Origin of the sequence: Muriicola jejuensis, from assembly GCF_010671595.1 — a bacterium.
Taxonomy (GTDB): Bacteria; Bacteroidota; Bacteroidia; order Flavobacteriales; family Flavobacteriaceae; genus Muriicola; species Muriicola jejuensis.
The window spans coordinates 690397-748067 of the sequence record NZ_JAABOP010000001.1 but is presented as its reverse complement, the minus strand read 5'-3'; the positions used below and the strand labels follow the sequence as shown (position 1 = coordinate 748067).

42 protein-coding genes and 1 tRNA gene are annotated in these 57671 nt (G+C 50.0%); 31 read left to right on the top strand and 12 right to left on the bottom strand.

The genetic code is table 11. The features are described from left to right. The first annotated feature begins 26 nt into the window (after positions 1-26). The gene (locus tag GWK09_RS15070; RefSeq protein WP_262886017.1) at positions 27-155 is read left to right on the top strand and encodes a hypothetical protein; all 129 of its coding nucleotides are present in this window, start codon (positions 27-29) and stop codon (positions 153-155) included. Between the two features lie 16 nt (positions 156-171). On the opposite strand, the gene frr is transcribed toward GWK09_RS15070, so the two are convergent. Next, a complete protein-coding gene (gene frr, locus GWK09_RS03350; RefSeq protein ID WP_163691591.1) occupies positions 172-726 on the bottom strand; it encodes a ribosome recycling factor in 555 nt (184 codons plus the stop codon). A gap of 41 nt (positions 727-767) precedes the next feature. Beyond that, the gene (gene pyrH / locus GWK09_RS03345; RefSeq protein ID WP_163691590.1) at positions 768-1475 is read right to left on the bottom strand and encodes a UMP kinase; all 708 of its coding nucleotides are present in this window, start codon (positions 1473-1475) and stop codon (positions 768-770) included. A gap of 143 nt (positions 1476-1618) precedes the next feature. Between pyrH and GWK09_RS03340 the strand changes: the two genes are divergently transcribed. Further along, complete coding sequence (locus GWK09_RS03340) at positions 1619-3490, top strand: M61 family metallopeptidase (protein ID WP_163691589.1); 1872 nt, start codon at positions 1619-1621, stop codon at positions 3488-3490. Positions 3491-3538: 48 nt separating this feature from the next. Here GWK09_RS03340 and tsf read toward each other — a convergent pair whose 3' ends face one another. The 4 genes from tsf to rplM form a co-directional block, all read right to left on the bottom strand. Next, on the bottom strand, positions 3539-4363 hold the full coding sequence (gene tsf / locus GWK09_RS03335) for a translation elongation factor Ts (RefSeq protein ID WP_163691588.1): 825 nt from the start codon (positions 4361-4363) through the stop codon (positions 3539-3541). Positions 4364-4421: 58 nt separating this feature from the next. Beyond that, positions 4422-5555, bottom strand: coding sequence for a 30S ribosomal protein S2 (gene rpsB, locus GWK09_RS03330; RefSeq protein WP_163691587.1), 1134 nt, complete (start codon positions 5553-5555; stop codon positions 4422-4424). A 216-nt stretch (positions 5556-5771) separates the two neighbouring features. Then, positions 5772-6158, bottom strand: coding sequence for a 30S ribosomal protein S9 (gene rpsI, locus GWK09_RS03325; RefSeq protein ID WP_163691586.1), 387 nt, complete (start codon positions 6156-6158; stop codon positions 5772-5774). Next, the gene (rplM, locus tag GWK09_RS03320) at positions 6158-6613 is read right to left on the bottom strand and encodes a 50S ribosomal protein L13 (protein ID WP_163691585.1); all 456 of its coding nucleotides are present in this window, start codon (positions 6611-6613) and stop codon (positions 6158-6160) included. The genes rpsI and rplM overlap by 1 nt, the downstream gene beginning before the upstream one ends. Positions 6614-6848: 235 nt before the next feature. Here rplM and GWK09_RS03315 point away from each other — a divergent pair, with 235 nt between their 5' ends. After that, entirely contained in the window at positions 6849-7346 is a 498-nt protein-coding gene (locus GWK09_RS03315; RefSeq protein WP_163691584.1) for a lipocalin family protein, read from the top strand. Positions 7347-7402: 56 nt separating this feature from the next. On the opposite strand, the gene polA is transcribed toward GWK09_RS03315, so the two are convergent. Together polA and GWK09_RS03305 are read right to left on the bottom strand one after the other, a co-directional pair. After that, positions 7403-10237, bottom strand: coding sequence for a DNA polymerase I (polA, locus tag GWK09_RS03310; RefSeq protein ID WP_163691583.1), 2835 nt, complete (start codon positions 10235-10237; stop codon positions 7403-7405). A 73-nt stretch (positions 10238-10310) separates the two neighbouring features. Beyond that, the gene (locus tag GWK09_RS03305) at positions 10311-11300 is read right to left on the bottom strand and encodes a N(4)-(beta-N-acetylglucosaminyl)-L-asparaginase (RefSeq protein ID WP_163691582.1); all 990 of its coding nucleotides are present in this window, start codon (positions 11298-11300) and stop codon (positions 10311-10313) included. A gap of 42 nt (positions 11301-11342) precedes the next feature. Here GWK09_RS03305 and GWK09_RS03300 point away from each other — a divergent pair, with 42 nt between their 5' ends. The 3 genes from GWK09_RS03300 (at position 11343) to GWK09_RS03290 (ending at position 13735) form a co-directional block, all read left to right on the top strand. After that, on the top strand, positions 11343-12065 hold the full coding sequence (locus tag GWK09_RS03300) for a copper homeostasis protein CutC (protein ID WP_163691581.1): 723 nt from the start codon (positions 11343-11345) through the stop codon (positions 12063-12065). Between the two features lie 53 nt (positions 12066-12118). Then, positions 12119-13348 carry a metallophosphoesterase gene (locus tag GWK09_RS03295; protein WP_163691580.1) on the top strand — a complete coding sequence of 410 codons (1230 nt, stop codon included), beginning with the start codon at positions 12119-12121 and terminating at the stop codon, positions 13346-13348. A 90-nt stretch (positions 13349-13438) separates the two neighbouring features. Then, on the top strand, positions 13439-13735 hold the full coding sequence (locus GWK09_RS03290) for a thioredoxin family protein (protein ID WP_163691579.1): 297 nt from the start codon (positions 13439-13441) through the stop codon (positions 13733-13735). 49 nt (positions 13736-13784) lie between these two features. Here the strand turns inward: GWK09_RS03290 and GWK09_RS03285 are convergent, their stop codons facing one another. Then, positions 13785-17120 (bottom strand): glycosyltransferase family 117 protein, encoded by a 3336-nt coding sequence (locus GWK09_RS03285; protein ID WP_163691578.1) that lies wholly within the window; start codon positions 17118-17120, stop codon positions 13785-13787. Between the two features lie 172 nt (positions 17121-17292). Here GWK09_RS03285 and GWK09_RS03280 point away from each other — a divergent pair. Both GWK09_RS03280 and GWK09_RS03275 read left to right on the top strand, forming a co-directional pair. Next, a tRNA-Gln gene (locus tag GWK09_RS03280) sits at positions 17293-17364 on the top strand. A 48-nt stretch (positions 17365-17412) separates the two neighbouring features. Further along, complete coding sequence (locus GWK09_RS03275; protein WP_163692491.1) at positions 17413-17769, top strand: S8 family serine peptidase; 357 nt, start codon at positions 17413-17415, stop codon at positions 17767-17769. 59 nt (positions 17770-17828) lie between these two features. Here GWK09_RS03275 and GWK09_RS03270 read toward each other — a convergent pair whose 3' ends face one another. Further along, on the bottom strand, positions 17829-19139 hold the full coding sequence (locus GWK09_RS03270) for a cation:proton antiporter domain-containing protein (protein WP_163691577.1): 1311 nt from the start codon (positions 19137-19139) through the stop codon (positions 17829-17831). A gap of 192 nt (positions 19140-19331) precedes the next feature. Between GWK09_RS03270 and rimP the strand changes: the two genes are divergently transcribed. From rimP to infB, 3 genes are read left to right on the top strand one after another with little or no spacing between them, the layout of a single operon-like run. After that, positions 19332-19808, top strand: a complete 477-nt coding sequence (gene rimP, locus GWK09_RS03265) for a ribosome assembly cofactor RimP (RefSeq protein WP_317174489.1) — start codon at positions 19332-19334, stop codon at positions 19806-19808. 11 nt (positions 19809-19819) lie between these two features. Beyond that, positions 19820-21052 carry a transcription termination factor NusA gene (gene nusA, locus GWK09_RS03260; RefSeq protein WP_163691576.1) on the top strand — a complete coding sequence of 411 codons (1233 nt, stop codon included), beginning with the start codon at positions 19820-19822 and terminating at the stop codon, positions 21050-21052. 40 nt (positions 21053-21092) lie between these two features. Further along, the gene (infB, locus tag GWK09_RS03255; protein ID WP_163691575.1) at positions 21093-23753 is read left to right on the top strand and encodes a translation initiation factor IF-2; all 2661 of its coding nucleotides are present in this window, start codon (positions 21093-21095) and stop codon (positions 23751-23753) included. A gap of 70 nt (positions 23754-23823) precedes the next feature. Here infB and GWK09_RS03250 read toward each other — a convergent pair whose 3' ends face one another. Beyond that, positions 23824-24192 carry an SPOR domain-containing protein gene (locus GWK09_RS03250; RefSeq protein ID WP_163691574.1) on the bottom strand — a complete coding sequence of 123 codons (369 nt, stop codon included), beginning with the start codon at positions 24190-24192 and terminating at the stop codon, positions 23824-23826. A gap of 232 nt (positions 24193-24424) precedes the next feature. On the opposite strand from GWK09_RS03250, the gene GWK09_RS03245 reads away from it, so the two are divergent. The 9 genes from GWK09_RS03245 (at position 24425) to GWK09_RS03205 (ending at position 37110) form a co-directional block, all read left to right on the top strand. Continuing rightward, positions 24425-25804 (top strand): c-type cytochrome, encoded by a 1380-nt coding sequence (locus GWK09_RS03245; RefSeq protein WP_163691573.1) that lies wholly within the window; start codon positions 24425-24427, stop codon positions 25802-25804. Positions 25805-25837: 33 nt separating this feature from the next. Beyond that, on the top strand, positions 25838-28930 hold the full coding sequence (locus GWK09_RS03240; protein WP_163691572.1) for a TAT-variant-translocated molybdopterin oxidoreductase: 3093 nt from the start codon (positions 25838-25840) through the stop codon (positions 28928-28930). Between the two features lie 33 nt (positions 28931-28963). Further along, on the top strand, positions 28964-30688 hold the full coding sequence (nrfD, locus tag GWK09_RS03235; protein WP_163691571.1) for an NrfD/PsrC family molybdoenzyme membrane anchor subunit: 1725 nt from the start codon (positions 28964-28966) through the stop codon (positions 30686-30688). Between the two features lie 2 nt (positions 30689-30690). Beyond that, positions 30691-31212 (top strand): DUF3341 domain-containing protein, encoded by a 522-nt coding sequence (locus tag GWK09_RS03230; RefSeq protein ID WP_163691570.1) that lies wholly within the window; start codon positions 30691-30693, stop codon positions 31210-31212. Positions 31213-31222: 10 nt separating this feature from the next. Then, positions 31223-31783 (top strand): c-type cytochrome, encoded by a 561-nt coding sequence (locus GWK09_RS03225; protein WP_163691569.1) that lies wholly within the window; start codon positions 31223-31225, stop codon positions 31781-31783. Positions 31784-31799: 16 nt separating this feature from the next. After that, positions 31800-33164 (top strand): quinol:cytochrome C oxidoreductase, encoded by a 1365-nt coding sequence (locus GWK09_RS03220; protein ID WP_163691568.1) that lies wholly within the window; start codon positions 31800-31802, stop codon positions 33162-33164. 29 nt (positions 33165-33193) lie between these two features. Next, positions 33194-34252, top strand: coding sequence for a cytochrome c oxidase subunit II (locus tag GWK09_RS03215; protein WP_163691567.1), 1059 nt, complete (start codon positions 33194-33196; stop codon positions 34250-34252). Positions 34253-34300: 48 nt separating this feature from the next. Further along, positions 34301-36121, top strand: a complete 1821-nt coding sequence (locus GWK09_RS03210; RefSeq protein WP_163691566.1) for a cytochrome c oxidase subunit I — start codon at positions 34301-34303, stop codon at positions 36119-36121. Between the two features lie 146 nt (positions 36122-36267). After that, a complete protein-coding gene (locus GWK09_RS03205) occupies positions 36268-37110 on the top strand; it encodes a GIN domain-containing protein (RefSeq protein ID WP_163691565.1) in 843 nt (280 codons plus the stop codon). A 53-nt stretch (positions 37111-37163) separates the two neighbouring features. On the opposite strand, the gene pckA is transcribed toward GWK09_RS03205, so the two are convergent. Then, positions 37164-38765: a phosphoenolpyruvate carboxykinase (ATP) gene (pckA, locus tag GWK09_RS03200; protein WP_163691564.1), complete on the bottom strand. Its 1602-nt coding sequence runs from the start codon at positions 38763-38765 to the stop codon at positions 37164-37166. 158 nt (positions 38766-38923) lie between these two features. Here pckA and ruvB point away from each other — a divergent pair, with 158 nt between their 5' ends. The 11 genes from ruvB to GWK09_RS03145 all read left to right on the top strand — a co-directional run bounded on the left by ruvB (position 38924) and on the right by GWK09_RS03145 (position 57613). Beyond that, on the top strand, positions 38924-39946 hold the full coding sequence (gene ruvB, locus GWK09_RS03195) for a Holliday junction branch migration DNA helicase RuvB (RefSeq protein WP_163691563.1): 1023 nt from the start codon (positions 38924-38926) through the stop codon (positions 39944-39946). Further along, positions 39947-41272: a cytochrome P450 gene (locus tag GWK09_RS03190; protein ID WP_163691562.1), complete on the top strand. Its 1326-nt coding sequence runs from the start codon at positions 39947-39949 to the stop codon at positions 41270-41272. Positions 41273-41413: 141 nt separating this feature from the next. Further along, complete coding sequence (locus tag GWK09_RS03185; protein WP_163691561.1) at positions 41414-43336, top strand: helix-turn-helix domain-containing protein; 1923 nt, start codon at positions 41414-41416, stop codon at positions 43334-43336. Between the two features lie 154 nt (positions 43337-43490). Beyond that, positions 43491-44012, top strand: a complete 522-nt coding sequence (locus tag GWK09_RS03180; RefSeq protein WP_163691560.1) for a nicotinate-nucleotide adenylyltransferase — start codon at positions 43491-43493, stop codon at positions 44010-44012. 115 nt (positions 44013-44127) lie between these two features. After that, a complete protein-coding gene (queG, locus tag GWK09_RS03175; protein ID WP_163692489.1) occupies positions 44128-45057 on the top strand; it encodes a tRNA epoxyqueuosine(34) reductase QueG in 930 nt (309 codons plus the stop codon). 125 nt (positions 45058-45182) lie between these two features. Next, positions 45183-46625 carry an MFS transporter gene (locus GWK09_RS03170; RefSeq protein ID WP_163692488.1) on the top strand — a complete coding sequence of 481 codons (1443 nt, stop codon included), beginning with the start codon at positions 45183-45185 and terminating at the stop codon, positions 46623-46625. Positions 46626-46744: 119 nt separating this feature from the next. After that, positions 46745-49048, top strand: coding sequence for an NADP-dependent malic enzyme (locus GWK09_RS03165; protein WP_163691559.1), 2304 nt, complete (start codon positions 46745-46747; stop codon positions 49046-49048). A 35-nt stretch (positions 49049-49083) separates the two neighbouring features. Beyond that, positions 49084-49665, top strand: coding sequence for a Holliday junction branch migration protein RuvA (gene ruvA / locus GWK09_RS03160; RefSeq protein ID WP_163691558.1), 582 nt, complete (start codon positions 49084-49086; stop codon positions 49663-49665). 5 nt (positions 49666-49670) lie between these two features. Next, positions 49671-56780, top strand: coding sequence for a T9SS outer membrane translocon Sov/SprA (gene sov, locus GWK09_RS03155; protein WP_163691557.1), 7110 nt, complete (start codon positions 49671-49673; stop codon positions 56778-56780). A 67-nt stretch (positions 56781-56847) separates the two neighbouring features. Beyond that, entirely contained in the window at positions 56848-57228 is a 381-nt protein-coding gene (gene gcvH, locus GWK09_RS03150) for a glycine cleavage system protein GcvH (protein WP_163691556.1), read from the top strand. Further along, a complete protein-coding gene (locus GWK09_RS03145) occupies positions 57221-57613 on the top strand; it encodes a VanZ family protein (protein WP_163691555.1) in 393 nt (130 codons plus the stop codon). Before gcvH ends, GWK09_RS03145 begins: the two co-directional genes overlap by 8 nt. The last annotated feature ends 58 nt before the right edge of the window (positions 57614-57671 follow it).

The window sequence follows — 57671 nt, the reverse complement described above, 5'->3', positions numbered from 1 at the left end:
TAATCAGGGGAATAAGGAAGATCCCAATGTCTGAACACAAGAAATTCTGGAAATTCGAGCGAAAGGTCTACAGGGTGCTGATCGTCCTTTGTACGCTGGTGCTGGTGGCAGCTATAGTCGCCTGGTATATTTCAGGGGGAGAAGGGAAATTATAGGACGGAAGCCCAAACCTCAGACCTTCATGATCTCGGCCTCTTTCACTTCCAGGATCTTGTCTATCCTCGTGACATAAGAATCCGTGAGTTCCTGAATGTCGATAATGGCATTCTTTTCGAGGTCCTCGGAAATGTCGAGGTTTTTGATCTCCTTGTTGGCCTCCTGTCTGGCGCTGCGCACCCCAACCTTGGCGTCCTCCGCTTCGGCCTTAGCCTGCTTGACCAGTTGGAACCTGCGTTCCTCTGTAAGAGGGGGGACATTAATGATCACATAGTCCCCATTGTTCATGGGGTTGAATCCCAGATTGGCATTCATAATCGCGGTCTCTATGACCTGCAGCATATTTTTTTCCCATGGCTGTACCGAAATGGTCCTGGCGTCAGGGGTATTGATGTTGGATACTTGGGAAAGGGGGGTCATGGAACCGTAATATTCTACCATAACGGAAGACAGCATAGCCGGACTCGCCTTCCCGGCCCTGATCTTTACCAGTTCTTTCTCCAGATGCTTAATGGCAGCATCCATGCTCTCTTTGGCAGAATCTATGACAAAATCAACCTCTTCGTTCATGAAATGAATTTAAAAACAAAATAACACAAAATTTTGAAAAACTAAAGGTTCACCACCGTTCCGATGTTCTGTCCGGAGACGATCTTGAGCAGGTTGCCCTTTTTGTTCATATCGAAGACGACGATGGGCAATTCGTTTTCCTGACTCAGGGTAAAGGCTGTGGTGTCCATAACCTTTAAACCCTTTCGAAGGACCTCGTTAAAGGAGATGGTGTCGAACTTGGTCGCATTCTTATCCTTTTCAGGGTCGCTTGTGTAAATGCCGTCTACCCTTGTGCCTTTGAGTATCACATCTGCTTCTATCTCGATAGCCCTGAGGACTGCCGCGGAATCGGTGGTAAAATACGGATTACCCGTCCCTCCTCCGAAGATCACCACCCGACCTTTTTCAAGGTGTCTCATGGCCCTCCTCCTGATAAAGGGTTCTGCCACTTCATTGATCTTGATGGCGGATTGAAGGCGGGTCTGTACGCCTTTGATTTCCAGGGCGCTTTGCAGGGCGAGACCGTTGATCACGGTTGCCAGCATCCCCATATGATCGCCCTGAACACGGTCCATACCGCTGCTGGCGCCGGCCAGTCCGCGAAAGATGTTCCCACCTCCGATGACGATAGCTACTTCGATCCCTTTTTCGACCACCTCTTTGATCTCATCGGCGTAGGCTGCCAGTCTTCCGGGATCTATCCCGTATTGCTTTTCACCCATCAGGGCCTCGCCACTGAGTTTGAGAAGGATTCGTTTATAAGCCATCGTCAGGTATTATTTGCAGACAAAAATAGTCAAAATTATTGAGGGCAAATCTCTATCTTTCTCCTTAAACTTTAAGTAATTTTAAGCGGCCATTTCACGAAACCATCAGAATGGCAAGGTCTTCCGCTTTAAAAACATATTGGATGTACAAAAACCTCTTCCTGGTTACCTCCCTGGCTCTTCTTCTCGGCTGTGGTGCGGCCAAATCAATAGCCACCGGTACTGAAAACCCGGTTCGGGTCAAAATCGACTTGCTAAACTCAGTGAATGACCAAGTCATGGTCCAGGTAGATCCCGGTCCTTTCGCGGAAAAGGAGGTCCTCTTCCTGATTCCAAAAACGGTTCCCGGCACTTATAGCGAAGACGATTTTGGCCAATACATCGAAGACCTGGTGGCGTTAGACTATAAGGGGAATCCACTCGAAACAGAAAGGAGGGACAACAACACCTGGCTTATTAAGGATGGGCGTAACCTGGATATGGTGCGCTATGCGGTCAATGATACCTTCGATTCGGAAACGGAAGTTGAGGACCCCGTTTTTTCCCCTGCGGGCACTAACATCCTCGCAGGAGAGAATTACCTGCTCAACCTGCACGGCTTTGTAGGGTATTTTAAAGGGTATACCGAAGTGCCCTACGAACTGGAGATCCAATCCCCTCCTTCCCTTGAACCCACTACCTCTCTAAAGAGGATGAACGGGAGCCAAGCCTCAAATTCACAAAACCTCTTCCGCGCAAAAAGGTACTTTGAGGTGATTGACAACCCCATCATGTATGCCAAACCTAATTCTGTCACCTTTCGCTTGTCTGACATCGAGGTGACCCTCAGCGTGTACTCCCCCAATGGAACCTATTCTGCCAAGGACCTGCATCCCAAAATGGAAACCATGATGCGGGCACAAAAGGAATTCCTCGGATCGCTGAGTGGAACCCAGACCTATACCATCCTCCTCTACCTCTCCCAGGCAAACGAAACCGATGCCATGGGATTTGGCGCACTGGAGCACCATACCTCAACAGTGTTGATTCTTCCTGAAATGCTCCCCAGACCTGCCCTGGAAGAAGCCATGGTAGATGTGGTCTCCCATGAATTTTTCCATACACTTACACCCCTTTCCGTGCATTCAAGGGAGATACAGTTTTTTGATTACAACGAGCCTGAAATGTCCATGCATCTCTGGATGTACGAAGGGACGACCGAATATTTTGCCAATTTGTTCCAGGTACAGAAAGGCCTGATCACAGACGGGGATTTTTTGGACAGGATGGCTGAGAAGATCTCTAATTCAAAAGCCTTTGACGACACCATGTCCTTTACCGTCATGAGTAAGAATGTACTGGAGTCGCCTTACAAGGAGAACTATCAGAATGTGTATGAAAAAGGTACACTGATCAATATGTGTCTCGATATTTTGCTCCGGGAAAAAAGTCGGGGGGAAAAGAGCATGCGCTGGCTGATGGTTCAGCTCGCCTCCAAATACAACGAAAATACACCCTTTAACGATCCGGAGCTCATAGGGGAGATCACCGCCATGACCTATCCCGAGGTCGGGGAATTCTTCTCGAGACACGTACAGGGAGATCAACCTATCCCCTATGAGGACTACCTCCTGAAAACAGGCCTGAAAGTGGAGCAAGGAGAGGTTCCTGCATCCTATTTTTTTAGGGGACAGATCCCGTATATAGATGCAGATCCGTCGGATATGGATACTATTTTTATTCAGAAGGGAATGGAACTGAACTCTTTTTTGAAAGGCCTTGGGGCCAAAGGGGGGGATGTGATCCTCGAGATCAACGGGGTGCCTATTACCCTCGACAGTATGAGGGCGATCGTGGGGGAGAGTTTTTCCTGGGACTCAAAAAAGGATATCCTGATGAGCGTCATGAGAGACGGGGAGAAGTTCGAGCTATCCGGCAAGGCCGGTATTCCCACGTATACTGAACGGAAAATCTCAGAAATGGAAGGGGTTACGGAAGAGGCTCTCGAGCTGAGGAAATCCTGGTTACATCCATAAAAAAACCGCCTCTTTGCGGGAGGCGGTTCGTCATCTTTTCCAGGGAACTTATCCCAGGGCAACTCTTGCAAATCCTGTTACCTCCAGGTTTTTGTCCACGGATTTTACGTACTGGGCAACGCTCATCTTGCTGTCCTTGATAAAATCCTGATTCACCAGGGTATTGTCCTTGAAGAAACGCTGCAGTTTACCCTGTGCGATCTTGTCGAGCATGGCTTCCGGTTTTCCTTCTTGCCTTAACTGGTCCTTGGCGATCTCAATCTCCTTGTCAATGGTCTCCTGGTCCACACCGGAAGGGTCCAGAGCAACTGGAGCCATTGCGGCTGCCTGCATGGCCACATCTTTGGCGGCCTCTTCTGCTCCGTCAACAGCGGCTGACAGACCCACGAGGGTAGCGATCTTGTTGCCCGCATGGATATAGGAACCCACAAAGGGAGCTGCCAGTTTCCGGAAGCCACCGATCTCTATCTTTTCACCGATCACTCCGGTCTGCTCGGTGAGCTTTTCCTGTACGGTGATCCCGTTGTAATTTGCATTCAGGAGGGATTCCTTGTCATTGAAACCCAAAGCCAGTTCGGCCAGGTCATTGGCCAGGCTCACGAACGATTCGTTCTTTGCAACAAAATCAGTTTCGCAGTTCAGGGAGATGATCACCCCCTGCGTTTTGTCCTTGTTGACCTTAGCTATGGCAGCACCTTCTGAAGATTCCCGGTCTGCCCTTTTGGCGGCAACTTTCTGTCCTTTTTTGCGCAGGATCTCTATTGCCTTGTCAAAATCACCCTCGGCTTCAACCAGGGCGTTCTTGCAATCCATCATCCCGGCTCCGGTGGTCTTTCTCAGTGTGTTTACGTCAGCAGCGGTAATTTTTACCATCATGTCCTTTTTTTATCGATGCCATTAATGGCTATCCTAATTATTGATTGAATTTGATTTATTCTACGCCTGCCTTGGCATTATCCTGCCATTCTTTCAATTCGTCCCATTTGCCTTCGGCAGCCATCTTGGCTTGTTTTGGCCATGATGCAGGATTCTTGGAAGCGTATCGTGAACCGGCTTCAGCGAGGATGACCTTGAGGTCGTCCTCTGTTTTCTCTGCCAGATCGGCAAAGGTCCTCACGCCTGCCTTTTTGAAGACTTCTGCGATCTTAGGACCTATTCCTTCTACTTTGGTCAGGTCGTCTGCAGCTGGCTTTTTTACTTTCTTGGGAGCCTCTTTCTGTACTTCCTCTTCGATCACTTCAGCCAGATCCTCTACTTCCGGAGCTGCCACGGCTTTTGGGGCCTCTTCTTCGTCCTCTTCTACCTCAACAACGGCTTTTTTCTTAGCCTTAGGGGCTTTCTCCTCTTTTCCTTCGTCATCATCCTGCTTCTCAGACTTTCGCTCGGTCAAACCTTCTGCAACGGCATTGGTCACATGGGTCATAATGATCTCGATAGACTTGGAAGCATCGTCATTGGAAGGGATCACAAAGTCGATAGGCCTTGGATCGGAATTGGTATCCACCATAGCGAAGATGGGGATGTTCAATTTCTGTGCTTCTTTAACGGCGATGTGCTCTCGCATGGTATCAACGATAAAGAGCGCACCGGGAAGTCTGGTCATCTCGGAAATGGAGCCGAGGTTTTTTTCCAGCTTTGCACGCAAACGGTCTACCTGCAATCTTTCCTTTTTGGAGAGGGTATTGAAGGTTCCGTCCTTCTTCATCCGGTCTATGGATGCCATTTTTTTAACGGCCTTGCGGATGGTCACAAAGTTGGTCAACATTCCGCCTGGCCACCTCTCGGTGATATACGGCATGTTCACATTGGCCACTTTTTCGGCCACGATGTCCTTTGCCTGTTTCTTGGTAGCCACGAAGAGGATTTTCCTTCCTGAGGAAGAAATCTTTTTGAGGGCCTCACAGGCATCCTCCAACTTGGCTGCAGTCTTGTAAAGGTTGATAACATGGATCCCGTTGCGTTCCATATAGATATATGGGGCCATGTTGGGATTCCATTTTCTGGTGAGGTGTCCAAAATGTACACCTGCCTCTAGGAGGTCTTTTACTTCTACTTTTTTTGCCATTTGTCTTAGTTTACGTTCTTTGGAATTAGCAATGCCAAAGTGGTATTCCTGTACGGAAAGCCTCTGACATTTAGATGCTAAACTAAATTTTACCGGGTCAGGTTATCCCTGGGAATGACCTGTAACTTCCGGAATTTTAAGTGTCCCATGACAAGGGACTTTCAATGAACTTGGGTTAATAATCGTTCGGGCTTTGTGAGCCCAATATTCAAAATCTTAACGCTTGGAGAACTGGAATTTCTTCCTCGCTTTTTTCTGACCGTATTTCTTTCTCTCGACCATCCTTGGGTCCCTGGTGAGCAGACCTTCTGGTTTCAGGGTCTGTCTGTTCTCTTCATCGATCTCGCAAAGAGCCCTTGAAAGAGCCAGCCTGATGGCTTCGGCCTGACCGGTGATCCCGCCTCCGTACACATTTACCTTAACGTCATAAGCGTCGTCATTGCCTGTAAGAGAAAAAGGCTGTTTTACCTTGTACTGCAGGGTGGCAGTTGGGAAGTAATCGGCCAGATCACGGCTGTTCACGGTGATGGCACCCTTCCCTTTAGAGAGATATACACGGGCTACGGCTGTTTTCCTTCTGCCTATTTTATGTACTACATCCATTACTTGAGGTCGTTGAGGTTAATTAGAGTGGGTTTTTGAGCTTCTTGCTGATGTTCGGATCCCGCGTATACCTTGAGGTTCCTGAACAACTCAGCTCCTAATTTGTTCTTGGGCAGCATTCCTTTTATGGCTTTTTCAACAACAGCCGAAGGATTCTTTGCTTTCAGCTCACTGGCCGTGAGTGAACGCTGTCCTCCAGGATACCCGGTGTGCCGGATGTAGGTCTTTTGATCCCACTTGTTTCCGGACAGTTGTACCTTTTCGGCATTGATCACGATCACGTTGTCACCGCAATCCACATGAGGAGTAAAATTGGGTTTATTCTTTCCCCTCAGGATAGAAGCCACTTTAGAGGCCAGTCTTCCGAGTGTCTGACCATCCGCATCTACCAGCAACCATTGCTTCTCCACGGTAGCTTTATTGGCTGAAACAGTCTTGTAGCTCAATGTATCCACTACGTCTTCTTTTAATGTTAAACCTTTTTTCCCGAATAACGGGCTGCAAATGTACAATTATTAAGTTGAATTACAAATGGTTGTTTTTCTCTTTTTAAATTTTTTTATACGATTTTACGATCCCTCTACAGGTCAAAGATACGGGAATGGGTATCGGAAACGTTCCCCAGGTTTTATCAAAGTATACTTTTCAAAGGTTTCAGGCGTTAATAAGGGTAACTGTAAACTTGTGATGATGATCAAGAAGGCAATATTCTATATGGTATTTGGGTTGTTCCTGAGTGGATGTTCCACCGATAAGATGGCTGATGCCTCCACTGATAGTATTCTGGGGACATGGGAATTGACCGCTCTCGACCTCAATGAAGGTTCGGCAAGCACTGAGGAGGAATTCGCTCAGGACATTCTCGATCTGCTCTCCGCCTCGAATTGTTATCTCCTGACGCTTACCTTTGAAGAAGACGGCACCCTGGTTACCACGGATGCCACCAATTATCTGGAAATAGGAGTTAATGGCCAGGGGACGGGACTGGAGGTCCCATGTCCGACTCAAAGGGATACCTATAACTCCACCTACACCTACGCTGAAGGTGTCCTCACCTTTATCGATGAAAACCAGCAAACCGTTTCTGTGGAAGTAACCATCAGCGGCAATGTTATGGTCTTGTCGGCTCAGGATCTCGATGTGGAAAACTTCAATGCCGGAGGAAACCTCCTTTTTACAAAAAGGTAAGGGTCCTCAGTACTTACACACCCAGTATATTTTTCGTGATATAGGGTTCGAAGCATTTAGTGGGCTTCAAGCCAGTTCGACCCCACACCGATCTCTACATCCAGCGGTACCTTCAGGGTATAGGCCGACTCCATTGATTCTTTGATCAGGTCGCTTACCTTTTCAAGTTCTGGTTTATAAACATCGAAAACCAGTTCGTCATGGACCTGAAGCAGCATTTTGGTCTTAAACCCTCCTTCTTCCAGTTTTCGGTGAATGTCGATCATGGCGATCTTTATGATGTCAGCGGCGCTACCCTGTATGGGCGCGTTGATGGCATTCCTCTCAGCGGCTCCCCGGACCACGGCATTGCTCCCGTTGATGTCCTTCAGGTACCTGCGCCGGCCCAGGACGGTTTGGACGTATCCATGCTCACGCGCAAAATCGACCTGGTCTGCCATATACTTCCTCAGCTTTGGATAAGTTTTGTAATAGGTGTCAATGAGTTCCTTGGCCTCCGTCCTGTTCAGGTCGGTCTGATTGCTCAGCCCAAAAGCGGATACCCCGTAGATGATCCCGAAATTTACGGTTTTCGCATTGGCCCTCTGCTCCCGGGTGACCTCCTCCAGGGGTACGTTGAAGACCTTGGAGGCAGTAGAGGCGTGGATGTCCTCCCCTTTTCGGAAGGCTTCTATCATGGTATCCTCATCGCTCAGGGCGGCTATGATCCTCAGTTCTATCTGGGAATAGTCTGCTGCGAGCAATACGTGGTCCTCATCTCTGGGTATGAATGCCTTTCGCACTTCCCTTCCCCTTTCCGTCCGGATGGGGATATTCTGCAGGTTGGGGTTGTTACTGCTGAGTCGGCCTGTAGCCGCCACGGTTTGCATGTAGTCTGTATGCACCCGGCCGGTGCGCTCCTCCACCTGAGAGGGCAAGGCATCCACATAGGTGCTCTTTAGTTTGGTGAGGCCCCGGTATTCCAGAACGTCCCTGATGATCTGGTGGTCCTTGGCGAGGTAGGAAAGCACATCCTCTGCGGTGGAATACTGCCCGGTTTTGGTCTTTTTCGGTTTGTGTACGAGTTTGAGCTTGTCGAAAAGGATCTCACCCAGTTGTTTTGGAGATCCGATATTAAAGGTCTCACCTGCTTCCTCGTAGATCTTTTTTTCCAGGGATGCGATATCCTTGTCGAGTTGTCCTGAAAGACCTTTTAAAAATTCCTGGTCGAGGTTGATCCCTTCCAGCTCCATATCGGCCAGAACCCTGAGCAGGGGTATCTCGATTTCCCTGAACAGTTTCATCGTCTCTGCCTCTTTCAGCTCTTTTTCAAAATGCCGGGCAAGTTGCAGGGTCACGTCCGCATCCTCAACCGCGTACTCGGTCTGTTTATCGAGGTCGACCTCCCTCATACTCAGCTGGTTCTTTCCTTTTTTGCCTATGAGTTCGGTGATGGAAACTGGAGTATAATTGAGGTAGGTTTCGGAGAGCACATCCATGTTGTGTCTCATATCGGGGTTGATCAGGTAGTGGGCCAGCATGGTGTCGAATAGGGGGCCTTTTACCTCTACGCCGTATTTGCGCAGTACCTTGATGTCGTATTTGAGGTTCTGCCCTACCTTTTCGATCCCTGTGGAAGCAAAGAAAGGCCTGAGTTTGTCTATCAGGGCATCTGCTTCTTCCCGCTTTTCCGGGAAAGGGAGGTAGAAGCCCTTTCCGGCCTCCCAGGAAAAGGCGATTCCAACCAGTTCTGCCTCAATGGGGTTGAGGGAGGTGGTTTCTGTGTCGAAACAGACCTTTGCCTGTTTCATCAGATTAGACAGGAATAGTTCCAGGGCCATCCCCCCTTGCACACTCTGGTAGACATGGGGGACGTCCTTGATGGTCTTCCTGCTGGAGACCACTTCCAGGGTAGCTGGTTCCTCTCCATGGTTGCCAAAAAGGGTGAACTGCCCGCTGCCCGCAGCCTCTGCCTGTTTTTTCCCGGTTTCCGTACTGGTGACCATGGTGGGAGTGCCTTCCGTCTCTCCTGAAAAGATCTTGATAAACTGTTCCCTGAGTCGGCGGAACTCCAGTTCCTCAAAGATCTCCTGTACTTTCTCATTGTCTGGAGCGGATAGTTCGTAATCTTCGGCGTCAAAGGTGACATCACAGGTCACGCAAATGGTGGCCAGTTGCTTGGAGATCCTCCCCAGCTCTGCGTGTTCTTCCACACGTTCCTTCATCTTCCCCTTGAGCTTGTCCGTGTTTTCCAGCAGGCCTTCCACAGAACCGAATTCCGCGATAAATTTCTTGGCGGTCTTTTCGCCCACCCCGGGAAAACCGGGTATATTGTCGGAGGCATCCCCCATCATGCCCAGGTAGTCTATGACCTGCTCGGGACGTTCTACCCCAAAGCGTTTCTGTACCTCCGGTATTCCCCATATCTCTATCCCATTGCCCATCCGTGCGGGGCGGTACATAAAGATGTTCTCGGAGACCAGCTGGCCAAAATCCTTGTCAGGGGTCACCATAAAGACCTTGTACCCTTCCTTTTCGGCCTGTTTGGCCAGGGTACCTATGATATCGTCGGCCTCCAGACCTGAGATCTCCACGCAGGGGATATGCATGGCCTTGAGGATCTTCTGTATGTAGGGTACCGCGATTTTGATGGCATCAGGGGTCTCATCGCGGTTGGCCTTGTATTCGGGGAAAAGTTCCGTGCGTTCGGCACTCCCATCCTTGTCGAAGCAAACGGCAAGGTGGTCCGGTTTCTCCCGTTTGATCACATCGAAAAGGGAATTCATAAATCCCATAATAGCTGAGGTATCCATCCCTTTCGAATTGATCCTCGGGTTCTTGATCAGGGCGTAATATCCCCGAAAGATCAGGGCATAGGCATCCAGCAGAAAAAGTCGTTTTTGTTCGGCCATGAAGGAATTTTAAGCGGTTCCCAAAACTACAAAGAATATATGCCAAACTAAAGGGTCTGGCGTCAATATACGTTCAACTTTTGATATAGCTGGCAGCCGGAATATTCTCATGTCCGGCTGTGCTGTATTTCCGGTAGGAAAAACCGGGATGTATACAAAAGGCCCCGGTTTCCCCGGCCTTGTTCACCGCTATAAAGCCGATCTGTATGTCCCTGTAGTTCTCTTTTTTGGCAATGATCCTCCTCACGCCTTCCTCACAGGCTTCCTGGGGGGATTTTCCCTGTCGCATCAATTCCACGATAAGGAAGCTTCCCACGGTTCGGACCACCTCTTCTCCCATCCCGGTAGCCGTGGCACCGCCTACCTCATTGTCTACGAACAACCCGGCGCCGATGATAGGGGAATCGCCTATCCTCCCGGCCATCTTATAGGCCATGCCACTGGTGGTGCAAGCCCCTGCGATATCCCCATTGGAGTCGATGGCGAGCATGCCTATGGTATCGTGGTTCTCGATGTTGATGACAGGCTCGTATTTCGAGGTCTTTTTCCATTCCAGCCATTCCTGGCGGGATTTCTCGGTGAGCAGGTCTTCCTCAGGAAACCCCATTTCCAGTGCAAATTTTTTGGCGCCTTCCCCGGCCAGCATCACGTGGGGTGTTTCTTCCATGACCTTTCTGGCCACGGATACGGCATGGACGATATCCCTCAAATAAACGACGGCCCCACAGCGGCTGTCCTTGTCCATGATACAGGCGTCCAGGGTCACATGCCCGTCCCGGTCTGGTCGGCCCCCTTTTCCGACCGACTGATTCTCCACATCGGCCTCCTCGACCATAACACCCTTTTCCACCGCATCCAGAGCTGTGCCCAGTCCATGGAGGACTTCGTAGGCTTTTGCCGTGGCATTGGGCACGTCCCAGGTGGCTATTACCATGGGGCCTGAAAGGGTTTTCGCTTCAACCTTCCGGCCTTCTGTCTCCTCTTTGCAGGCCGCAGCCCAGGCTCCCCCCATTAATGCTGCACCTCCGAGCCCGCTGTTTTTCAGGAACTTTCTTCTTTCCATACCATTGTGTTGATTACATTTATGCGATTAAAGATAGGGATTATGACCGTAGAAGTTTGCGTGACCTCACTCGAATCTGCGCGGATCGCAGAGCAGGCCGGAGCACAGAGAATTGAACTTTGCTCTGAGCTTTCCCTGGGCGGGATCACCCCTTCCTACGGCCTGATCAGGACCGTAAAGGAAGCCCTGAACATCCCGGTACACGTGCTCATCAGACCCAGAAGCGGAGATTTTACCTATTCTGAAGGGGAGTACCGGTCCATGCTCGAGGATATCGAGATCTGCAGGTCGCTCGGAGTGGAGGGTGTAGTCACCGGGGTGCTCGATGGAGACCTCCAGGTCGATTGGAAAAGGACCAGGGAACTACTAAAAGCCAGCGAGGGATTGAACCTTACCTTCCACAGGGCATTCGACTGGGTGCCCGACCCTGCCGGCGCCTTTCAAAGGCTACAGGAAATGGGAGTGCACACTTTGCTCTCCTCCGGCCAGGCCCCTTCAGCTGAAAAAGGACTTGGAGTATTGAGGGAATTGCTGGCCCTTTCCAACACTTGTACGGTAATGCCCGGAGGGGGGATCAGACCTGGTAATGCGAGGCTATTTAAGGAAGCGGGATTCCGCGCCATCCATCTTTCGGCCGGGAGGCCGGTAAAGAATACGGTCAAACCACCCCCCATACCGATGAGGTCGTCCTCATTCCTGTCGGAAAACGAGGTCCTCCGGGTGGATCCGGAGATGCTCGGGCAGGTGATCAAAAGCGTTAATTAAGTCTAAAAGAGCCGGATAAGGCTGACTAAAGAAATATATTTGCAAAAAAGTATATGCTTCGCTGGATCGTTTTTATTGCCATCTATTGTATCATGGGATTCTATTCCCTGCAGGCGATCAAAACAGCATCCCGCTTTCCCTGGGTCTATTACGCCTTCATGGCCCTGGGGCTTTTAGTCCTCGGCAATTTTATCTACCAGTTTACATTTGGCGATAGTGAAGGCAGTGTGCTCAACCGGCCCAAAAGTTATGCCTTCGGTTTTCTTATCGCCATGCTCACCTTTGAGATCATCACCATCGTATTCCTGTTCTCAGAGGACATCTTCAGGACGTTCTCGGCCCTGATAGCAAGAACATTCGGATCATCCACGGAGTTTAGCCTGCCGGCGCGTAGGCGCTTTTTGAGCATGATCGCCATGGGCATTGCGGCAATCCCGTTCGGGGCTCTGCTCTACGGGATGTACAGGGGGAAATACAATTTTAAGGTTCTGAAATACGATCTGGAATTTGAGGACCTCCCGGAGGGCTTCCACAACTACCGCATCACTCAGATATCAGATATTCACAGTGGGAGTTTTGACAATCGGAAGAAAATAGAGTATGCGGTAGACCTGATCAACCAGCAGGCCAGCGACGTGATCCTGTTCACAGGAGACATGGTCAATAATATTGCCCAGGAGATGGTACCCTGGAAGGATCTGTTCTCAACCCTGACCGCTAAGGACGGTAAGTTCTCCATCCTGGGTAACCACGATTACGGGGATTATGTGCGGTGGGAAACCCCGGAACTCAAAGCCCGGAACCTGGAAGCGCTGAAGGAACTGCAGAAAGAGATGGGGTTCGACCTCCTCCTGAACGAAAGCCGGTACCTGCAAAAGGGAGGTGATAAACTGGCCCTTGTTGGCGTGGAGAACTGGGGCAGGGGAGGATTCAAAAAGGCAGGGGATCTTAAAAAAGCCGTCAGCCAGATAAACAAGGACGATTTCAAGATCCTGATGAGTCACGATCCTTCGCATTGGGAGGATGTGGTGATACAGGACGAGTATCACTACCACCTCACCTTAAGCGGCCATACCCACGGCATGCAGTTCGGGATCGAGATACCCGGATGGGTAAAATGGAGTCCCGTGAAATGGCGCTATAAATACTGGGCGGGCATTTACGAAGAACTGGGGCAGTATATCAATGTGAATCGGGGATTTGGGTTCCTGGGCTATCCGGGTCGGGTCGGGATATGGCCGGAAATCACGGTCATCCGTCTCAGGAAGAAAGGACTAGTGTAAAAAATTCGTTAAAGAATACCCTCGAAGCCGTTGATTTCCTTGGTGTTTAACATTTTTTACTACATTTGATTTATAACCCAACTTGAAACTATGTCTAAATTCGGTGAACTGATAGATCTCAATGTGCCGGTTTTACTTGATTTCTATGCTGAATGGAATGAACAGTCCACGGCCATGCACCCGGTACTCAGGGATGTTGCGGCAGCCCTGGGAGACAAGGGCAAGGTGATCAAGATCGATGTGGACAAGAACAAGGAACTCTCACAGGCCCTCAGGGTTAAAGGCCTTCCCACCTTGATGATCTACAAAAAAGGTGAAATGGTATGGAGGCAGAGCGGTGAGCAGGACGCCAATACGCTCATCGGCATTCTGAACGAATATATTTAATCTTCAAATCCCGCAGCCGAACCGCAATCCATCATCAAGTGGGGTCTTACTAATTCTGTGGTTCTTCGATTTCCTCTACCAGGGCCGCATCCGTTTGAATTGTATCCGAGACGGGCACGGTATCTATGAGGTCTTCTCCCTCTGAATCTTCTTCGGGAAGTTCTTCCAGGAGGTCGTCCCGATAAAAATGACTGAACTGGTCGATCTGGTCATTGAAAATGGCCGTTTCCTTTTCTGCCATCTCGCGGTCATCATTTTCGATCAGGATGTCTATGATCCTCCGGTAACCTTCCATGTCCCCAATAATATCTTCCAGTTTGTCATACTGTTCGTCAAGGGGGGTTCCCTGATAATAAAACAGCCTGCTCTGGTAGATATCTTTGAGCTCCCTGAATAGTTCCCTCGCTTTGGTGGTCTCTCCCACCTTGTAATACCCATCCAGAAAGGGCACCACAAAAGTGTAGAATCCGTAATAGGCCACGGGCAGGTTTTCCATGGTAAGGTCGATGATCTCGCGGGCCTTGTCTATCTTGTTCTCCTCGATCAGCGCCTCTACCAGCCTGGCCAGGTTGCTTCGGAAGGACAGTCCCTGGGTGCGTGTCTGGGGATCGTGGTAGATATCCGGACTTCCCGAATTGCCCCATTCCCATCCTTTTACGATTTCGTACATAATGTCCGTGTCTATGCGTCCCATCTCATAGGAACTGGGGTTTTTGGTTTTGATGGGCACGAGTTTGTACGCCATTCCCTCTAACTGAAGGTAGTCCTTCATCCAGATGTATTCGGCCTTGTCAAAGCTGCCCCCGGAAAAATAGATAGGCCTTTTCCAATCGTTGTTAGCGATGATGTCGAGCATCATGATTCGGTTCTTGGGCAGGGCCTGTGGCAGGTCGATGTCAATATAATCCACGATCAGGGCAGAATCTTTTTCCTTCACCAGGCCGGACTCCAATACGTTCTTTTTATTGACGGGGATCCTGATCTTATTGGTTGGGTAATACACCAGATCGAGGGTGCTTTCCGAATACCCGCTGGTGTCTGCTCCCTGTTTTTCCAGGAGGGAACCCAGCTTGGTCTGTGGATTGTTGCTGCCGATCCAGTTCATAAAATCCTTGATGTCCCAGCGCTTGTCGGTGATCCCCTGGTAATAGATCACATCCCGGTTGCCGTACCGGTACAGGTCGTGAGTGAGCTGGGAAGGGATCGGATCGCTCCTGTATGCTTTCCGCTTCATCTGGTCCACATACCAGTCGGTGGCGAACAGGCTGGTGCAGATTACCCGAACATCGTTGCGATATCCTTCAATTTCCTGAACATACCACAGCGGGAAAGTATCGTTGTCTCCTATGGTGAACAGCATGGCCCCAGCCTCTTCCTGGCATGAATCCAGATAGGCCATGGCCGCAGACCTTGCCGTATACCGGCCAGACCGATCGTGGTCATCCCAGTTCTGGTAAGCCATCACACCGGGTACACTCAGCAGGCAGATTAGGGTGACTATCGGGGCCCAGATCTTGGGTTTCAGCAGTTTGCTGAATTCTTCGTATAGACCATATACTCCGATCCCTATCCAGATCGCAAAGATGTAGAAAGAGCCTACCAGAGAGTAGTCCCGTTCCCTGGGCTGAAAGATATACGGGTTGGTGTAGAACTGAATGGCAATACCCGTAAAGAGGAAGAATACGAACAGGACCCAGAATTGTTTTGGATTTTTAGATATTTGGAAGACCAGGCCGATTATTCCCAGTAAAAAAGGCAGGAAGAAGTAGGTATTCCTCCCCTTGTTCTCCAGGACATCTTTCGGCAGGTTTTCCTGGCTACCCAGGCGAAGGCTGTCGATGAAACCAATCCCGCTGAGCCATTCCCCATTCCCGTTGTAACGCCCCTGCACATCGTCCTGCTTCCCTACGAAATTCCACATAAAGTAACGCCAGTACATATACCCGAACTGAAACTGGACCATGTATTTGATATTCTCCCAGACGGTAGGGGGCTGTACTTCGAGGTATTCGCCGAACTGCCTGAGGAAACTGATGTATTGCCCTGCATCTATCTCCCCGTTGGCATAGCCGGTTTTCACCTGATTGACGGCCTTTTGTAATTCTTCATTGCTGGTAGTCATCCTGAAGTCGAGCGGCCCGAAAAACTTCATGTAGTTCTCGGCGTGCTGCTCACTCCACATCCTGGGCAGCGGCCCCATATGGTTGGGGTTGGGCCCCTGGATCGCATCCTCGTATTTATTGACAATCACGTATTTGCCAAGGGCTTCGTCCTTTTCGTACTTAGGCTTGTCATCCCTGTCGGGTCCGGGAGTGGCAAAGGCATCGGAATAATAGGCGCCGTAGATAGGACTGTCTACCCCCGGGTATTGTTCGCGGTTGTAATAGGCGAGGAGGGACCTGGCATCGGAAGGGTTGTTCTCGTTGATCACCACATTGGCATTCGCCCTGATGGGCAGCATCAGCCATGAGGAGAATCCCAGGAAGAGGAACATCCCACAAAGCACCATGGTATTAGCCGTCACATAGTTGTTCCTTCGGGTATAACTCAGGGCGTAGTAAAAGACTCCTGCGAAGATCAGGCCCATAATAATGGTCCCCGAATTGAAGGGCAGGCCTATGCTGTTGATAAAGAAAACCTCACTCCACCCGAAGAGTTTGAGCACATAGGTAAGGGAGAATTTATAGACCAGCATAAGGATGACCACCACTGAGAGGTTGGCGAGCAGGAAGTTCTTCACGGTGGTCGTTTTATACTTCTTAAAATAGTAGAGCAGGCCAATGGACGGAATGGCGAGGAACCCCATGAACTGGATCCCGAAAGTGAGGCCGACCACAAAGGAGATCAGGACTAAATATTTGTTGCCACGGGGGTGGTCCAGGTTGTCTGTCCATTTCAGGCCCAGCCACAGTAGCAGGGACATAATAAGACTGGCCATGGCATAGACCTCAGTCTCTACGGCGTTAAACCAGAAACTGTCAGAAAAGGTGAGGGCGAGGGAACCTACGACACCGCTGCCCAGGACCGCTATGGCCTGAGGATTGGATAAAGGTCCGCTTCCCGCGATGAGTTTTCGCGTGAGGTTGGTGATGGTCCAGAACATAAAAAGGATGGTAAAGGCACTGGACACCCCAGACATATAGTTCACCATTCTGGCAACCTGATCGGCCTCCAGGGCGAACATTGCAAAGAAAGCACCTATCATCTGGAACAGAGGGGCTCCCGGCGGGTGAGCTACCTGAAGTTTGGCCGAGGTGGTTATGTATTCCCCTGCATCCCACCAACTTCCGGTGGGTTCAACCGTAAGGCCGTAAACGATCAGGGCTATAAAAAAGACTCCCCAACCGGTCAGGGAGTCCCATTTATCGAAATTTTTTGATACCATCTGGTCTTGCTTTTTCCAACAAAGGCGAAATTACTAATTAAAAAATTTATGGGGATCAATATTTCCCAAAGGTTTAACATCCGCTAATATTGCCAGGCCCCGTGTGGATTGTATTCAAATTTATTTGTGCAAACAAAACTTTGTCTTAAATTTGCACGCTCTATTGAGGCATTGGCCTATGGTGTAATTGGCAACACTACTGATTTTGGTTCAGTCATTCTAGGTTCGAGTCCTAGTAGGCCAACAAAAACCCCGGAAGTTTTCCGGGGTTTTTGATTTTTATCACTTCTCCATCCGATCATCCTCGCCCTTCGTATACAAATTCGCCCTGGCCTCAAGGAATGAAAGCACAAATGCGGCTAACAGGTCTCCTGCCTCGGCAAATGGACCTAATATATACACGATCTCAGCCATGTCACAGGGCGATAACTGGGCTTCATTTTCCAATTTCGGGAATCCTCCCGTCGATTACTGCGAGCCAGGGGTAGCGATCAAATCGACATGGAAAGGCGGCGGGTACAACACGATCAGCGGGACTTCCATGGCCTCTCCACATGCCGCAGGGATTTTACTTTTGGGTAATATCGCCAATGGAGGAAATGTCAACGGGGATCCCGACGGAAATGCAGATAGTATAGGGGTGAATTAAAACTCCCCAAACCAATTAATTTTAAAAGGCTCCTGCAAAGGGGCCTTTTTTTTTGGTATCTATTCCATTTCCCTCTCTTCGCCTGAATAGGAGTCTTCCGCTTCAGACATACCACCCGGGAGGTTCTCCCCGGATTCTGCCTTCACCAATTCCTCCTCATCCCCGACGAGGTCGAGAAGAGTTTTTCCCTTGCGCTTATCCCGTATCATGGCCCAGGTCATGACCAGGCTGCTGCCGATGATCACAAAGAGCAGGATTCCGGGTTCAAAGGTAGCCACCTGAGCTTCCACAGGAATAGCATAGAACAGCAGGACGGTGATGAGTCCCCTGGGGGCAATGAAGAGTTGCGGCAGGATATCGCTCCCGTAAAAGGTCCTGAGCAGCACAAATCGCACCAGGTAGATCGACAGGATAATCAGCAGGCTGATCAGGGCCACGCTAAAACTGAAGAGGGAGGCGATGGCGATGGTGAGCCCAAAGATCACAAAGAAAAAGGTGCGGACCACAAAGGCGGTCTCCAGGGTCACGATGTGGAGTTCGTGGTAGATCCGATGGGCCTTTTCGTAATCCAGGAAATGGGCCAGCTTGCCTCTGAAGAACAACTTCATGTTGGCGATGATAAGGCCGAAGATGAGGATGATCAGCAGGGATGAAAGGTGCAGCTGTTTGCCCAGGGCGTATAGCAACAGGAGTACGGCGATGAGGAGAAAGAGCTTGGCCTGGCTCTTGATCTCCTGGAAGATCAGGATGATGGCGTAACTGGCGACCACAGAAAGCACAATGGTAAGCACGATGTTCAATGCAAATCCCCCGGCCCCACCCTGGGAAGCGGGGTTTAGTTCCCCAACCAGGAAGTAAAACATCATGATCCCCATGATGTCCGAAAACGTACTTTCATAAATGTGGAATTCCTTTTTGGAAGGGACCAGGCCGCTGACGCTCGGAATGATAATGGCGCTGGACAGGATGGAGAGGGGGGTGGCATACAACCAGGCCGACTGCATACTCATATCCGGGACAAACTGGTAGAGGATGAGGGCGGCCAGGTAGGCAGAACCCAGCAGGCCAATAAGGGCCACCCCCATGGATTTGAGGATGGGGACCAGTTTTTCCCTTTTCAGCTCCAGTTCCAGGGCAGCCTCCAGGACGATCATGATCAGCCCGATGATCCCGAGGACTTCCAGGGCCGGGAAAAAATCGACCTTATCCGAGGTGAGGTATGAAAGCACGAATTGCAGGATGACGCCCAGGAAGATCAGCAGGAGGACCGAAGGGATATTGGTCCTTTTGGAGATCCCATTAAAGACAAAGGACAGGATGAGGATCACCGAAGCCTCAATGATGATATTGTAAGAAGAGAATATATCCATAGGTGTGAGGATGTCTGAGGTTAATTGATTGAAGATAAAGGTACGACTAAATCCATACAGGAAGGTGCCACAGGGGATGAACCCATTTAAAGAGTCAGTTCCAAGTTCGATTTGGATTAAGAAAATTTGTTTATCTTTGCACCACTGAAAGGATAGTAAAGTATTCATGAGGGGACCGTTAAGTCCCCTCTTTTGTTACTCGTATTTATGTTGAAGGAAGAGGTAAAAGCCCGGTTAGACCAGATATTTCTGGATAATCCATCGCTTTTTCTGATCGAATGCACGGTGAGTCCGTCTAATCAGATCCGTGTGGTGATCGACGGGGATGAAGGGGTGACACTGGAAGACTGTATGACGGTAAGCCGGGCGATTGAGCACAATCTGGACAGGGAGACTGTGGATTTTTCCCTGGAGGTGACCTCCCCGGGGGCCACGGAACCCCTGAGCATGCCCAGGCAGTACAACAAGAATATTGGCAGAAAACTGGAAGTGAAGACTTCCGAGGCAACCATAACAGGGACCCTGGTCTCCATCTCGGCAGAAGGCATTCGGCTGGAATGGAAATCGAGGGAACCCAAACCCATAGGAAAGGGAAAGACCACGGTGCTAAAATCGGAGGAAATACCTTTTCCGTCAATTGTAAAAGCGAACGTAGTACTTAAATTTTAATTAGGATCAGCATGGAAAATATCGCATTGATCGAATCGTTCTCGGAATTCAAGGATGACAAGTTCATCGACCGGGTAACCCTGATGGCCATTCTGGAAGACGTCTTCAGAAATGCCCTCAAAAAGAAGTTTGGATCGGATGACAATTTTGACATCATCATCAATCCGGATAAGGGTGACCTTGAGATCTGGAGAAACCGGGTGGTGGTACCAGACGGGGAGGTAGAAGAGCCCAACGAGCAGATCTCCCTTTCCGCAGCGAGAAAGATCGAACCCGATTTCGAAGTGGGGGAGGATGTGTCTGAAGAGGTTAAACTGATCGACCTCGGGAGGAGGGCCATTCTCGCCTTGCGTCAGAACCTAATCTCCAAGATACACGAACACGACAATACGACCATTTACAAGCAGTTCAAAGACCTGGAGGGGGAGATCTACACTGCGGAAGTTCACCATATAAGGCATAAGGCCATCATCCTGCTGGACGACGAGGGCAACGAGATCATCCTGCCCAAGGACAAACAGATCCCATCCGATTTTTTCAGGAAGGGAGACAACGTCAGGGGTATCATCGAAAGTGTGGAGCTGAAAGGGAATAAGCCCATGATCATCATGTCCCGCACTTCTCCTGTCTTCCTGGAACAATTGTTCTTCCAGGAGATCCCTGAAGTATTCGACGGATTGATCACCATCAAGAAGGCCGTGAGGATCCCCGGGGAAAAGGCCAAGGTGGCTGTGGACTCTTATGACGACCGTATCGACCCCGTCGGGGCCTGTGTGGGGATGAAAGGGTCCCGTATCCATGGCATCGTCAGGGAACTGGGGAATGAGAACATCGATGTGATCAACTGGACCAACAACCCCCAGTTGATGGTTACCCGTGCCCTAAGTCCGGCCAGGGTCACCTCCGTAAAGCTGAATGACGAAAATATGACAGCCCAGGTCTACCTGAAACCGGAAGAGGTCTCCAAGGCCATCGGCCGGGGAGGACACAATATCAGGCTTGCGGGGCAACTCACCGGGTATGAGATCGACGTCTTCAGGGAAGGGGTGGAAGAAGATGTGGAACTGACCGAGTTTTCGGATGAGATAGAGGCATGGATCATTGAGGAATTGAAGAAAATAGGACTGGATACAGCCCGAAGCGTCCTGGAACAGGATGTGGAAGACCTGGTCAAAAGAACGGACCTGGAAGAGGAGACCATCCTCGATGTGGTGCGTATCCTCAAGGCAGAGTTTGAAGATTAAGCTATATATTAGCGAAAAATTTAGAGAGTAAACAGTATTTATGGCAGACGACTCAACAATAAGGCTTAACAAAGTTCTGAGAGAACTCAACATCTCCCTGGACAGGGCGGTCGATTTCCTTGCCTCCAAAGGGCATAAGATAGACGCGCGTCCTACCACCAAGATCACGGAGGAGGTGCATCAGGTTCTCCTGGACGAATTCCAGACCGATATGAGCAAAAAGGTTGCTTCCATAGAGGTTGGAGAAGAGAAGCGGAAGGAGAAAGAGGCCATAAGACTGCAACTGGAACAGGAACAGGAGGAGAAGCGCCTGGCACGTGAAAAGCGGAATGCCGCGTCTGAGGTGGTAAAGGCCAAGGCGGAACTCTCCGGCCCTAAAATGGTGGGGAAGATCGATCTGGACGGGGACAAAAAAGCGAAGGCGGAAGAACCTGCCAAAGCTCCGGCTCCTGAGGTCGAGGCTGAAAAAGAAGTGCCAGCTCCACCGAAACCGGTAGAAAAGAAGAAAACCGAAAAGGCCGCAGAGAAAAAGGCTCCGGAACCCGCGAAGGAAGAGGTGCCTGAGACGATAGAGACGAAATACCAAAAGCTTTCAGGCCCCAAGATTATGGGGGATAAGATCGACCTGTCTAAGTTCGAAAAGCCCAAAAAGAAAAAAGAAACCGCTGCCAAGGCGGATCCTTCCGACCGTAAAAAAAGGCGGAAGCGCATCGTCAGCGATAATGGATCCCGCGGGGGTGGCCGTGGACGCTTTGACGATAAACGCTCCAGATCGGGCGGAGGTGTCAAGGTGGAACCCACCGAAGAAGAAGTACAAAAACAGGTACGCGAAACCCTGGAGAAACTGCAGGGAAAATCCAAAAAAGGAAAAGGAGCCAAATACCGAAGGGACAAGAGGGACATGCACCGGCAACAGTCCGAAAAGGACCTCGAACAACAGGAACTCGAGAACAAGGTGCTCAAGGTCACCGAGTTCGTTACCGTCGGGGAGGTGGCTACCATGATGGACGTCCCATCCACCCAGATCATTTCGGCCTGTATGTCGCTTGGTATCATGGTCACCATGAACCAGCGCCTTGATGCGGAGACCCTTTCCATCGTGGCCGACGAGTTTGGCTACGAGGTGGAATTCGTTACCGCAGAGATAGAAGAAGCTATTGAAGAAGAGGCGGATGCTCCTGAGGATCTCAAGCCAAGGGCCCCGATCGTCACCGTGATGGGTCACGTAGACCACGGGAAGACCTCTTTGCTCGATTATATCCGTAAAGAGAATGTGATCGCAGGGGAGAGCGGGGGTATTACCCAGCATATCGGAGCCTATGGGGTGGAACTGGACAGTGGACAGAAGATTACCTTCCTGGATACACCGGGTCACGAGGCCTTTACCGCCATGCGGGCAAGGGGTGCTCAGGTAACGGATATCGCGATCATCGTGATCGCTGCGGATGACGACATCATGCCACAGACCAAAGAGGCCATCAGTCACGCCCAGGCAGCAGGGGTTCCCATTGTTTTTGCCATCAACAAAATTGACCGCCCTACCGCCAATCCGGAAAAGATCAAAGAGGGTCTGGCTGGGATGAACCTCCTTGTAGAAGACTGGGGAGGTAAGATACAGTCTCATGACATCTCCGCGAAAACCGGGGCAGGGGTTAAGGAATTGCTGGAAAAGGTGCTCCTGGAAGCAGAACTCCTCGAACTTAAGGCCAACCCGGACAAACTGGCTTCGGGAACCGTGGTCGAGGCCTTCCTGGACAAGGGTAGAGGCTATGTTTCTACGGTCCTGGTGCTCGGCGGAACGCTTAAGATCGGGGATTATGTCCTCGCCGGAACGTGCAGCGGAAAGATAAAAGCCATGCAGGACGAACGGGGCAAAACCGTGAAGGTGGCAGGTCCTGCCACTCCTATTTCTATTTTGGGACTGGACGGTGCTCCCCAGGCGGGTGACAAATTCAACGTCCTGGAAGACGAAAGGGAAGCCAAACAAATTGCAGCCAAGAGGAGTCAGCTTCTCAGGGAGCAATCCGTAAGGACCCAAAGACATATCACCCTGGATGAGATAGGCAGGAGGATCGCTCTGGGCGATTTCAAGGAATTGAACATCATCCTCAAAGGAGACGTGGACGGTTCTGTCGAAGCACTTACAGACAGTTTCCAGAAATTGTCTACGGATGAGATCCAGGTCAACATCATCCACAAGGGCGTTGGGGCCATCACGGAATCGGACGTATTGCTCGCTTCAGCCTCTGATGCCATCGTCATCGGATTTAATGTCAGACCCATGGGCAATGCCCGTGACATTGCAGACAAGGAAGAGATCGATATCCGTATTTATTCCATCATCTACGATGCCATCAATGACCTCAAGGATGCCATGGAAGGGATGTTGTCGCCGGAGATCAAAGAAGAGATCACGGGAACGGCAGAGATCAGGGAGACCTTCAAGATCTCCAAGATCGGTACCATTGCCGGATGTATGGTGACCAGCGGTAAGATTTTTAGGAATTCCAATGTGAGACTCATCAGGGACGGCGTGGTGATCTACACCGGGGAACTGGCCTCTCTCAAGCGTTTCAAGGACGATGTGAAGGAAGTCTCAAAAGGATATGACTGCGGTCTGCAGATCAAGAATTACAACGATATCAGGGAAAACGATATTGTGGAGGCCTTCCAGGAGGTAGCCGTGAAGAAAACTCTCTAAGTTGGGGAGATACAAGAACGAAAAAACCTGCCAGCCGGCAGGTTTTTTTTATGGTTTCACATCAGGTGCTTCAGTTCCCTGTCTGAGGTCTGAGGATAATGGACTGTGGGTATTTCTTCCTGACTTCGGCAAAGGTTCGCTCTACGTCCAGCCTGTTGCTGAACCTGCCCAGGTGCACCCTGTAGGTGGGGGAATCAAAGATGATCCTGGCGCCGTACTCAGGAAAATCCACCGAAGCGTCTGCCTTGAGATTTGTCGCCTCCGTGTAAGACCCAAAACCTATCTGAATAGTGAAATATTCGGTCTTGGAATTCATCTTTTTATAGATCTCCAAAAGCCTGGTGATCTCGGGATCCTGTTCAACGGTCGCCAACCCCTTTTGCGAGATCCCTGCAAGGGGTAAAAGCAGCAAAAGCATTGTGTATAAAGCGGTTTTCATAGGTTTCAGATCTAGAGATAAAACGTTGTTGGCAAAGGTAAATTATTAAGGCTTAAACATAATAAACTTCCCTTATTTAGAATAATTATAAATTATAGATTATCGATAGTTAACGATTTCCCAAATAAAGTCTATTCCGTATTTTTGTCCCCAATTTCACGGCCGATAACAATCCATCTTTCTTAGGGTTGAGAAAATATCGTGCCAGCATTTCGATAGAAATAATTTCAATATGAAAAAGGTTTCGTACCGCTCTCAGATTTCTTCTCTTTTCGGTATTTTTTTGGTAGGTAGTCTACTGCTTTCGAATAATCTTTCTGCCCAGGATGAGGCAGCAGCTACAGATGCTGCAGCCACCGAAACCGCTGCCACGGAAGGAGCGGGTGATCCGGTGAAGGGCAAACAGTTATTCAATCAGAACTGTGCGGCCTGCCATGCCCTGGACAGGAAGATGACAGGGCCTGCTTTGGCCAATGTGGAAACTCGTCTCGCCGAGCAGGAAGGTCTTGATAAAGAATGGCTTTATTCCTGGATCAAGAATAGTGCTGGGATGATCTCATCCGGGGACGCCTATGCCAATAAAATCTACGCGGAATACAACCAGGCTGCCATGACGGCCTTCCCTACCCTCAGTAATGCGGATATAGACAACATCCTTGCCTATACGGCGGCTCCCCCTCCTGCTCCTGTGCAGGCGGCTGCGACAACTGCAGCGGTACCAGGTGCAGCGGCCCCTTCCTCTGGAATCACCAACGAAGTGATCCTCGGGGCTTTGGTACTCGTCTTTGCCTTGTTGGTGATGATGCTGATCCTTGTGAACAATACCCTCAGGCGGATAGCCGAGGCCAACGGAGTGGTCGTCGAGAAGGCCAAGGCCGAAAAGAGGATGCCGATCTGGATGGCCTTTGCCAAAAACCAGTTCCTGGTTTTGGTCTCCGTGATCTTCCTCCTTCTTGCCAGTGCGTATTACGCTTACGGATGGATGATGCAGATAGGGGTAGACCAGGGATACCAACCCATACAGCCTATCCACTATTCTCACAAGATCCACGCCGGGGACAACAAGATCGAATGTAAATACTGCCACTCCTCCGCAAGGGTCTCCAAGCATTCAGGGATCCCTTCCTTAAATGTATGTATGAATTGCCACAAATCGATTTACGAATACAAGGGCAACCCCGAAGGTCCTTCCGCTGAAGATCTGGCCAATGGGTACACGAACGAATTCTATACCGCTGAGATAAAGAAATTGTACAAGGCCGTGGGATGGAATGAAGAGGAACAGCGCTACACGGGAGAATCCAAACCCGTGGAATGGGTTCGCATTCACAACCTCCCTGACCTCGCTTATTTCAACCACTCACAGCATGTCTCCGTTGCCGGCATAGAGTGCCAGACCTGCCACGGACCCGTGGAAGAGATGGAGATCATGTACCAGTACGCCCCCCTTACCATGGGATGGTGTATCAACTGTCACAGGGAGACCAACGTGAACCTGGAAGACAACGCGTATTACGAAAAGATCCACAAAGCCCTTTCGGAAAAATACGGGGTGGAGAACCTGACGGCTGCACAGCTGGGCGGACTCGAATGTGGTAAATGTCACTATTAAGAACAATACAGAAGCTAATTACAGATAGATCGTATGGCATCAAATAAGGTATACTGGAAGAACGAGGCGGACCTGCTCCCTGCGGATTCCAATATTCAAAAGCTGAGAGATAACGAGTTTCCAGCAGAGATTCCGGTAGACGAATTTCTGGGCGACAAGGAGGCCTTGTCCGATTCAAAGACAAACAGGCGTGACTTCCTGAAGTATATCGGATTCAGTACTGCGGCTGCTTCACTGGCCGCCTGTGAAGGTCCCGTGATCAAGTCGATTCCCTACGTAGTGCAACCCGAAAGGATCGTGCCCGGTGTAGCCAATTACTACGCTACGACCATCGCCAACGGTTTCGATTTTGCCAGCATCCTGATCAAGACACGGGAGGGAAGGCCGATCAAGGTTGAGAACAATAAAGAGGCTGCTACTCACGGCAGTGCCAACGCAAGGGTACAGGCTTCGGTCCTCTCCCTGTATGACAGCACCAGGCTCCAGGGGCCCCTTTCAAACGGAGAGCCGGCAGAATGGGCTGTCCTGGACGCTTCTGTCAAATCTAAATTGGGTGCTCTGGCCGGTACGGGCAAACAGGTGGTACTGCTTACCCAGACCTATGCCAGCCCTTCTACTGACAAACTGATTGCCGATTTCACGGCTGCTTATCCTAATACCAAACACATCACCTACGATGCCATTTCAGAGGATGCTGCCCTGAATGCGTTTGAGATGGCCTATGGGGAAAGAGCATTGGCCGATTACCACTTCGACAAGGCCGAACTGATCGTATCCTTCGGGGCCGATTTCCTGGCCGACTGGCAGGGAGGCGGTTATGACGCCGGATATTCAAGGGGACGAGTGCCTAAGGCCGGGAAGATGTCGAGACATATTCAATTCGAATCCAACATGACCCTCAGTGGGGCCAATGCAGACAAGCGCATCCCCCTGAAACCGTCCGAACAGAAAAAAGCCCTGGCAGCTCTTTACGGGAAACTCAACAACAGCCGGGTAAGCACAGACTTAAGCGAATCGGTCCTGGCCGTGGTAGACAGTGTCGCCGCCGAGATAAGGAGCAAAGGGAACAAGGCGGTGGTCGTTACCGGTCTGGACGATGTAAACGCCCAGAGAGTGGTTCTGGCCATCAATGAGATGCTTGGCAGCGAAGCCATGGATACGGCTGAACCCAAATACGTCCGTCAGGGAAATAATGCGGAGGTAAAACAATTGATCACTGACATGAAGTCGGGTAATGTAGGCCTGCTGATCATGGATGGGGTCAACCCGATGTATACCCTGCCCAATGCGGGTGAGTTTGCGGAAGGCCTTGAAAAAGTTGACCTGTCCGTAACCTTCTCTACCAATTGGAACGAGACCACTGAGCGAACCCAGTTTGCCGCTGCAGCCAATCACTTCCTGGAATCATGGGGAGATACCCAGGTTAAGAAAGGCCATTACAGCCTTATACAACCGACGATCCGGGAACTTTTTGACACCAGACAGTTTCAGCAATCCCTGTTGCTCTGGATGGGAAGCGATCAAAGCTATTACGAATATATCAAAGCCAACTGGACGGGATCTATCCTGGGAGATACATCCTGGAATCAGGCCCTGCATGACGGGGTTTTTTCCTCCACTGCAAATGAGGAGGAGGAAGTAGATAGCGAAACGGTTTCCGCTATTGCCCCAGACGGAGTGCTTGCCGGTGCGGTGCAGAACCTGGCCGCTGCCGCTTCGGAAGGAATGGAACTCACCCTCTACAGCAAGGTAGGGATGGGAGATGGTCAGCAGGCCGGCAACCCATGGCTTCAGGAATTCCCTGATCCTATTACCCGGGTTACCTGGGATAATTACCTCACCATCTCCAGAGCGGATGCAAAGGAACTAGGCCTGGTCAATGAGAATGCGGCCAATGGCGGACTCGATGGAAGTTACGCGAACGTAACCGTCAACGGAGTTACTCTGAACAGTGTACCGGTGATCATACAGCCCGGACAGGCCAGTAACACCGTTGGTTTATCCTTTGGGTATGGCCGAAAAGTGGGGATGAAGGAGGAGATGCAGACCGGGGTCAATGCCTATTCCCTCTATACAAACTTCAGCAGTGTTCAATCTGTCAAGGTGGAGAAAGCCCCAGGCATGCACGAATTTGCTTGTATACAGCTCCAGAATACCCTGATGGGAAGGGGTGAGATCATCAAGGAAACCACCCTCGAAAAATACAATACGGAAGATTCACATGACTGGAATCCGGTGCCGGAAGTCTCCCTTAACCACCAGGAGGTCCCCGCCACTACGGTCGACCTTTGGGAATCCTTTGACAGGTCTGTAGGTCACCACTTCAACATGTCTATCGACCTGAACGCCTGTACGGGTTGCGGGGCTTGCGTGATAGCCTGCCATGCCGAGAACAACATTCCGGTCGTTGGGAAGAGTGAGGTGCGCAAATCCAGGGATATGCACTGGCTGAGGATAGACCGTTACTACTCGTCCGAAGACACCTTCGCCGATGACAATATCAAAAAAGACGAATTCTCCGGGGCCTTCGATTCAAAAGCCGGTTTCGAGGAAATGGAAAAGGCAGCGGAGAACCCGCAGGTGGCTTTCCAGCCGGTCATGTGCCAGCACTGTAACCATGCTCCCTGTGAGACCGTTTGTCCGGTTGCCGCTACATCGCACAGCCGCCAGGGACAGAATCACATGGCCTATAACCGTTGTGTGGGAACTCGCTACTGTGCGAACAACTGTCCTTATAAGGTACGCCGGTTCAACTGGTTCCTCTACAATAACAACGACGAGTTCGATTTCCACATGAACAACGATCTGGGCAAGATGGTTATCAATCCGGATGTGACCGTTAGGTCCAGAGGGGTGATCGAGAAGTGTTCACTCTGTATCCAGATGACCCAGAAGACCATCCTGGATGCCAAGAGGGAGGGTCGTGAGATCGAGGATGGAGAATTCCAGACCGCCTGTTCGAATGCGTGCAGCAACGGAGCCATCATCTTCGGAGATATCAATGACGAAAAGAGTCAGGTAGCAGCCCTTAAGAAAGAAGACAGGATGTATCATTTACTGGAGGCAGTAGGTACTAAGCCGAATGTCTTCTACCATGTCAAGGTACGCAATACTGACGAAGCATAAATTAGAAGAAAAAACCTAACATAACAGAAATCTATGGCGTCGCATTACGAAGCACCAATTAGGAAGCCCCTTGTTATAGGAGACAAAGACTACCACGACGTTTCGGTAGACATCGCAGCTCCTATAGAAGGAAGGGCCAACAGGCAGTGGTGGATAGTATTTTCCATAGCCCTGGCGGCACTACTCTGGGGAATAGGTGCTATTATTTATACGATTTCCACGGGTATTGGTACTTGGGGACTCAATAAGACGGTCAACTGGGCCTGGGACATCACCAACTTCGTATGGTGGGTGGGTATCGGTCACGCCGGAACACTGATCTCAGCGGTACTATTGCTCTTCCGTCAGAAGTGGAGAATGGCGATCAACCGTTCTGCTGAGGCCATGACCATCTTTTCGGTGATTCAGGCTGGATTGTTTCCAATCATCCACATGGGTAGGCCCTGGCTTGCGTACTGGGTAGTTCCGATCCCGAACCAATTCGGTTCACTCTGGGTCAACTTTAACTCTCCTCTGCTTTGGGACGTATTTGCGATCTCTACCTATTTATCCGTATCCCTCGTATTCTGGTGGACAGGGTTGTTGCCCGACTTTGCGATGATTCGCGACAGGGCCGTAAAACCTTTCCAGAAGAAGATCTACAGCCTGGTGAGTTTTGGGTGGACAGGAAGGGCTAAGGACTGGCAGCGCTTTGAAGAGGTTTCCCTCGTTCTGGCAGGTCTGGCTACTCCGCTGGTACTCTCTGTACACACCATCGTATCCTTCGACTTTGCCACCTCCGTGATCCCGGGTTGGCACACCACGATCTTCCCTCCCTATTTTGTGGCCGGGGCGATCTTCTCCGGTTTTGCCATGGTACAGACCCTTTTGATCATCATGAGGAAAGTATCCAACCTGGAGGCCTATATCACCGTTCAACACATCGAACTGATGAACATCATCATCATGGTGACCGGTTCCATCGTAGGGTGCGCCTATATCACGGAATTGTTCATAGCCTGGTACTCAGGGGTGGAATACGAGCAGTACGCCTTCCTGAACCGTGCTACAGGACCTTACTGGTGGGCCTACCTGCTTATGATGAGCTGTAACGTGGTTTCACCTCAGGTGATGTGGTTCAAAAAGATCAGGACCAGTATCGTGATCTCCTTTGTGATCTCCATCGTGGTGAACATCGGGATGTGGTTCGAGCGTTTCGTGATCATCGTGACCTCCCTCCACAGGGATTACCTTCCATCCTCCTGGACCATGTTCTCGCCCACCTTTGTAGATATCGGGATCTTTATCGGAACGATTGGGTTTTTCTTCGTACTGTTTTTATTGTATGCCAGGACCTTCCCCGTGATCGCGCAGGCAGAAGTAAAGTCCATCCTGAAATCCTCCGGATCCAAATACAAGAAATTGAGAGATGCGAGTAAACCCCTTTACCAGATGCCCTCCGGTAAGGCACCGATGAAGGAAACCAGGACAGAAGCCGTTTCCCAGCAAATTCCAAGGGCCGATGCATCCGAACTACTGGCTAAATTAGGAACATTCGATCCTGCGAAGGACAAGGCAGACGATTTGAAAAAGGTAAAAGGGATAGGGCCCAAAATGGAAAAGACCCTGAACCAGATCGGGATATTCACCTTTGCCCAGGTCAGTAAGATGACCGAGGCGGAATACGATATGTTGGATCAACTTACCGGGGCCTTCCCGGGCAGGGCACAGAGAGACGACTGGGCGGGTCAGGCAGAGAAATTAAACAAGAAACAGTAATTATGGCCTCTAAAGTTATACATGCTTATTTCAACGATGATGACATCCTGATGCAGGCTGTCAAAAAGGTAAAGGCTACCAAACACCACATCGAGGAAGTGTATTGCCCTTTTCCCGTACACGGGCTGGACAAGGCCATGGGCCTTGCACCCACGCGCATCGCCATCACCTCCTTCATGTACGGCTGTCTGGGACTGATTGTGGCCATCGTGATGATGAACTATATCATGATCGTGGACTGGCCTCAGGATATAGGCGGAAAACCGAGTTTCAGTTATATCGAGAACATGCCTGCCTTCGTCCCGATCATGTTCGAGATGACCGTATTTTTTGCAGCTCACCTCATGGTGATCACCTTTTACCTCAGGAGCAGGCTCTGGCCATTTAAAAAAGCGGAGAACCCTGATGTGAGGACCACCGATGACCATTTCGTCATGGAAATAGAGGTGCACGGAGATGAGAAAGGCCTGATGACCCTTTTGCAGGAATCGGGAGCAGTAGAGATTAACAAGGTAGAAAAGTAGTTCAGGAGATATGAAGCATTTACTCAAAATAGGAATATTATTCACCGCTTTGGTGGGCCTGATCTCTTGTGCAGACAAGGACAAGCCTAACTACCAGTACATGCCTAACATGTATTTTCCGGTGGGCTATGAGACCTATCAGCAGGTCGACTTCCTGCCCAATGGCTCAGAAGCCATGCAACCGGCAGAGAATACCATCTCCAGGGGTTGGCTGCCCTATGAGTTCGCCAATGATCTGGCCGGCAAGGACATGGCCAGACTACAGCCAAGTCCGCTCGACTCCCTCAATGCGGAAGCCAACCTGGCAGTTGGAAAGGAATTATACGATATCTATTGTGCAATCTGCCACGGAGCAAATGGAGACGGGCAGGGTACACTGGTAAAAAGGGAGAAGATCCTCGGAGTGCCGAGTTATGCCGATGCCGCCAGGAATATCAATGTAGGTTCCACCTACCACACGATCTATTACGGCCTGAATTCCATGGGTTCCTATGCCGGGCAACTCAACTACGAGGAGCGCTGGCAAGTGGCAGAATACGTTATGAAACTCAAGCAGGACCTAACTAAATAAGATACAGACAGCAACTATGTATACGTTTTCTAACAGACTTAAGATCGGAGCAATTGTCCTTATGGCCCTGGGAATCCTTGGGATGGGGGTAGGATTTGTTTCCGTCCCTTCCACACCGGAAGAAGCCAGAGCGATGGTGACTGCGCATGACGACGACGGGCACGGAGGAACGCATGCCGAGGAAAGCGAACATCCTGCTGCGGCAGGTGAGCACCCCGATGCGGCAGAGCACCCTGCTGAAGAAGCCGGTCATGCCGCCGAGTCGGAGCACGGAGCTTCTCACGATGAGCACCTCATGCATCAGCTTCAGAACAGGCCGTGGTCTGCACTCTACGTGGCCGCCTTCTTTTTCTTTATGATATCTCTGGGGGTTCTGGCGTTTTATGCCATACAACGGGCTTCCCAGGCCGGATGGTCGCCCCTGCTCTTCAGGGTTATGGAAGGAATCACCTCCTACCTGGTCCCCGGGGGAATTGTCATCTTTGTTATCTTCATCCTCTCGGTAATGCACTTTAATCACCTCTTCCTATGGATGGATCCGGAAGTAGTGGCTGAGGACAAGCTCATTCAGGGGAAGGCAGGTTATCTGAACCCGACCTTTTTCCTGATCCGCGCCGCGGTCTTCCTCGGTGGCTGGATCCTCTACAGGGAGGTCTCCAGACGTCTGTCGCTCGCTCAGGACGAAGCAGAGGACAACAAAAACTTCGTAAAGAATTTCAGGTGGTCTGCGGGCTTCCTGGTCTTCTACCTCGTCACTGAATCCATGATGTCATGGGATTGGATCATGAGTATCGACCCCCACTGGTTTAGCACCCTGTTTGGGTGGTACGTATTCGCCAGCATGATGGTTTCCGGCATCACTGTGATCGCCATGGTAACCATCTATCTCAAATCCAAAGGGTATTTGCCCGATGTGAATGACAGCCATATCCATGATTTGGCAAAATTCATGTTTGGATTCAGCATCTTCTGGACGTATCTTTGGTTTAGTCAGTTCATGCTGATCTGGTATGCGAATATTCCCGAAGAGGTCACGTATTTCGTTACTCGTATCGAGGATTATAAGTTGCCTTTCTTCGGCATGGTCGCAATGAATTTCGTGTTCCCCCTTCTGGTTCTTATGAACAGTGACTACAAGAGGGTTAACTGGTTCGTGATCATGGCGGGAATCGTAATCCTTGCAGGGCATTACATCGATGTGTTTAATATGGTGATGCCGGGTACTGTGGGTGATCAGTGGTTCATTGGGATCCCTGAACTCGGAGCTGTGTGTTTCTTCGCTGGAATTTTTATTTTATGGGTGTTCAGGTCTTTGACCAAGGTCCCCCTCCAGCCCAAAAGGAACCCTTTTATCGAGGAGAGCAGGCATTTTCACTATTAATGATTACAGTAACTTATTTAGTTTAGATAATGACTACATTACTTACGATACTTGTTTTAATCTTAGTGGCCATCGCGATCTGGCAAATGACCAAGATCTTTGAATTGTCTCAGATCAAGGCAGAGAATTCCCAGGTGGCCAGTGATAAAGACAACAAGTACAACGGGTACCTGATGTTTGCCTTCCTGATCTTTATTTATGGCATCACCATATTTAGTTTCTGGAAATACACCAAGGTACTCCTTCCGGAAGCAGCCTCGGAACACGGGCAGAGTTATGACAGCCTGATGCTCTGGTCATTCGTGATCATCTTCTTCGTACAGACCGTGACCCAGGCCCTCCTTCACTACTTCTCCTACAAGTACAAAGGGGAAAAAGGGAAAAAGGCTTTGTTCTATGCGGATAATGACCGACTCGAATTTATCTGGACCATCATCCCGGTGTTCGTCCTGGCCGGACTTATCCTCTGGGGGCTTTACACCTGGACCAATATCATGGACGTCAATGACGAGGACGATCCGCTTATCGTGGAGCTGTACGCCCAGCAATTCAACTGGACCGCGCGCTACGGGGGAGCAGACAATGTCCTGGGAGGCGCCAACGTGCGCATGATCGATATCGACCGCGCTAACGTTCTTGGGCTGGATGAGTCGGATCCCTATTCGAACGACGATGTGATCGTGAAAGAATTACACCTGCCCGTTGGGAGAAAGGTCAATTTCAGGTTCCGTTCTCAGGATGTATTGCACTCTGCATATATGCCCCATTTCAGGGCGCAGATGAACTGCGTTCCGGGTATGATCACGGAGTTCTCCTTTACTCCTACGATAACCACGGAAGAAATGCGCCTCAACCCCGACGTGATCGACAAGGTGAAGAGGACCAACGCCATCAGGGCGGAACGGGCTGCCAGCGGGGAACCCAATTCCGACCCATGGGAATTCGACTACATCCTGCTCTGCAATAAGATCTGCGGGAAATCCCATTACAACATGCAGATGAAGATCATTGTCGAGTCGGAAGAAGAATACAACGCGTGGATGGAAAGTCAACAGACCTTCTCCCAGCTCATGGCATCCATGAATTAAAATAAAATCAAGGCTAGAAAAGAAAATTAATAAAAATTAAATTAGATTATGTCTGCTACAGCACACGCACATGTTGATGATCACGCTCACGATCATGGGCATCATCACAAGGAGACGTTCGTCACCAAATATATCTTCAGCCAGGACCATAAAATGATCTCCAAGCAGTACCTGATCACGGGTCTGATCATGGGGATCATCGGAATAGCCATGTCGCTTCTCTTCAGGATGCAACTGGCCTGGCCGGGAGAATCTTTTCCCATTTTTGAGGCCCTTCTGGGCAAATGGGCTCCAGACGGGGTAATGGATGCCGATATTTACCTCGCCCTCGTGACCATACACGGAACCATCATGGTGTTCTTCGTACTGACTGCGGGATTGAGCGGTACCTTTAGTAACCTCCTGATCCCATTGCAGATCGGAGCAAGGGATATGGCCTCGGGCTTCCTGAACATGTTGTCTTACTGGATGTTCTTTACTTCGAGTGTCATTATGGTGATTTCCCTCTTCGTGGAAGCAGGTCCTGCGGCTGCGGGATGGACCATCTATCCGCCACTTAGTGCCCTGCCTATGGCTCAGCCCGGATCCGGAATGGGTATGACGCTCTGGCTGGTTTCCATGGCGATCTTTATCGCATCATCACTACTGGGATCTCTGAATTATATCGTAACGGTCATTAATTTGCGCACCAAGGGGATGTCCATGACCAGGCTTCCCCTGACCATATGGGCGTTCTTCGTAACGGCAATTATCGGTGTGATCTCCTTCCCCGTCCTCCTTTCTGCGGCATTGCTGTTGATCATGGACAGAAGTTTTGGCACCTCTTTCTTCCTTTCGGATATTTTTATTCAGGGAGAAGTATTGCATTACCAGGGAGGATCCCCGGTACTTTACGAACACCTGTTCTGGTTCCTCGGACACCCTGAGGTATATATCGTCTTATTGCCTGCTCTCGGTATCACCTCTGAGGTGATGTCGACCAACGCCAGGAAGCCTATCTTCGGGTACAGGGCGATGGTGGCCTCTATTCTGGCCATTGCCTTCCTTTCCACGATCGTATGGGGGCACCATATGTTCATTTCCGGGATGAACCCTTTCCTCGGGTCTGTGTTCACCTTCACAACCCTGTTGATCGCTATCCCTTCGGCAGTAAAGGCATTTAACTATATCACGACGCTCTGGAAGGGGAACCTCCAGTTGAATCCAGCCATGCTGTTCTCTATCGGTCTGGTTTCTACCTTTATCACGGGTGGACTTACCGGGATCATCCTCGGGGACAGTACCCTCGATATCAACGTGCACGATACCTATTTTGTGGTGGCTCACTTCCACCTGGTAATGGGGATTTCTGCACTTTACGGTCTTTTCGCCGGGGTATACCACTGGTTCCCAAAGATGTTCAAGCGCATGATGAACAAGAATCTGGGGTATGTGCATTTCTGGGTAACCGCGGTCTGTGCCTACGGGGTCTTCTTCCCGATGCACTTCGTGGGAATGGCAGGAGTGCCCAGGAGGTACTACCAGAATACGGCCTTCCCGATGTTTGACGAGCTTACAGACGTGAACGTGCTGATCACTGTGTTCGCCCTGATCGCAGGTGCGGCCCAGCTGGTATTCCTTTACAACTTTGTACACAGTATGTTCTACGGCAAACCCACCGTTCAGAACCCATGGAATTCCAACACCCTTGAGTGGACAGCGCCAATCGAGCACTTCCACGGTAACTGGGAAGGAGAGATCCCCCATGTACACCGATGGGCATATGACTACAGCAAAACACTTCCCAATGGGGAGTACGTGATCAAAGGGCAGGATTTTGTTCCCCAGAACGTACCCCTTCACAAGGATGAAGAGGAGTTGAATCACTAAAACCTCCTTTGCAAAACTGAAACCCATCCGTTGAAATTTGATTCGGATGGGTTTTTTGCTTTTTGGTATGGTGTGCTTTGTATTCATGTTCTTGAAGAAATTGTAATATCTTTATTTCAGATAATGTCCAATAATTTCCAGCTTCCATGAAAATAGCCTTGAGATTCCTACTCGTCCTGTTCCTCTTCACCTGTACTTTAGAATTGCAAGCCCAGAGAAAACCCAAATTGAAAGGGAACCGAGAAGTCACTACGGTGACGGAATCCCTTCCGCCTTTTTCCAGGCTCGAACTGCTACACGACCTGCAGATCGTTTTAAAAAGATCCGCGGAAGAAGCGTATACAATTACCGCTGATGATAACCTGGTGGATGTGATCAAGTTCAAGGTGAATGACGGAACCCTGGTTATCTCCTCCTTTTACGATATCACGGCAAAAAAGGAACTTTCCATTGTCGTTTCCTTTTCCCAGCTCGATGCGATCATTGTACAGGCCGGAAGGGTTGAAACCGGGGAAGGGGAAAAACTCAATACCGATGCGTTGCGAATTGAGACCCGGGGAGATTCCCGTGTCGTACTCGATGGAGATGTGGGCAACCTCTCGGTTGAAATGCGGGATAACAGCAAAGGGGAGTTCACTATGACCGCAGACAGCCTGGCCGTAGATATGCGACAAAAGTCGGACGCTCAGCTCTACGTCAATTCCTTTTCAGGCTCTGTAAATATTCAGGACAATACTGTTCTTCAGATGGAGGGCACTTCGGGTAGTTTTGACCTGGAGATAAAAGGGGATGGTAAATTGCGCGCCCAGGACTTTGAGGTGGATGATCTGAGGGCGTCTTTCTCCGGATCAGCGGATACCAGGATCTTTGCGAGGAACCGGCTTCAGATCAGCCTTACCGGGACCTCCAGGTGCTATCTTTTCAGTGAACCCGAGATCACCCTTACCACATTTAAAGACAGCGCTGAATTCTTTAAGCGAAATAAATAAGGTTCCCCTTTCACTTTGGAAAAGGGAACCTCAATGATCTGATAAACCCCGGTTCAGGACTCTACGGAAAGGGAACTTCTGGGTCCGGCCTTTACGATCTCCGCGTTTACACCCTTCTCAAATTTTTTGAAGTTCTCAACAAAAAGGGAAACCAGTTTGTCCTTCACCTGCTCATATCGCTCCTTGTCTTCCCAGGTGTTTTTAGGGATAAGGACCTCGGAAGGTACTCCGGGGCAACTTTCAGGGATCATAAACCCGAATTCTTCATCCTTTACAAAGGAAACACGGTCGAAGTCTCCATGGTGTATGGCATCGATCATGGCCCTTGTGTACTTCAATTTGATCCTGGATCCCACACCATGTGCGCCTCCGGTCCAGCCGGTATTGACCAGCCAGGCGGTAGCTTTGTGATTCCTGATCTTCTCGGCCAAGAGTTCAGCGTATTTGTTGGGATGCCACATCATAAAAGCAGCACCGAAACACGCGCTGAAGGTCGCCTGAGGTTCCGTGATACCCATCTCGGTCCCGGCCACTTTGGCGGTATAACCCGAAATAAAGTGGTAGCTGGCCTGTTCGGGCGTGAGTTTACTCACGGGTGGCAAGACACCAAAGGCGTCGCAGGTCAGGAAGATGATATTTTCCGGATGGCCGGCAATACACGGGATCTGTACATTCTCAATGAAATGGATAGGATAGGATGCCCGGGTATTCTGGGTGATGGAGGTGTCCGTATAATCCACCTTGCGGGTCTCCTTGTCGTACACTACATTTTCCAGGACCGTTCCAAAACGAATCGCGTTGTAGATGTCGGGTTCATTCTCTGCTGATAAATTGATGGCCTTGGCGTAGCATCCGCCTTCTATATTGAAGGTACCCTCGTCTGACCAGCAGTGTTCGTCATCCCCTATGAGTTTGCGTTTGGGATCTGCACTCAGGGTGGTCTTTCCGGTACCTGAAAGCCCGAAGAGAATGGAAACGTCCCCTTTTTCTCCCACATTGGCAGAGCAGTGCATCGGCAGGACGCCTTCCAGTGGCATCAGGTAGTTCATAATTGAAAAGATGCCCTTTTTCATCTCTCCTGCGTACTGGGTTCCCAGTATGACCACTTCTTTGGCTTCCAGGTTCACATCCACGCTGGTCTTTGAGGTCATTTCGGAGGTGTAGCGGTTTGCAGGGAAACCACCTCCATTAAAGATCACATAGTCCGGTTCTCCGAACTGTTCGAGTTCTGCCGCCGTTGGCATGATCAGCATATTCTGCATGAAAAGGGCGTGATAGGCCCGGGTACAGATAATCCTAACTTTAAGCCTGTACTTGGGGTCCCATCCAGCAAAGGCGTCCACCACATAAATACGGGGCCTCGTGTTGAGGTAGTCGAGGGCACGCTCGCGGTTCACCATATAAGTGTGTTCGTCCAGGCCGATATTGATAGGTCCCCAGTCGATATTTTTCTCTGACTCCGGGTTTCTCACTACCCGTTTGTCTTTTGGACTTCTTCCCGTTTTCTCGCCGGAATAGACCAAAAGAGCTCCTACATCGGAAATGGCCGTTCCCTCTTCCTGCCGAAGTCCCAGTTCGTAAAGAACCGGCACGCTGCTGTTCCTGTATATCTCCCTGACCTCGATCCCGTACTTCCTTAAATCAAATGTTCCCATGAATATGATATTTATACTGATTAATTGAATTGCTTTTGTAAAATTTGGAAAATTAGACCAGTTAAAAGATGATATTTGTCATGATAGGAGTTTTGACTACTACCCAGCTGTATTTTAAACTGTAAAAATCCCTTGTGTTTTTCACTATCTTTGAGTTTATGAACGAACATCTGGACCCAACAGCGGATCATTTCTCCCAGGAGGAGCTCGACATAGAAAGGGCCCTGAGACCTGTATCCTTTGACGACTTTACCGGGCAGGAATCCGTGCTGGAGAATCTGCAGATCTTTGTGCAGGCTGCCAATATGAGGAATGAGGCTTTGGATCACACGCTTTTCCACGGTCCTCCGGGCCTGGGTAAGACCACCCTGGCACACATCCTGGCCAATGAACTCGGGGTAGGGATCAAAGTGACCTCAGGCCCGGTCCTCGACAAGCCCGGGGATCTCGCTGGCCTGCTGACCAACCTGGAAGAGAGGGACGTTTTGTTCATAGATGAGATCCACAGGCTGAGTCCTGTGGTCGAAGAATACCTCTACTCTGCCATGGAGGATTACAAGATCGACATCATGATCGAATCGGGTCCCAATGCGAGGTCGGTTCAGCTCAACCTCAATCCCTTCACCCTCATCGGAGCTACCACCAGGTCGGGGTTGCTGACGGCTCCTATGCGCGCGAGATTTGGTATTCAAAGTCGACTTGAATATTACAATACAGAACTCCTTTCCACCATTGTGGAGCGCAGTGCGGAGATCCTGAAAGTGCCGATCACCCAGGAGGCCGCCATCGAAATCGCGGGCAGGAGCAGGGGAACCCCCCGTATCTCCAATGCCCTTTTGAGGCGGATCAGGGACTTTGCGCAGATCAAGGGGAACGGGAAGATAGACCTCGATATTTCCAGGTTTGGCCTCAAAGCCCTGAACGTGGATACCCATGGCCTGGACGAGATGGATAATAAGATCCTGATGACCATTATCGACAAGTTCAAGGGCGGCCCGGTGGGGATCTCCACCCTGGCCACGGCAGTTTCGGAAAGTGCCGAGACCATAGAAGAAGTGTACGAGCCCTTCCTTATCCAACAGGGATTCATCATGAGGACCCCCCGGGGCAGGGAAGTGACCGAGCTCGCCTACAAACATCTGGGGAGGATCAAAGGGGGTACCCAACCCGGCCTGTTCTAGATGGCAGATCTCGCGACCGTTTCTCTCCTTGAAGTGCTGAAGAACAGGAAGCGCATCCTGGCCAACCCCCTGCCTTTCCATTCCGAGAACTTTGAAAGATACGGAGACACTTTTAGGGTGAAGGTAGGACCCGGCAAGCCCGTAGTATTCACCCGCGACCCGGAGATCATACAGCAGGTGCTTCAGAAACAGCAAAAGAAATTCAGCAAATCCCCCCTCCAAACCAAAGACCTGGCCAAGTATATCGGCAATGGCCTCCTAACGGCAGAAGGGGAGCACTGGAGGGTGCAGCGCCGGATGATACAGCCGGCTTTTCACAAGAAAAAGCTGGAAGGCCTCCTGGCTACCATGCGAAAGGCGATCAGAGAAGAACTGGAGCGTATCCTGCCTGGCAGGGAACAGGACGTCTTTCCCCTGATGGGGGACCTGGCCTTTCAGGTGGTGGCCAAATCCCTTTTCAGCAATTCGGATATACGGGAGAGGATGAGGGAATTGCAACACATCACCGAGACCAATCAAAAGATGCTGATCCGTGAGATGCGGCAGCCCTACCTGGTCTGGTGGTTTAAACTCAGCGGTAGAATAAAAAAACACCTGGCCTATTCTGAAAGGGGCCGGGAGATCCTCAATGCCCTTATCGAGGAAAGGGTAACCCAGCAAAGGGAAGAGGACGACCTGCTCGATATGCTTCTCAGAGCCACCTATGAGGACGGTACGCATATGGAGCGCCGCCAGCTCATAGACGAAGTGTTGATCCTCTTCACCGCCGGCCATGAGACTACGGCAAATGCCCTGAGTTTTACCCTCTTCCTGTTAGCGACCCATCCGGAGATACAGGAAAAGGTGTATCAGGAGGTCATGGAAAGTAAAAGGGAGAATGAGAATACCCTGGAAGGAATCGCGCGTTTTCAATACACCCAGCAATGCATAGAAGAGGCGATGAGGTTGTATCCCCCGGTCTATGTGATAGACCGGATGGCAACGGAGGCCGTGGAGCTATCCGGGCACCGCTTTCCGGAGGGCGCGTTGTTATTGATGTCCGTATACGAGTTGCACAGGTACCGGTCTTTCTGGAAGAATCCGGAACTTTTTATGCCCGAACGTTTCAGCAGGGAAAGGAAAAAGGAGATGGGTGCGTACTATTATCCCTTTGGCGCAGGTCCTAGGATGTGTATCGGTAATAACTTTGCGATGTATGAAATGATAATGACCGTTGCCGAAATCATTGGAAATTATCGCCTTTCGTCAGTAAAAAAGAATGTTGAATTGGTGCCTTTAATTTCTCTTAAGCCTAAGTCTGTTCGTATTAACATGCTTCACCGATAGCCGTAATACCCTATTTTTTCGTAAAAAATGTCCCAAAACTGATCAAAGTCATTTCGCTTCTGCCCAATATTTTGTAATTACAATGGGATAAGTTGCGCAAAATCCTCTTGCTCATGATTGATGAAATTATTGTGATTCAAAATGACCGACCAGTTTACTCGAAATACGGAATTCATCAACAGGCTGAAGAATATTCTTGAGGCCCAGATAGGAAATGAATATTTTGGAGTTACAGAACTGGCAAATGAGGTAGGCATTAGCCGGTCAAGCCTGCACCGTAAAGTGCATGCCTTCAATGGTAATTCCACCAGTCAGTTTATACGGGAATTCCGACTGCAGAAAGCAATGGAGCTACTGCTCAAAGGAGAGGAAACGGTTTCTGAGATTGCATATCAGGTTGGCTTCAGCAGTCCTACATATTTCAATACCTGTTTTAAAGAGTACTACGGGTACCCTCCAGGTGAGGCCAAATTAAGGGCAGACAAAATGCCAATGGAATCGGTAACGATTCCCGCTGACGGTGTTAATAAATTGAAGTACATAGCGATTGGTAAATTAAGGTTTACTAAGAAATGGGCTATCATACTTTTAATAGGGATCGGAATAATCGTAAGCTGGACTACTCTCTATTACTTGGGTATCAATAAAGGCGTGAAAGTCGCGAGCACTCCTAATTTAGAGATAGAAAATTCAATTGCTGTCCTGCCCTTTAAGAACTGGAGCGGAGATCCTTCATTGGAATACAGAAGTGATGGGATGACCAATGCCGTTTTAACAAGGCTTAGTTTTGTTGAAAACTTACGTGTAGTACCCTTTACGTCCGTCCTTAAATATAAATTCTCGGATAAGGACGCCCCATCCATAGCAAAAGAACTGGGGGTGCAATACATACTCCAGGGTAGTCTCGAGTTATCCGGAGACAAGGTAAAATTTACTCTGGATTTGATAGACGGCCCCTCTAATACCCTTTTATCTTCCGAGGATTACATGGGGGCATGGCAGGAAGATATATTCGTTATGCAGGCAAAGGTTGTTGAAGATTTGATCGGTCAATTGAATATTGACGTCAACAGTAATGAACTTATAGCAATAGAACGGGTTCCGACACAAAATAAAGAAGCCTACAATATCTGGTTAAAGGCAAAGCATCAGGCTTTGAAGTATACCGAAGCAGGAATGGTCAATGCTATCCCGTTATATCAGGAAGCTATAGGCCTGGATTCTAATTTTGTTGAACCTTATGTGGATCTGGCTCAATTATACCTTTTAGGAGGTGCAAGTTGGGGGTTTTACACAGAAAATGAAGCTTGGGAAATTTCTAAAGACCTATTATTAAAGGCAATTGAGATTGATGATAGCTATTCAAAAGCAAAAGCAGTTTTAAACGATGGCTTATACCTCTATGAATGGGATTTTGAAACCATGGAGCAGAACTATCAGACAAATAGCGACATAAGTATCACCTATTGTCTTATGACGGGAAGGCATGACGAAGCTTTGGCAAGGAATGAATATCTGAATTCAGAAAATCCTGCAAGTGTATTTCTGATCACTTCAAAAGCATTGGCATTATATTTCTTAAACAGAAATGAAGAAGCCTTGAAATTACTAGATAGTTCCGATAATTTGTATTCGGATCACATCATGTATTTAAGGATAGCATCAAGGGTGTATTTCTATATGAACGAATATGACAGATCATACGTTCTTCTCAAAAAATTCCTGCAAAACTATTCGGAACGACCACCAACGGTATTATGGATACTTGCTACATGTGAATATAAAAAGGGCAATATTGAAATAGCTAATGATTATCTGGCACAAATTGAGAACAATTATCAAGAAGGAGCGTCCGGTAGCCCGGCCTGGTTCACAGCACTTTTCTTTGCTTCGATTGGAGACCATGAACAGGCTTTTAAGTGGTTGCAGAAATCATACGACAGGCATGAAGTAGAAATGATATGGTTACGTGAGGAACCCCCTTTAAAACCTTTACGTTCGGATCCGCGCTATGTCGAACTTTATAATAAAGTAGGCTTCCCCATGCCACCGCACCCCAACTGATAAATAGTACTAAAATTCACTTTTCTGCCACCCCTATTAATAACTTTCAAAAAAACTTGTAAGCATCCGGCACATACCTGTTTAGTCCTGCAACACGATTTAAAAGATCTTTGTTGTGTAAATAATTGATTAGTAACCCTTTAAATCGTTAGTCATGAGAAAAGCAGTATTTGGCCTTTTATTTTTAGGTCTTGCCAGCCTGACGTTTGCACAGGACCGTCCAAAGGATGAGGTCCGCACAGTAGAACTGGAGGGTGTTGTGTTAACCTCTCCCAATTATGCATATCTGGCTGAAGTGCAGAATGCAGAATCCTCAGAAGTTGTAAAAAAACTGGAAAGAAAAGTCGCCTCCTTCGACCTTAAGGAATCCCCTATTTATAATAAGATCGATAAAGCATACGAGGTGTTCTTTTCCAATAGCAAAGGGAAGATCTTAGCTGTCTATGATGATAATGGAAAGATCCTTTCTGCCTTTGAAAGATTTGGGGATGTCATTGTTCCGGACCCCATCAGGAATACGGTTTTCCAGGCTTATCCTGACTGGAAGATGAACAGTAATAAATATTTGGTGACCTATTATCACGATAAAGGTGCCAAGAAAACTTACTATTTCCAGCTTGAGAAAAATAATAAGAAGAAAAACCTGAAATTGACATGGGAAGGAATGGAGTATTAGTCGGTAATGACTGTATTGCTAATGAAATCGCCTGAACTTGAGTTTAGGCGATTTTTTTTTTGGATGAACTACTTTGACCGCTGATGATTAGGATTCTGTATTTTTGAACATAATGATGACAGTAAAACAGAGACATACCCAACTTTTAAAAGCCGAAGCCCAACGCCTCGGCTTTTTATCATGCGGTTTTTCTAAGGCCGAGTTCCTTGAGGAGGAGGCACCCAGGCTCGAGAAGTGGTTGAAGCAGGGTATGCAGGGAGAGATGCGGTATATGGAGAATCACTTCGACAAAAGACTCGATCCCCGAAAGCTGGTCGATGGGGCGAAGTCCGTGATCTCCCTTTTGCTCAATTATTACCCTACCCGGCAACAGGAGGAAGGGACCTATAAGATCTCTAAATACGCATACGGGAAGGACTATCACCAGGTGATCAAGGCTAAACTCCGGGAGTTACACGCGTTTATCAACAGGGAAATTGGAGAGGTGAACGGCAGGGCTTTCGTGGATTCAGCACCTGTTCTGGACAAGGCCTGGGCGGCGAGAAGCGGACTGGGGTGGATAGGGAAACACAGTAACCTTCTTACTCAGCAGACCGGTTCATTTTATTTTATAGCAGAGCTGATCGTGGATCTGGAACTGGAGTACGACCATCCCGTCACCGACCATTGTGGTACCTGCACCGCCTGTATTGACGCCTGCCCGACCCAGGCCATCGTACAGCCCTATGTGGTGGATGGGAGTAAATGCATCTCCTACCTCACCATCGAATTGAGGGAGGAGATCCCGAGTTCATTTAAGGACAAGATGGACGACTGGATCTTCGGGTGCGATGTCTGCCAGGATGTCTGCCCCTGGAACCGTTTTTCCAGACCCCACTCCGAACCCCTCTTTGATCCTCATCCTGATCTGCTCGAAATGAGTAAAAAGGATTGGGCTGAGATCACGGAAGAGGTGTTCCGGAATGTTTTTAAAGGATCGGCCGTAAAACGGACAAAATTCAGTGGCCTGAAAAGAAATATCGCTTTTACGAAACCCCGGGACTGACCTCGTTGTCTGCAAATGCAGGCACCCCAATTTTCTTAGATAGGTATGGGGATCTGAGATAAAATGTTATCTTGACGGCTGTTTATCCTAAAAAAGATCCCGGGTTAAGGGAGGCGATCAAGAATATGAACATAAGAAAACCCGAACTCAGTTTTTGGCAGATCTGGAACATGAACGTGGGGTTCTTCGGGATCCAGTTCAGTTTTGGGTTGCAGCAGACGGCGATCAACCCCATATTCTCTTTTTTAGGTGCACACCATGAAGAACTTCCCCTGCTGAACCTGGCAGGTCCTGTGACCGGCTTGTTGATACAGCCCCTGATCGGAGCGATCTCAGATAAGACGTGGTCTCCTAAGTGGGGCAGGAGAAAGCCTTTTTTCCTGATCGGGGCTATTGTTGCCAGCCTTTGTCTTTTCGCCTTTCCTTTTAGTCCGCACCTCTGGTTTGCCGTTGGACTCCTCTGGATCCTGGACGCTGCAAATAATACTGCCATGGAGCCCTACAGGGCCTTTATCGGGGACAAGCTCCCAGACAACCAGCTCACCTACGGTTTTCAGATGCAGAGCCTTTTTGTGGGAGCAGGAATCACCCTGGCTAATTTCTCCCTTTTCCTGTTTCAGGACTGGTTTAGTGTACCCCAGGTAGCGGGTGACCTGTGTACTTCAGGCACGGAGGCGGTCACGGCCATTCCCAAATGGGTGTATTATTCCTTTTTCCTGGGGGCCTTTGCCTCGGTGACCACCATCCTCTGGTCTGTGTGGAAGACCCCTGAGATCCCTCCCTCAGAGGAGGAACTGGCGGTCATCAAGGAGCGGAATGCAGGAAAATTAGGAGCTGAAAAGATCTTTGAACCCCTTGTCGAGATCTTCCACGCCATTGGGGATATGCCCAAGTTGATGTGGAATCTCGCAGGAGTGTACCTCTTTCAATGGTATGCCCTTTTCGTGTACTGGCAGTTCATCACACCCATGCTAAGGACCAGCCTGTACGGTATCAGCAACGAGGATACGAGCAGGTTCGACAACATCATGGCTGCATGCCAGTCGGGTGCTGAGATCAGTGCGACCGACATGACCTTTGCCCAGAATATCCAGCTGCTTTCCGAGCAGGCCCTGGCGCAAACTGGCCTGATGAACGGGACGTACAATATGGTCACGATGATCGTCGCCCTGGCCCTAGTGCCATTTGCTCGAAAGTACAGTTCAAAACTGGTATATGTAGCCAGTTTGTTCCTAACCGGGATCGCTCTGTTGAGCATGCCGTATATCAAAGATCAGTTTCTCCTTTTATTGCCTATGATCCTGTTCGGAATCGGCTGGGCGGCTATGATGGGAATTCCATATGCCATGGTTTCAAAGGTCATACCCGAGGAACGCAGGGGGGTCTATATGGGGATCGTCAATATGATGATCGTTATCCCCATGCTCATACAGACCATCTCCTTTGGTTATGTGATCAAGAACTTTCTCGGCAATAACGCGGTCAACGCCATCCTTTTCGGGGGGGTCTTCTTTATCATTGCGGCCTTCCTCGCTACCCGCCTGAGGGTGTCCAAAGAACACAGGTAGTCCCGAGGACTCCCACTCATTCCCGAATTCTCCACTGCGTATCCCCGATATACAGATGGGGCTAGAAGCGATTCTTTTTCAAGGGAAATACCCTTACATTTGCGAAAGACTTTTAAGATATGGCCAAAGACAAGAAAAGACGGGAAGCCCTTATTTACCATGCAAAACCTACGCCCGGTAAGATCAAGATCGTCCCGACAAAACCATATGCGACACAGAGGGACCTGGCATTGGCCTATTCTCCCGGGGTGGCGGAGCCCTGTCTGGAAATAGCCAAGGATGTTGAAAACGTGTACAAATACACCGCGAAGGGAAACCTGGTGGCGGTGATCTCCAACGGTACGGCTGTCCTCGGGTTAGGGGACATAGGGCCGGAGGCGTCCAAGCCGGTGATGGAGGGCAAATCCCTCCTGTTCAAGATCTTTGCGGATATTGACGGGATGGACATCGAAGTAGATACCAAGGACGTCGATAAATTCATAGAAACGGTAAAAGCCATTGCCCCTACCTTCGGGGGAATCAACCTGGAAGATATTAAAGCTCCCGAAGCTTTCGAGATAGAACGTCGCTTAAAGGAGGAACTCGACATCCCCGTGATGCACGACGACCAGCATGGCACGGCTATCATTTCCTCAGCAGCCCTGATCAACGCTCTGGAACTGGCCGGAAAGAAGATCGAAGAGGTGAGGATCGTGATCAGTGGAGCAGGGGCTGCGGCAATTTCCTGTACCCGCCTGTACAAGGCCCTGGGAGCCAAGGAAGCTAATATCATCATGGTAGACAGCAAGGGTGTGATCCGAAGGGACCGGGAAAATCTCACTGCCGAGAAAAAAGAATTCGCAACAGACCGCGATTTCCATAGTCTCAAGGATGCGCTCAAGGATGCCGACGTCTTCATAGGTCTTTCCATAGCGGATACCATGACCCCGGCCATGCTGAAATCCATGTCCGAGAACCCCATTGTCTTTGCCATGGCCAATCCCGATCCGGAGATCAAATACAGCCTGGCGGTCAAGACGAGGAAAGACGTGATCATGGCAACGGGCAGGTCGGACCACCCGAACCAGGTCAACAACGTACTGGGCTTCCCCTTTATTTTCAGGGGGGCGTTGGACGTCAGGGCCACCAAGATCAATGAGGAGATGAAGATGGCTGCCGTATTGGCACTGGCCCGTTTGGCCAAGCAGCCCGTACCTGAACAGGTGAACATCGCCTATGGGGAGACCCGTCTCACCTTTGGTCGGGAATACATCATCCCCAAACCTTTTGATCCCCGTCTCATCGCTGAAATTCCCCCTGCCGTCGCCAGGGCGGCCATGGAAAGCGGGGTGGCCAAAATGCCCATTGCCGACTGGGAGAAATACCGGGAAGAATTACTGCAACGCTCCGGGGATGACAACAAGGTCATGCGCCTGCTGATGAGCAGGGCAAAGAGCAATCCCAAACGGATCGTCTTTGCGGAAGCAGACCAGCTGGACGTCCTGAAGGCCGCTCAGATCGGCTACGAAGAAGGAATCGCCCATCCCATCTTGCTGGGTAATACGGAAGTGATCAAAGAGCTCAAGAAGGAACTTGAGTTTGATGCGGATGTGCCCATCATCGATCAATACGGGCAGAACTCTTATGATAAACGCATGTATTATGCGCAAAAATACTGGGAGGCCAGGAGGAGGAATGGTGCCACCCTCTACAGTGCGAAAAGTCGCATGAGGGAACGTAACTACTTCGCCTCCATGATGATCCTGGAAGGCGATGCGGATGGGATGATCTCCGGCTATTCCAGGTCTTATGCCACTTCTATAAAACCCGTTTTTGAGGTGATCGGAAGGGCTTCAAATGTGTCCAAGGCCGCTACGGTCCACATCATGATCACCAGCCGGGGTCCCCTGTTCCTGGCCGATACCTCTATCAACATCGACCCAACGGCAGAAGAAATTGCCGAGATCGCCAGGATGACGGCTAATTTGGCCATCGCCTTCGGGTTCGACCCGGTCATGGCCCTATTGTCCTATTCCAACTTTGGCTCTTCGAACCACCCCCACGCGAGAAAGGTAAAGGAGGCGGTCAGGATCCTGCACGAAAATCATCCGGAACTCCAGGTAGACGGGGAAATCCAGACGGATTTTGCCCTGAACAGGGAGCTGCATGAAAGTCAGTTTCCCTTCTCGAAACTGGCCGGGAAAAAAGTAAATACCCTTATTTTCCCCAATCTGGAAGCGGCGAATATCACCTACAAACTCCTCAAGGAACTGCACGCTGCAGATACCATTGGGCCCATTATGCTGGGGCTGAAAAGGCCGGTACATATCCTGCAACTAGGGGCCAGCGTCGAGGAGATGGTCAACATGACCGCCGTGGCGGTGATCGATGCCCAGGAAAGGGAGAAGAGAAGGAATGCAAAGAAAAAACAGAACAGGCGTTGAGGTGTTGATGCCCGTCTGCCTCAAGGAATAGACCCATGATTACACATCTGCAGGGACGACTCGTAGAAAAATACCCCACTCACGTGGTCATAGACTGCCATGGGGTAGGCTATTTCGTGAACATTTCCCTGAATACCTTTTCCCAGTTGCCTGAGGGGGAAGATATCCGGCTTCTTACCCATCTGCAGGTCAAGGAAGATTCCCATACGCTTTACGGATTTATGGACGGTAGCGAACGAGAGGTCTTCAGGATGCTCATATCGGTTTCGGGTATTGGGTCGAGCATTGCCAGGACCATGCTTTCCTCCATGGACCCGATACAGATCAGGAACGCCATCGCGGAAGGAAATGTGCCCGCGATACAGGCAATCAAGGGAATAGGGGCAAAGACTGCACAGCGGGTGATCCTGGACCTCAAGGACAAGATTTTAAAAATTTACGATCAGGACGAAGTTTACTCAAATTCAAACAATACAAAGAAAGATGAAGCGTTATCTGCTTTAGAGGTGCTTGGCTTCCAGAGAAAGCAGGCCGAAAAGGCGGTTGACAAGGTTTTGGGCCAGGACGCTTCACTAAGCGTAGAGAACATTATCAAACATGCGCTGAAAAATTTGTAATAAGTTTGAAAACAGGGGCAAACACTTTTCTTAAATTTTCATTTAAGCTATTTTTCCTATCCTTCATTTTCCTTTGGGCAAACGTTGCCCGGTCCCAGGAAACGGATGAGCCGGTTACCGATTCTGTACAGACGGGAGTGGCTTTGGGAAAGATCAAGATGCCCAACCCCAAAAGCATTGTTTCCAAGTACACCTACGACCCCCAGCTAGACCGATATATCTACACCGAGACCATTGGGGATTACGATATCAGCTACCCGGTTATCCTGACTCCTGCACAGTATCTCGAACTGGTTCGCAGGGAGAATATGAAGGGCTACTTTAAGGACAAGATCGATGCCTTCTCCGGAAAGAAGGAGGGCAGCGAAGAAGCCAGGCGAAACCTCCTCCCAAATTTTTATGTGAACAGCAATTTCTTCGAATCCGTTTTTGGGGGGAATACGATCGAGGTGATCCCTCAGGGTTCTGTGGCCATGGACCTGGGTGTTATCTGGCAAAAGAATGACAATCCGGCCCTTTCCCCCAGGAACCGGACGAACCTCTCCTTCGATTTTGACCAGCGAATCAGCCTCAGTATGCTGGGGAAGGTAGGGGAGCGCCTCCAGGTGACGGCGAATTACGACACAGAAGCCACTTTTGATTTCCAGAATCTGGTCAAGCTCGATTATACCCCGACCGAGGACGACATCATCCGAAAGATTGAGGTGGGAAACGTCAACATGCCCCTGAACAGTTCCCTCATCACCGGTGCACAAAGCCTTTTTGGGGTAAAGACTCAGCTGCAATTCGGGAAGACGACGGTAACGGCCGTTTTTTCCGAACAACGTTCTCAGAACAACACCGTGGTGGCCCAGGGTGGAGGCACAGTGAACGAGTTTGAACTCACAGCCCTTGATTACGACGAGGACCGCCATTTCTTCCTCGCCCAGTATTTCCGGGACCAGTATGATCAGGCCCTTGCAAATTATCCCTTTATCCGCAGCCAGGTACAGATCACCCGTCTCGAGGTATGGGTCACCAACCGTAGCCAGCAAACGCTGAACGTGCGGAATGTGGTAGCCCTGCAGGACCTTGGAGAAGCCCTGGAGGAAAAGACGAGGATCGGCAGGGCAAACGGTGCTCCCGCAGGTTTTTTCAATTTTTCGGCTACCAACCCGGAATTGCCCAGGAACGGGGCGAACGACTTTGACCCGGCCCTGATCGGCAATGGAGGAGTGCTCACTTCGGATATTCGCGACATAGCCACCGTAGATAGTGGATTTAATATCAATACCGGATACCAGATAAACCAGGGGTTCGACTATGCCATCCTGGAAAATGCCCGCAAACTGGAGGCCACCCGGGATTACCAGTTCAATTCCCAACTGGGGTATATCTCCCTGAACCAGAGACTCAGCAATGACGAGGTACTGGCAGTGGCTTTCCAGTACACCTACAACGGAGAGGTCTACCAGGTGGGAGAATTTGCCAATGGAGGGCTGGACGCAACTACCGTAGCGGGTGGCGTAACCCCCCAGATCACCAACAACACCCTGGTCCTGAAATTGCTCAAGAGCAATATCACCAATGTGAACGATCCCATTTGGGACCTGATGATGAAGAATATCTACGCCACCGGAGCCTTCCAGTTGAGCGAGGAGGATTTTAAGTTGAATATCCTGTATTCAGACCCTACGCCCAGGAACTATATTACTCCTGTGGATCCCAATGCAGGCTGGCCCAATGTGCCCAAGCCTCTTGAGGACCGGATCTTGCTAGACGTCTTTAACCTGGACCGGCTGAATATCTACCGGGACGTGCAGCCCGGGGGGGACGGGTTCTTTGATTTTGTGCCCGGGATCACCGTGAACACACAGGGAGGGCAGATCATTTTCACCAAGGTGGAACCCTTCGGGGAATACCTCTTTAACCTCCTGGGAGGGGGAGCTTACGATGTGGATAATGACCAGGGATACAACGTGAACCAGCAGAAATACGTCTTCCGGAACATGTACGCCAATACGAAGGCCGCTTCCCTTCAGGATGCCGAAAAGAACCGGTTCAGGTTGAAGGGCCGCTACAAATCACAAGGCAGCAATGGCATCCCGATAGGGGCGTTTAACGTTCCCAGGGGCTCTGTCAGGGTCACTGCGGGCGGAAGGCAGCTCCAGGAAGGTATTGATTACACGGTCAACTATCAGGCTGGGACCGTACAGATCCTGGATCCCAGCCTCCAGGCTTCGAATACGCCCATCAATATCTCGGTGGAGAACAACGCGGTGTTCGGGCAGCAGACACGGCGCTTTACAGGGGTGAACATAGAGCACCAGTTCAACGAGAAATTCGTCCTTGGGGGAACCCTCCTCAACCTGAACGAACGTCCCCTCACCCAGAAGTCGAACTTTGGGATAGAGCCTGTGAACAACACCATCTTTGGTCTGAATGGGAATTTTTCCACGGAGGTTCCTTTTCTGACCCGCCTTGCCAATAAACTCCCGAATATCGATACAGACGTGCCTTCCAATATCTCCCTGAGGAGTGAAGTGGCCTATCTTATCCCAAATTCCCCGAAAAATGCCGATTTCAGGGGGGAGACCACGACTTACCTGGACGATTTTGAGGGGGCGCAGGCCCTTATCGACATAAGGTCCTCCCTGGGCTGGTCCCTGGCCAGTACGCCCCTTGAATTCCTGGACGAAGGGGAGACCGCCCTGCAAACGGGCTATGAGAGGGCCAAGATGGCATGGTATACCATAGACCCCATTTTCTTTACGAATCAAAGGCCTCCCGGTATCTCCGATGACGACATCTCCACCAATGAGACCCGGAGGGTGTTTATCGATGAGGTTTTTCCGCAGATCGATATCGCACAGGGACAAACGACCGTGCAGAATACCCTCGATATTGCCTACTATCCCAACCAGAAAGGTCCCTACAATGCCAATCCCAGCTTCGGATCCGAACCGCCCAATGAAAAATGGGCAGGGATCATGCGTTCTCTGAGCAGTACTAACTTCGAACAGTCGAATGTGGAATTCGTGCAGTTCTGGGTCATGGACCCCTATGTGGACGGGATTGCAACAGGCCCGGGGGAATTGGTCATCAACCTGGGGAATATTTCCGAGGACATCCTGGCCGATGGACGGAAGCAATATGAGAACGGGCTGCCCGGGGTCAACAGCAACGACCTGACCACCAGCACCATCTGGGGCCGGGTCCCCGCCACCCAGTCACTGGTCTACGCCTTTGATGCCAATGAGACCAACAGGGGGCTGCAAGACCTCGGTTTTGACGGTCTGGATGACAATCAGGAGGCTTCTCAGGGGTACAATGGCCCCGCGGATGACCCAGCACTCGACAACTACCAGTACTACCTCAACAGGGAAGGCGGTATCCTGGAGAGGTACTTCGATTTCAACAACCCTGATGGAAATTCACCCGTTGCAGTGACCAATACCAACAGAGGGTCTACCACCCTGCCGGACGTGGAGGATATAGACCGGGACCTGACGATGAATACCATCAACAGCTATTACGAATACCGTATACAGATCAGGCCTAATACAACGGTCAACGATCCCTATGTGACGGATATCAAGGAGGGGATTACTCCCAACCTTCCCAATGGGACACAGCTGAATCGCAGGTGGATACAATACAAGATCCCATTGAGTGATTTCACCGATGCGGTAGGGGGGATCTCCGACTTCAGGTCTATCAGTTTCATGCGGATGTACCTGACCGGCTTTACAGATGATATCGTCCTGCGCTTTGCAACCCTCGACCTGGTTCGTGGCGATTGGAGGAACTACACCAAGAGCCTCCAGTCCAATAACGATGACCCAGCAGACGACGGCACCATCGTGGACGTGAATACGGTCAATATCGAGGAGAACAATTCGCGAATTCCTATCCCGTATGTGCTGCCTCCGGGGGTGTTCAGGGAACAGCTCAACAACAACAATACGATCATCCGTCAGAACGAACAATCTCTTTCCTTTGTTATTGAAAATCTGGAACCCCAGGATTCGAGGGGAGTATTCAAGAACGTGAACATGGATGTGCGGCAGTATGAACGCCTGAAAATGTTCATGCACGCTGAGAAGATCCTGAATTCGGACTATTTGGACGACGATGTGCCCCTGGTGGGATTCCTGAGGATAGGAACTGATTTTTCCGAGAACTTCTACCAGATCGAGGTGCCTCTGCAGTTCACTTCTTTCGGCGCCACTTCCCCTGAGGACATCTGGCCTGCTATCAATGAGCTCGATATAGCCCTGGACGACCTTAAGAAGGTCAAGTCTCAGGGAATCTCGGATCAATCCCTGGGGGACGTCAATTATTATGAGATCGTGGACGGCACCGCGGTACCGGTAGCCGAATTTGCGCCCCGAACCCCCGGACAGATCCGTATCGGGATTCGGGGGAACCCTTCCCTGGGAAGTATCCGAAGCATGATGGTAGGGGTGAAGAACATAGACAATACACCCGCCAGGGGTGAGGTGTGGTTCAATGAATTGAGGTTGGCCGGGCTCGACAACCAGGGCGGCTGGGCTGCCATAGCGGCCTTTGATGGTAATATTGCCGATTTCGCCAACGTGTCTGCCACAGGGAGCAAAAGCACCTCAGGCTTCGGAGCCATTGACCAGATGCCCAACGAAAGGGCCCGGGAAGATGCGATCTCCTACGACGTGGTGACCAACGTGGAACTGGGCCAGTTGCTGCCAAAAAAATGGAATCTCCAGATCCCGTTCAACTACGGGATCTCAGAGCAGCTTATCACCCCTGAGTTCGACCCGGTCTACGACGACCTCAAACTGGAGGATCGCATAGCCGCAGCAAATACGGCCCAGGAGGCTGAGGAGATCCGGGAACAGGCCGAGGACTATACGAAGCGCTCAAGCATCAACTTTATCGGGGTTCGCAAGAACCGGGGGGAAGAGGCTCAGGCCAATTTTTACGATGTGGAGAATTTTACCTTTAACTATTCCTACAATGAGACAGAGCACCGCGACTTTGAGGTCGCCAATTTGAGGGACCAGAACGTGCGCGCCGGATTTGTCTACAACCACAATTTCAGGCCCGCCAGCGTAGCTCCTTTCGCTAAGAAGGACTCCCTGTTTACGGGAAAATACTGGAAATGGCTCAAGGACCTCAACATCAATCTCCTGCCCACGAGTGTCTCCCTCCAAAGCGACATCAACCGCCAGTTTAACCAGCAGCGCTTCCGGGATGTGCTGGAGCCAGGCGTGGAACGTCTCGAACTACCGGTCCTGCAACAGAGGAACTACCTGTTCAATTGGCAGTATGCGCTCAATTACAGCATTACCAAGTCCCTGCGTCTGAACCTTACGTCATCCAACAACAACATCGTGAGGAACTATTTTGAAGAGGAAGGGAACCCCAATTCCCTGATCGACCAGGAACTCAACATTTGGGACGGATTCTTCGATATAGGGGAACCCAACCGCCATGCCCAGCAGATGCAGCTGAATTACGAATTACCGCTTAACAAGATCCCTGTACTCGACTTCATCAATGCGCAGTATACCTACACCAGTAATTTCGACTGGCAGAGAGGGGGGGATGCGATCCGTGAGGTGACCGGGGAGGATATCAACACCATTCAGAATGCCAATACGCATAACCTGACAGCCACCCTGAACATGCAGCGGTTCTACGACCAGATCGGACTTAAGAAGGAGACCGGCAAGGGAACAGTAACCCCGGTTAGGAGGGACAAGGCAGGAAACCTCCCTACAGATGCCCAGGCACCCCCGCCTCCCAAGAAAACGACGGGCCTTTGGAATACAGCCGTGGATGTACTTACCATGGTAAAAAGACTGAACGTCAATTATAACGAAAACAACGGGCAGGTCCTGCCCGGCTATACCCAATCCATCGGTTTTATCGGGACCACCAGGCCCAGTCTCGGTTTCGTCTTCGGCAGCCAGGCCGATGTGCGTTTCGAAGCGGCCCGTAACGGCTGGCTCACGGTCTTTCCCGAGTTCAACCAGCAATTCATCAAAAGGACCAACAAACAATTGAATATTACCGCTACCGCTCAACCTGTTCAGGACCTTACCATAGACCTGGTAGCAGACAGGCAGTTCTCCAGCAGCCTGCAGGAGAATTTTAAGGTGGAAGACGGGGAATATATCGTGCAGACCCCCAATACTTTCGGGAATTTTAGTATCTCCACCGTCATGCTGGGTACTTTCTTCGCCAGGAGCGACGAATTCACCTCAGATAACTTCGAGACCTTTAAGGAGAACAGGATCGTGATCGCCAACCGTATCCTGTCTGACCGGGGGGGTGCAGACGAAGGCGTAGATGCAGACGGGTTCCCCATCCGGTACGGCAAGACGAGTCAGGATGTCCTGCTTCCGGCATTTTTTGCGGCCTATACAGGGCAGGATGTGAACCGGGTAAACCTGGATGCCTTCAGGGATATCCCCATACCTAACTGGAACATCAAGTACACCGGCCTGATGCGGAACAAATGGTTCAAGAGCAAATTCAAGCGTTTTTCTCTCAGCCATGGCTACAGGGCGGCCTATAGCATCAATAATTTCCAGACCAATCTAGAAAGACAGAACGGGACCATCGACCCGGAAAACCAGGATCTGCTTTCGGAAAACATCATCAATAACGTGGTCCTGACGGACCAGTTCAACCCCCTGATGCGGGTCGACTTCGAAATGAAGAATTCACTCAGCGTGGTTGCAGAGGTCAGGGCAGACAGGGCTCTGTCCCTCAGTTTCGACAATAACCTGCTCACGGAGATCAACGGGAAGGAATACACGGTAGGACTTGGCTATCGCTTCAAGGACGTGACCTTCGTCACCAATATCGGGGGCGAAAAACAAAGGCTAAAAGGGGATCTCAACCTCAAGGCAGATGTAAGCCTTAGGGACAATATCACCATTATACGGAACCTCGACCTGGACAACAACCAGATCACATCGGGACAAAACCTGCTGTCCGTAAAATTCACTGCGGATTACGCCCTTACCAAGAGCCTGAACGCCCTCTTCTTCTACGACCATTCCTTTTCACAGTTCGCGGTTTCCACAGCCTTTCCCCAGACCACGATCAACACGGGCTTTACCCTTCGGTACAACTTCGGGAATTAAGGGAAATAGTTTTTTGAAATCCAAGGCAGAATCCGTTACATTTGCCTGCATAACTAATTTTCAGAAGATGAACATACCATCCGATTTGAAGTATACCAAGGATCACGAATGGGTCCGGATCGAAGGGGATACCGCAACGGTAGGCATTACGGATTTCGCTCAGGGAGAACTTGGAGATATCGTGTACGTAGAGGTGGAGACCCTCGATGAGAGCCTGGACAGGGAAGAAGTATTCGGGACCGTGGAAGCAGTAAAGACGGTGTCCGATCTTTTCCTGCCCCTGAGCGGGGAGATCATCGCCTTTAATGAAGCCCTGGAGGACGAACCCGAAAAGGTAAACTCAGACCCCTATGGAGAAGGATGGATGATCAAGATACGTTTCAGTGATGAAGCTGAGATCGATGACCTTCTCAGCGATACCGCCTACAAGGAACTCATTGGTGCATAGGGGCAAACTCCCGGGAATCGCCTTTGTATCCTGGATGGTTTTCATCACCGTCATGAGCCTGGTCTCTTTTGATGACGACACCTCCCTGGGATTGAATATCCCCTATTTTGACAAGATCGTACATCTTGCCTTTTACCTGATTGCAGGGATACTGGCTAGTCTGTATTTGCAGTCAGATAAGACGGGTGAAGGAGGCAGAAAAGCAAGGAGGATCAAATTCCTCCTGGGGCTTATAGGGTATGGTATAATTATTGAGGTACTTCAAGGGAGTCTTACTACCTACAGGAGCGCGGAAATCCTGGATGTCCTGGCCAATTCAGCCGGGGCCCTGCTGGGAATCGGGTCTATGTGGGTGTTAAATACGAAAAGAGCCGGTACGAATTAAAAATTTATTACGGTTTTTATAAATTAATAGTTAAATTAGCGAACCTGTAAATCCAAAA

Excerpts from the sequence above, each read along its gene's own strand:
- GWK09_RS03300 (WP_163691581.1), top strand. The coding sequence starts at position 11,343 with ATGACCGTAGAAGTTTGCGTGACCTCACTCGAATCTGCGCGGATCGCA.
- GWK09_RS03170 (WP_163692488.1), top strand. The coding sequence starts at position 45,183 with ATGAACATAAGAAAACCCGAACTCAGTTTTTGGCAGATCTGGAACATG.
- GWK09_RS03285 (WP_163691578.1), bottom strand. The coding sequence starts at position 17,120 with ATGGTATCAAAAAATTTCGATAAATGGGACTCCCTGACCGGTTGGGGA.
- tsf (WP_163691588.1), bottom strand. The coding sequence starts at position 4,363 with ATGGTAAAAATTACCGCTGCTGACGTAAACACACTGAGAAAGACCACC.
- GWK09_RS03230 (WP_163691570.1), top strand. The coding sequence starts at position 30,691 with ATGGCCTCTAAAGTTATACATGCTTATTTCAACGATGATGACATCCTG.
- pyrH (WP_163691590.1), bottom strand. The coding sequence starts at position 1,475 with ATGGCTTATAAACGAATCCTTCTCAAACTCAGTGGCGAGGCCCTGATG.
- rpsI (WP_163691586.1), bottom strand. The coding sequence starts at position 6,158 with ATGGATGTAGTACATAAAATAGGCAGAAGGAAAACAGCCGTAGCCCGT.
- GWK09_RS03190 (WP_163691562.1), top strand. The coding sequence starts at position 39,947 with ATGGCAGATCTCGCGACCGTTTCTCTCCTTGAAGTGCTGAAGAACAGG.
- GWK09_RS03215 (WP_163691567.1), top strand. The coding sequence starts at position 33,194 with ATGACTACATTACTTACGATACTTGTTTTAATCTTAGTGGCCATCGCG.
- GWK09_RS03205 (WP_163691565.1), top strand. The coding sequence starts at position 36,268 with ATGAAAATAGCCTTGAGATTCCTACTCGTCCTGTTCCTCTTCACCTGT.
- GWK09_RS03210 (WP_163691566.1), top strand. The coding sequence starts at position 34,301 with ATGTCTGCTACAGCACACGCACATGTTGATGATCACGCTCACGATCAT.
- GWK09_RS03270 (WP_163691577.1), bottom strand. The coding sequence starts at position 19,139 with ATGGATATATTCTCTTCTTACAATATCATCATTGAGGCTTCGGTGATC.
- GWK09_RS03225 (WP_163691569.1), top strand. The coding sequence starts at position 31,223 with ATGAAGCATTTACTCAAAATAGGAATATTATTCACCGCTTTGGTGGGC.
- GWK09_RS03180 (WP_163691560.1), top strand. The coding sequence starts at position 43,491 with ATGAGAAAAGCAGTATTTGGCCTTTTATTTTTAGGTCTTGCCAGCCTG.
- GWK09_RS03185 (WP_163691561.1), top strand. The coding sequence starts at position 41,414 with ATGACCGACCAGTTTACTCGAAATACGGAATTCATCAACAGGCTGAAG.
- ruvA (WP_163691558.1), top strand. The coding sequence starts at position 49,084 with ATGATTACACATCTGCAGGGACGACTCGTAGAAAAATACCCCACTCAC.
- nusA (WP_163691576.1), top strand. The coding sequence starts at position 19,820 with ATGGAAAATATCGCATTGATCGAATCGTTCTCGGAATTCAAGGATGAC.
- GWK09_RS03245 (WP_163691573.1), top strand. The coding sequence starts at position 24,425 with ATGAAAAAGGTTTCGTACCGCTCTCAGATTTCTTCTCTTTTCGGTATT.
- GWK09_RS03250 (WP_163691574.1), bottom strand. The coding sequence starts at position 24,192 with ATGAAAACCGCTTTATACACAATGCTTTTGCTGCTTTTACCCCTTGCA.
- GWK09_RS03165 (WP_163691559.1), top strand. The coding sequence starts at position 46,745 with ATGGCCAAAGACAAGAAAAGACGGGAAGCCCTTATTTACCATGCAAAA.
- GWK09_RS03240 (WP_163691572.1), top strand. The coding sequence starts at position 25,838 with ATGGCATCAAATAAGGTATACTGGAAGAACGAGGCGGACCTGCTCCCT.
- GWK09_RS03305 (WP_163691582.1), bottom strand. The coding sequence starts at position 11,300 with ATGGAAAGAAGAAAGTTCCTGAAAAACAGCGGGCTCGGAGGTGCAGCA.
- GWK09_RS03295 (WP_163691580.1), top strand. The coding sequence starts at position 12,119 with ATGCTTCGCTGGATCGTTTTTATTGCCATCTATTGTATCATGGGATTC.
- rpsB (WP_163691587.1), bottom strand. The coding sequence starts at position 5,555 with ATGGCAAAAAAAGTAGAAGTAAAAGACCTCCTAGAGGCAGGTGTACAT.
- GWK09_RS03340 (WP_163691589.1), top strand. The coding sequence starts at position 1,619 with ATGTACAAAAACCTCTTCCTGGTTACCTCCCTGGCTCTTCTTCTCGGC.
- gcvH (WP_163691556.1), top strand. The coding sequence starts at position 56,848 with ATGAACATACCATCCGATTTGAAGTATACCAAGGATCACGAATGGGTC.
- queG (WP_163692489.1), top strand. The coding sequence starts at position 44,128 with ATGACAGTAAAACAGAGACATACCCAACTTTTAAAAGCCGAAGCCCAA.
- GWK09_RS03290 (WP_163691579.1), top strand. The coding sequence starts at position 13,439 with ATGTCTAAATTCGGTGAACTGATAGATCTCAATGTGCCGGTTTTACTT.
- ruvB (WP_163691563.1), top strand. The coding sequence starts at position 38,924 with ATGAACGAACATCTGGACCCAACAGCGGATCATTTCTCCCAGGAGGAG.
- GWK09_RS03315 (WP_163691584.1), top strand. The coding sequence starts at position 6,849 with ATGATCAAGAAGGCAATATTCTATATGGTATTTGGGTTGTTCCTGAGT.
- pckA (WP_163691564.1), bottom strand. The coding sequence starts at position 38,765 with ATGGGAACATTTGATTTAAGGAAGTACGGGATCGAGGTCAGGGAGATA.
- infB (WP_163691575.1), top strand. The coding sequence starts at position 21,093 with ATGGCAGACGACTCAACAATAAGGCTTAACAAAGTTCTGAGAGAACTC.
- GWK09_RS03220 (WP_163691568.1), top strand. The coding sequence starts at position 31,800 with ATGTATACGTTTTCTAACAGACTTAAGATCGGAGCAATTGTCCTTATG.
- polA (WP_163691583.1), bottom strand. The coding sequence starts at position 10,237 with ATGGCCGAACAAAAACGACTTTTTCTGCTGGATGCCTATGCCCTGATC.
- frr (WP_163691591.1), bottom strand. The coding sequence starts at position 726 with ATGAACGAAGAGGTTGATTTTGTCATAGATTCTGCCAAAGAGAGCATG.
- GWK09_RS15070 (WP_262886017.1), top strand. The coding sequence starts at position 27 with ATGTCTGAACACAAGAAATTCTGGAAATTCGAGCGAAAGGTCTACAGG.
- nrfD (WP_163691571.1), top strand. The coding sequence starts at position 28,964 with ATGGCGTCGCATTACGAAGCACCAATTAGGAAGCCCCTTGTTATAGGA.